Genomic DNA, 54896 nt, shown 5'->3' on the forward strand with positions numbered 1-54896 from the left:
CAACGCCGAATGGATTTCCAATAGCGAGCACAACATCACCAACGGCGAGACTGCGTTCTGATGCCACGCGAATGTGCGGAATATTGTCGAGTTCGATTCTTAGTACGGCAAGATCTGCTTCAGGGTCTGTACCGACAACCGTCGCTGAGGCATCACGGCCGTCACGTAAAGAAACAACGATTTCATCGGCACCATCAATCACATGGTTATTGGTTAAGATGTAGCCGTTGCCCGCCATGATGACGCCAGAACCAAGACTCGATTGCATACGCTCACTCGACTCTGGGCTGTTGCGAAAAAAACGCTTAAAGTAAGGATCGTTGAGCATTGGGTGGGTTTTACGCTGCACTATCTTACGCGTATAAATATTCACTACGGCGGGTGCGGCAATATCAACCGCATCGGCATAGCTTACCGGACCTTGTGCGCGCATGGTGTCTGCTTGCGGTTCGGCATTGATGACGGTTGGAGCGTCGAAAATGGGTTGCGGTGTTTGTGGCATCACCCACTCAGGTGCCCAAAGCAGAATACTGAGCGCAGCGATAATCCCAATCGCCGATGGCAAAAGAATACGATGAACAATTGTATTGGATGTCGACATTTGCTGAGGTTCCCTAAAAACCCATAAACTGGGTGTGTACTGTAACAAACTTAACTACGAGCGGCCTATGATCACTGATCGCCAAGAAATATTGAAGCATCTAGATGCACTCTTACAGAGTGCCAAAATTCGTGATTACTGCCCCAATGGTTTGCAGGTTGCCGGTCGAGAGCATGTGCAGCATATCATTACGGGTGTTACCGCGAGCCAAGCGTTGATCGATGTAGCGATAGAACGCGGCGCCGATACCATCTTGGTGCATCACGGTTACTTTTGGAAGGGCGAGGATGAGCGCATCGTTGGGATTAAGAAAGAGCGCTTAAAAGCCTTGCTAACTCACGATATCAATTTAATTGCGTACCACCTGCCATTAGATATGCATCCAATATATGGCAATAACGCGCAGTTAGCCGATGTGCTGGGATTACAGGTCGATGGTTTACTGGATGAATCCGATCCATCCGTACCGGGAAATATTGGCCGCTTGCCGCGCGCTATGAGTGGCAAAGAGTTTCGCGCTTGGTTAGGTGAGTGTTTAAAGCGTGAGCCTCTGCATATTGGCGAAGATAACGATACTATCGAAACCATCGCTTGGTGTACCGGTGGCGCTCAGGGGTATTTGCAACGCGCAATTGATGCCGGTGTTGATGCCTATTTAACGGGCGAAATTAATGAGCCTGCGGTGCATCTGGCGCGTGAAACCGGCACCCATTTCTTTAGTGCGGGTCATCATGCGACCGAACGTTATGGCGTAAAAGCTTTGGGTGAGTATTTGGCGGATGAATTCGGGCTTAATGTTGAATTTGTGGATATCGATAATCCGGTATAGCAGGTTTTAGTGTGACGATGACCGCGACTTAATCGTCATCATCGTCGTCTTCATCCAAATTGCGAATAATTGGATTATAAATTTCGACCCGATCGCCAGGTTTTAATGGGCTATCTGTTTTGGCTAATTTGCCGAAAATTCCCACTCGCATTTTTTGTAAGTCGATCTCGGGATACTTGGTTAGTAATCCAGATTGCGCTACGGCATCCGCTAATAGGCAATCATCCGCAACCTCTAAATCGATCCAAGGCTGCGCCGTATGTTTGGCATAGATCACACTGATTTGCATGGTTTGCTCCATTAGTGCTGCAATACTACTAAGCCGCTATTAGTAGAAACACCTTTGCGGCGATCTATGAGGCGTTTAATCACGATTAAGAAGCCTAGCGCCATAAATGCACCTGGCGGTAATATCGCCAATAAAATTCCCGAGTAGTTTGGAATAATCACGGTTTCTAACCAAGCAAAATGACTGCCTAATAGCAGTGATGCATTCGCAAAGAGAGTACCGCTGCCAAATATTTCGCGCATACCGCCAACGGCGACCAGTACCCAAGTAAAACCAAAGCCCATTGCCAGAGCATCTGCGGCAGCCGGAATCACAGGTTGTTTACTGGCAAAACTTTCAGCACGGCCAAAAATAGCGCAATTGGTAACGATTAACGCGATAAACAGGCCGAGTACTTTATATAGGTCATGCATAAATGCGTTGATGGTCATATCGACGATAGTGACAACCGTTGCAATTAAAACGATCAATACCGGAATACGTACCTGCGGGCTAATCACCCCACGTACCGAAGAAATAATAATATTGGTGAGCAATAATACGGCAAGCGAAGCGATGCCCATTCCTAGGCCATTTGTTGCACTGGTAGTAACGGCTAGTAATGGGCATAACGCTAACATCTGCCCCATGGCAACGTTATTATCCCATAGACCATCCCGAAAAATTTGACGATATTGACTCATGAGTGAACCTCCACAGCCTGTTCGTTGTGAGTTGTATGAGTGGTCGCTGAAGGCTGATTTTTCAGCCATTGCTGAAATAACAGTAAGCCTTGATGGATGCCGCGTACCACAGATCTTGGCGTAATCGTTGCGCCGGTAAACTGATCGAATTCGCCACCGTCTTTTTTCACTGCCCAGCCTTTTTCACTGACATTGGTTAGTGATTTGCCGTCGAAACTGGTAATCCAGTCGCTTTTTTCGCGTTCAATTTTATCGGCTAATCCAGGTGTTTCTTTGTGGCTAATAATACGCACACCTAGTAATTCACCATTAGGCTTTATCGCCATAATGATTTGCATCACGCCACCCCAGCCAGCGGTACTTAATTGCAAAGCACAGGCGCTTAATTCGCCATTTTTTCGTGCTAGCATTAATGTTGCTGGGCCAATCAGTGCATCGCTATGCAACTCGATAGTTTCTGCTAACGGATCGTTATCGTAATAGCTTTGCGGTAATACTTGCGCCAGCATGGCTAATTTATCAGCGGTTAAATGATCTTGGATAGGTTGGCTTGTCATGGCATTACCACCGACGAGCAGCAAACTGACCACGGCGCACGCGCCGCCAAGAAGCAGTGCTTGGTACCAAGGATGTTCGCGGTAAGGGGCGATATCAAAAGAAATCATGTCATACCACCTTACGCGCAGGTGTGTGTTTAACCGCTTTGCCATTGCGGTTACGACCGTATATCCGCGGCTTAAATGTACGGTCAATTAACGGAGTTAATGCGTTCATAAATAAAATAGCAAAGGCCGCCGCTTCAGGGAAACCACCCCAGCTACGTATGGTAAATAATAAGGCGCCGCAGCCGAATCCGAAGATGAGTTTACCGGTAGGGGATGTCGGTGAAGTCACATAGTCGGTGGCAAAAAAGAAAGCGCCAAGCATAACGCCGCCGGAGGTTAGGTGGAACAAAGCACCGGCATATTGGTCGGGGTTAAAATAATTGGTTGCAGTCGTCAATAGCGCCAAAGTACCTAATAGGCTCAGAGGAATATGCCAAGTAATCAGACGCATTGCGATTAAGGCTAAGCCTCCACAAAGTGCGAGCAGTGCTGAGGTTTCTCCCATACTGCCACGACTGATACCAAAGAAAGCGTCATGCAGAGAAAATTCATTACTTAATAATTCACTGACATGAGTTCCGGCACTTGCCGCTACCTTGCTAGCCCCTAACCATGTTGCACCCGTCATGCCGTCAACTAACGGTTGGCCGGCAAAAATAATCGCCAAGGATTCGCTAATTCCTGGCGCTTCTGGGCTATTAATTGGTAGAACATTGACCCAAGTAGTGAGCTGCACCGGAAATGAAATTAGCAAAGCAATGCGAGCCAGTAATGCAGGATTAAATACATTTTGACCGATACCACCGTAAATCTGTTTCCCAATGGCAATCGCAAATAAAGCGCCACCTGCAGCAATCCACCATGGTGCCCACGGTGGAAGGGTTAGGGCGAGTAACCAGCCTGTTAATAAAGCCGAACCATCATTTAAGCGGCTCATCGGTTGTTGTTGCAGATACAGGCATGCGGCTTCAGTAATAACGGCGCTTACGCAAGTCACTGCCCATAGAATAATGGCGGGCCAACCAAAACAATAAAACCCCCAAGCAGTGACTGGAAGCAAGGCGAAACACACACGCAACATAATCCGATCAACGCTGGAGCGATCATGGGCGTGAGGTGAAGCACCGACTTGAGTGACTGTTTGTGCTGTCATAATACTGACCTTTTAAATAACCTAATAATTGTTACAACTAGTCTGAAGTTTCTGTTCTGGCTGATGGCGTAGTTTTTTGCTTTTTAGCTTTCTTCGCCGCCTTTTTCGCTTCGGCTTCGGCTTCAACGCGAGCTGCGCGTGAGGCCATTAACTCTTGGGTGTAGGTCATTTTTTGCTGGCTATTTCGGCGCTCGGCGAGTTCACCTTTGGCGTATTCAAAATATTGCACTAAGGGAATGTGAGACGGGCAAACATAGGCGCAAGAGCCACATAAAATACAATCACGTAGACCGTATTCTTGGGCATGATCAAAGTCGTCGACTTTAGCACTACGTGCCATTTCTAACGGTAATAAGCCCATTGGGCAGGCGCTGACGCAACGACTACAGCGAATACAAGGAGCCGGAACATGGTTGTTAACTTCTGCTTTGGTTAGCGCCAAAACTCCCGAACTGCCTTTAATAAGGGGGACATCGAGAGACGGTAGTACTTGACCCATCATAGGGCCGCCCATTAATAATCGCGCGGGCTGTTGAACGAGTCCGCCGCATACTTCCATTAAATGGCTAATTGGCGTACCGAGTAAGGCTTCCACGTTTTGTGGCTTTTGCACGCAATTACCAGAAATTGTTGTTACGCGGGAAATTAACGGGCGACCATGCATCAACATCTGTTGGATGGCATACACCGTTGCGACGTTATGCACTAAAACACCGACATCGTTGCTTCTGGCTCCGGCTGGAACTTCTAATCCGGTCACTGCCTGAATAAGTTGTTTCGCAGAGCCCATAGGGTAGCGTGCAGGTACGGTAACGACTTCAATAGAACCAATACCTTCAGCCGCTTTTTTAAGCGCAGCGATGGCTTTGGGTTTGTTGTCTTCGACGGCGATAACTGCGCGGTAAGCGTCGATGATATAGCGAACTAATTTTGTACCTTCGACAATTTCTTCCGCTCGTTCTTGCATTAAGCGATCATCGGTCGTGAGATAGGGTTCGCACTCACTGCCATTAATAATGAGTGTTTTAATTTCAAAACGACGACCTTGACGCAGTTTGATGGCGGCCGGAAAAATCGCTCCGCCCATACCCACAATACCGGCTTGCTCAACTAAGCTAGCCAGCTCTTCTTGCGGCATGGCGTAAGGATCTGCGGGCGCACTCAGCTCAGTCCAAGTTTCTAAACCGTCGGGTGCAAGAATAATGGCATTGGCAGGCAAGCCTGACGGGTGCGGCATGGTAATGGTGTCGATCGCCACAATTTCGCCAGACGTCGGCGCATGTACGTTGGCGGATTGGCGTCCAGAGGATAGCGCAATCAGTTGCCCTTTTAAGACTTGATCGCCGATCTTAATTATGGGGACAGCATCGTCACCAGAATGTTGGCATAGTGGCAGATATAGGCGCTCAGGTAATGGCACCTTGGTCATTATCGCTAAACGGCCGCTGTTTTCTTTACGGCCATCTGGATGAACACCACCACGAATTGTTTTTAGCCCGAACATTTTATGCCGCCTCTGGCTTAGACCAGTGCCAGCGATCCAAGGTCATTGGTGCTGGGGTCAAACTAATGCAGTCTTCAGGACAAGCTTCAACGCACTTACTGCAGCCTATGCAAGCACCCCCTACAACAACGTGTAATTGTTTGCTCGCACCGACAATGGCATCGGTGGGGCAGGCTTTATAGCAACGTGTGCAGCCTGTACATAATTCAGCATTAATGCTTGCTAATTGGGGCTCAGGTAATTCGCCAAACTCGGAAAGATCAATATCCAATTTTTGGGCAAGAGATTCCGCCAACATTTTACCGCCTGGGGGGCAACAGGTAACGCTGGCTGTGCCTTCAACCATAGCCTCAGCAGCAGGCCCACACCCTGGGAAACCGCACTGTCCGCATTGGCTTCCTGGCAGCATAGCTTCAATTTCTTTGACCAGTGGGTTGCCATCTTCCACAGCAAAATATTTTGCCGCCAAACCAAGTAAACCGCCTAAGGTTAATCCCATCAGAGTTAAAACTAGGGTTGCGATCAACATACAGTTCTCCTTTTTTATACTGATAAGCAGCTTAAATCATGCCGCTGAAGCCCATAAATACGAGAGATAATGACCCTGCAGTTATTAAACTAACGGGGGTTCCTGCAAATAAACTTGGCACATTGGCGAGCGCTAGACGTTCGCGTAGACCGGCGAACATCACCATCACAATGACAAATCCCAAGGCCGAACCCAGACCAAACATCAGGCTTTCAAGCAAATTGTGATTTTCATTGATGTTTAATAGAGCCACTCCTAGTACCGCGCAGTTGGTGGTAATCAGTGGCAAATAGATACCTAAGGCTTTATGCAGCGACGGGCTAGCACGACGCACCATCACTTCAGTGAATTGCACGACGGCGGCGATAATTAAAATAAACGAGAGAATGCGTAAGAATTCAATACCTAAAGGTTGTAGCAACAAGTGTTCGATTAACCAGCTGCATAGGGCCGACAGTGTTAGTACAAACGTTGTTGCCAAACTCATTCCCCAAGCGGCAGAAACATTGCTAGAAACCCCCATTAGCGGACACAAGCCTAGAAATTTAACTAAAACGATATTGTTAACGAGAGAAGTGCTGACCAAAATCAATAAATAATCCATGCCCAACCTCGTTAGTTTTTACTGTTTATGTACGTGTTTTGTTAGCTAGTCGTGCCGTATCGACTACCGTATCGAGTCAATTTGCATTTCCTATGCCATTGAGTTTTTTACGACATGACAGCCAAGGAAGATGGTCATGAATCGCCTGCAAGGCTTTAAAATCGAATGGTTGTGGCAAATCACACAGTTTTAATGATTGTTGTATTTTCTACAAAGCGTGAAACGCGTTGAATCTTGTTTGTAGTAATAGCGACAAATGTAGTCGATGTTGTCGGGCTAACGACACGCAGTTGCTGACACTAAGGTCGATCTGCTTTGCGGCATGTATATTGCTGATGCTACTACAGTATGCCAACGACGAGAGACGAGACTATGAGCAAAGTAAAGCTCACGCCAGATCAGGCTGAAGTTAGCACTCTATTAGATAAGGGAATCAGCGAGATACACCCAGCAGGTATTCTATTGTCGGAAGAGGTCTTCTTTCAGGCGGTTGAACATTCGCCAGTCGCGATTTCTATTACGGATTTAAAGGCTAATATTCTTTACGTTAACCGGGCGTTCACACAAGTGACGGGCTATAGCGAAGATGAGGTGTTAGGCCATAATGAATCCTTGTTATCTAATCACACAACTCCACGCATTGTTTATCAAGCGCTATGGGGACGTTTAGCTCAGCAAAAATCTTGGTCTGGCATGTTGCTAAATCGTCGCAAAAACGGGGCTTTGTATTTAGCTGAATTAACCGTTGCGCCTGTAATTAACGAGCATAACGACACAACTTACTATCTCGGTATGCATCGTGATGGTTCAGAAATGCACGAGTTAGAACAGCGTGTGATGAATCAAAAACTCATGATGGAATCGGTGCTCAATGCGGTGCCGGCTGCGGTGGTCGTGCTGGATGAGCAAGGACGGATCGTATCGACCAATCCTAGCTTCCGTAAGATGGCTACCGACGTAGCACCAAACGAACCGTTAGAAGCGTCCATTGAAGTATTAAGCAAAGCGTTAGACAGCTCCTATCAACAGTTAATTTCAGACCGCCGAAGTTTTGAAGGTAAAGAATTTTCACTTGATTTTGGCTCTAGTAGCAATCCATCTTGGTTCTCGTGTTTTGGCAGTACCATTGAGGTCAATTGCGAGGAGGCTGACGGCTTCTTTGAGCAAAGTGTGCGTCATTACGTGATGCTCATGATTAACGATATTACTGATATTCGTCGTCGCCAAGAAGAAGTACATCTTAATGCGCTTAAAGCACTCATGGCAGAAGAAGACTTAGTTCAGGGTATGCGAGAAACCGTTAATGGCGCTATTCACCAGATGCAAGGGCCAGTAAATGTAATGGCCACCGCGGTTAGCATGCTGCAACGACGCTCAGCAGATACCAGAGACGATGCCTTGCTTACGGCTTTAGAGGAGGCCTTGCAGTCTGGGCGTGATGCCTTAGATAGTTTAAGTGACTCCATGCCGCCACCACTCGAAGAAAATAAAAAGCTAGTGAATATTAATGAGCTAATGCGTGAAGCCTTGGCTCTCAGTACTAATAACTTACTAAAACAGGGCATTACGGTTGTGTGGAAACCTTCATTGCATTTACCAGCCGTTTTAGGACGTGAGAGACGTTTACGCAGTATGTTGAAGCAGTTATTAGATAACGCAATTGAAGCAATGACCGATCGTAAGATAAAACAACGAGATTTAACAATTGTCACCAGTGTTGATAAGGACACGATTACTTGCGAAATAGTTGATTCAGGTTCAGGTATTCCACAAAATTTGTTGGTAAAAGTTTTTGAACCTTTCTTTAGTACTAAGGCGACCAGCAACGGATGTCGAGGTATGGGACTACCTATGGTGCACGACGTAGTGAGCGATCATTCTGGTACGGTACATATTGACTCTCAGTATCAATCCGGCTGTCGAATGATTGTGCAATTGCCAGTTTCATCGGTACGGTAGCGGATTACTAATTATGAGTAACTCAAAGTTTGCGTCAGTTGGAATGCGCGTAAATAGTCGCTCCGAACTTATGGAGCGACAGTTTCGTTGCCTGAGCGAAGTCGCAGGCATCATCTCCAAAGCGCGTAACATTGAAGAGACCTTAAGCGGTATTCTGGGGGTTTTGCACAATCAAGCCGGATTACGCTATGGCATCGTGACTTTATTCGACCCAGAGCACAGCATTCTGCAAGTGGGCGCTGTTTATTGTGATTCCGAAGCGGTGACTAAAACCTCATCGTCTGTTCGCTATCAGCGCGGAGAAGGCATACTCGGCCGTATTCTTGAGCTTAATCAAGCCATCGTATTGGGTCGCATTTCGGTCGAGCCGCGTTTCTTGGACCGATTAGAACTCTACGATTTAGAACTTCCTTTTATTGGCGTACCTATTCGCGATGGCAATGGTAATGCCATTGGTGTTCTTGCGGCGCAGCCCGATGTCCCGGCCGACGACTACCTGCCCGACCGTACCGACTTAATGAAAGCGATTTCCGACTTGTTGTCGCAGACCGCTCGCATGTTGGTCAACGTAGAAGAAGGGCAAACCATTGCCCGTGAGCGTGACGAGTTACGGCGTGAAGTGCGGGTGAAATATGGCTTTGACAATATGGTGGTGGGCCACTCCGATGGTATGCGTCAAGTCTTCGATCAAGTTCGACGCGTTGCTAAATGGGATAGTACGGTATTAATTTTGGGCGAGTCCGGTACCGGTAAAGAATTAATTGCCAATGCCATTCATTACAACTCGCCACGTGCTCACAATCAGTTCGTTTGCTTAAACTGTGCGTCGTTGCCTGAGAACTTGCTGGAATCAGAATTATTTGGCCATGAAAAGGGCGCATTTACCAACGCTGTAAAACAACGTAAAGGCCGCTTTGAACAAGCAGACGGAGGCACGTTATTTCTCGATGAAATTGGTGAAATTTCTGCTCTTTTTCAAGCGAAGTTATTACGTGTGCTGCAAGAAGGTGAATTTGAACGTGTCGGTGGTAGCCAGACCATCAAAGTCAATGTTCGTATTGTTGCTGCAACCAATCGCAATCTGGAAATAGAAGTAGAAAAAGGGCGTTTCCGCGAAGATTTATATTATCGTCTTAACGTGATGGCGATACAGTTACCACCGTTACGTGATCGTTTAGTGGATGTACCTGATTTGGCCAAATTTCTATTAGAGAAATTATCGCGCCAGCAAGGTCGCCCACTACGTTTGACAGATAGTGCGATACGTTTACTCATGAGTCATGATTGGCCTGGTAATGTGCGCCAGCTAGAAAACTGTCTAGAGCGGGCGGCGGTTATGAGTGAAGAAGGTACAATTGATTGTGACGTTATTAATATACCCAATAATCAACGCACCAATTTAAGTAGTACCAGCCAGCATCAACATTCTAGCTCATCTATGGCACCGGTATCGGACATTGATTTAAATGATCCCGATGTGGATGAACGCGAACGCTTAATCGCCGCATTAGAGCAAGCGGGTTGGGTGCAAGCTAAGGCCGCACGATTATTGGGAATGACCCCTCGCCAGATCGCATATCGAATTCAAATTATGCGTATCAACGTTAGAAAGCTGTAGACAATAACAATAAAAAAACAGCTTAATTTCGCTCGTCTAAATCAACCTTTTAACTGATTTCTAACGGAGTGCATTTGCCGTTGCCTGTGTGGTAATGGATAGTTTGCATTTATCCGTTGGTGGGCTGAATTGAATTGGTGTTTGTATTATTTACAACAATTAATTCACTGAAAAGCTTGTGTTAAACCTCACAAAAACAGTACATGAAAAAATAAAAACCATAAAAAACAATGGGTTGTATTTAGGCATCCGCATTGCAAAAGATACTTAGCAACCGCCCATTAGGGCTATTTTAAATTAGACCTGGAAAGGTAATTATTGAGGAGCTGAGATTATGCAACTGACGGTTCTTGATCAAGAAACAGCCCATTCTGAAGAGGCCGCTAGCAGTTGTGCTTCCGGTTCATGTGGTAGCGATAACGAACAAATGGCTCATCTGTCTGATGAGATTCGTGACAAGGTAAAAAATCACCCATGTTACTCCGAAGAAGCACACCACTACTTTGCTCGTATGCACGTGGCTGTTGCTCCTGCTTGTAATATCCAATGTCATTACTGTAACCGTAAATACGATTGTTCGAATGAATCACGCCCAGGTGTTGTATCTGAAGTACTAACACCCGATGAAGCAGTCATGAAGACCAAGGCCGTCGCGGCTAATATTCCACAAATGACAGTGCTTGGTATTGCTGGCCCTGGTGATCCATTAGCGAATCCAGAACGTACATTTGATACCTTCCGCCGCTTAAGTGAAGAAGCACCTGATATTAAATTGTGCGTGTCCACCAATGGTTTGGCTTTGCCCGATGTTGTTGATGAATTGGCAAAACACAATATCGACCACGTTACCATCACGATTAACTGCGTAGATCCAAAAGTGGGTGCCAAAATTTACCCATGGATTTATTGGAATAACAAGCGCATTTATGGTGAAAAAGCAGCAAAAATCCTGATTGCTCAACAGCAGAAGGGCTTAGAAATGTTGGTTGCACGCGGAATTTTAGTGAAAGTTAATTCCGTGATGATTCCAGGTGTTAATGACGAGCACTTGAAAGAAGTTAGCCGCATCGTAAAAGAAAAAGGCGCCTTCTTACATAACGTAATGCCATTAATTTCGGAACCAGAACACGGCACTTTCTACGGCATTATGGGTCAGCGTGGTCCAGAACCAGAAGAGCTACAAGATCTACAAGATTCTTGTTCTGGTGACATGAATATGATGCGCCACTGCCGTCAGTGTCGTGCGGATGCAGTGGGCTTGTTAGGTGAGGATCGTGGCGAAGAGTTTACCTTGGATAAAATCGCAGCCATGGATATTGACTATAACGAAGCCATGAAGAAACGCGCCGTTATTCATGCCGGAATTCTCGAAGAGCTGGATGAAAAAGATGCCAAACGCGCCCGTTTAGCCGCGATGAACTCTGGTGCTAAGCAGGACAAACCCGCACAGGTGTATCGCCCAGTATTAATGGCGGTCGCTACTAGTGGTGGTGGTTTAATTAACCAGCACTTTGGTCATGCTACTGAGTTCTTGATTTACGAAGTATCGGCCAATGGCGTGCGCTTTGTTAGCCACCGTAAGGTCGATCAATATTGCATTGGCAACGATACCTGTGGCGAAAAAGAAAGTGCATTAGCTGGGTCTATACGTTCGCTAAAAGGCTGCGAGGCTGTGCTTTGTTCCAAAATTGGTTTCGAACCTTGGTCGTTGTTAGAGGAAGCGGGTGTAATTCCTAACGGCGAACACGCGATGGAGCCGATTGAAGAAGCAGTACAAGCGGTATATCAAGAAATGATCGCAGCTGGGAAACTTGATGAAGTAACTGCAAAACTTGAAGTTGCAGCTAACTAAATCCTGCCTTTTAGGTTGAGTTCGGCGGGGCTATTAATAGTCCCGCATTAAATTGAAAAATCGGGAGATCATTATGGCTCTATCTATCGGCGATTCATGCGTGAACTGTTGGGCTTGCTATGACGTATGTCCAAGTAATGCAATTTCTCAAAGCAGCACTCATTTTAAAATCAGTGCACGTAAGTGTACTGAGTGTGAAGACGATTATGCACAACCACAGTGCGCCAGTATTTGCCCGATTGAAGATACCATTTTCGATGCGCAAGGAATTTCAATTAATCCTCCGGGAACATTAACAGGAATTCCACCTGAAAAAATGGCAGAAGCGATGCGCGAGATTCAATCAAGGTAAATGGGAGTGAAGATGAGCAATGTCACGCTGCATTTCTATGAAAAACCAGGTTGTATTAATAATACTCGGCAGAAGCAAATGCTACGGAAAACGGGTATAGAGTTAGTAGAACATAACCTACTAACGACACCTTGGCAGCGCGAAGAGTTGCGACGTTTTTTCGGTAAACGGCCAGTTGCTGAATGGTTTAATCCGTCGGCTCCGGCAGTAAAAAATCGACGTATTAGACCCAACGAGATGACTTCAGCCGATGCGCTAGACGTTATGCTAGCGGACCCGATACTGATACGTCGTCCATTGTTACAGTCTGGCGATTGGTATGAGTCCGGGTTCGATTGGCCGCAGTTAGTCGAGTGTTTGAATCTTACCGAGAAAGAGATAGTAGCAATAGAAATTTCTGAAGGGATTGATGGTTGCGCTCACGAAAACTCAACAATGACCGGTCTAATTGATCGTCGTAAATAAGGGGAGTCATTATGAATATTGCTGTCACATTGCGCCAATCTCGTTGGAATTACAATATTCTTCAATGGCTGACTCCAATGATGAATTTATCAAGCACGACTGAAAGCCATGAAAGAAATAACGACTGGTTTGCGCAAATATTACGCAGTCAGCGTAGTGGCCACACCTGCTTACCGTATTTTCTAGGACTCAATCCCGCCGATTTTAATTGGTTGTTGCATAAGCACTTGTGTCCTCAACGTCGCAGTCGCCTTCTTAATCCTTGGCAGCAAGAGAAAGACAATGCCATACATCAAGAAGACCTACGTCAACAACTGTTAGAAATGCGTGATGACGAGTGGCAAGAGATTCGCCAATTGCTACGTCAGTATCGCGCTGGCATCGCTGATAGCGAATTACTGATTGCTGATATCGTTGCTGCAGCTTGCTTAGGCGGAGAACACCTATGGCGTGATCTTGGCTTGAGCTCGCGCAATGAATTGAGCGCCCTCATGAATGTCAATTTCCCTCGACTTGCAGGAACGAATACAGGCGACATGAAATGGAAGAAGTTCTTCTATAAACAGCTTTGTGAAGCCGGTGGTGGTTATGTTTGTCGCGCTCCAAGTTGCGATCAATGCACGGCTTACGATGATTGTTTTGGTAGCGAAGACTAATTTTTCAATAGAGGGTACTAACATGATGAAGTGGCAAAATGTCAGCATCGCGGAAGCGGAGCAAATGTTAACCAATCGTGAAATTCTTCTGCTCGATATGCGAGATTTCCGTTCATATTTATCCGGCCATCATCCTCGTGCTATCCATTTAGATGAACAAAGTTTACGTGCAATTTTGAAACATACGGATCGCGCCGTACCTATTTTAATTTATTGCTACCACGGCCATAAAAGTCAGGAAATGTCGCAGCTATTCAGCGACTTTGGCTTTACCAGTTGTTACAGCTTAGACGGTGGCTACGAAGCTTGGTTTCCTCAAGTTCGTCTTCCTATGTTGGATCTGAGTAATACGTTAAAGCGCTGGATGCTTGCTCATGGATTTAATCCGCGAAATATGGATGAGCGCAGTATTAATAATGAAACGGCACTGATGCAAGCAGCCCGAGAGGGTAACGAGTTTTTGTCACGTGAATTAGTCATGGCAGGCTGTACCTTAAATCTAATTAACCAGGATGGGAATAATGCCCTCTGGATGGCGAGCCAAAGTGGATCTTTAGCCGTCGTTAAATTGTTGCTAGATAACGACATTGATATGGACCAGCAGAACGATCACGGTGCGACCGCACTTATGTATGCCGCATCAATGGCTAATATCGGCTTGGTCGAAATGTTGCTGAAAGCGGGTGCCAATTCGGTATTGATGACAAGAGATGATATATCCGCATTGGACGCCGCTTCAAATAGCAAAGTACTAAGATTGATCCAACAATATTCGAATTCACCAATTAATCGCTATGTCGCTTAAGGAATTACCTATGAGTACTACATCTGTCGTTGAAATTATCAATCAGCAAATAGCTACAAATCCTGTGCTTATCTATATGAAAGGCACGCCGTCTGCGCCTGAATGCGGATTTTCGGCTGCGGCCATTAAAGCATTGCAGTCGGTCAATGCAGATCTGGCCTACGTAAATATTTTACAAGCGCCATCTATTCGCGAGCGTCTACCATCTATTTCTAATTGGCCAACCTTTCCACAGCTATTTGTTGGTGGTGAACTGATTGGTGGTAGCGATATTGTTTGTGCCATGGCCGCAGATGGATCACTGCAAGCCTTGTTAGCATCACTAAATACTGCTACGCCTGTAGAATAGGACATCGTTGTGGAAATAAGCGAAATAGTGACACTGATAGAGCAAAAGATAACCCCAGTAAGTGTGGCTGTCGACGGCGCTGATTGTAGCTTTAAAGTACGGGTCATTAGTGCAGAGTTTGCGCAGATGAGACCAGTACAACGCCAACAAAAAGTACTGGGTTGTTTTAGCGAGTTTCTAGCGGACGGGCGTTTACACGCTCTAACCGTCGAGGCTTTTACGCCAGAAGAATGGGCTGCTCATACAGAAGCGACTCTGACCCAATTGACGATCTAATAGATCTGGAGAAATAGCGATGACTAGTATGCCTACCATAAGTCGTGAAGCTGCATTGCGTATCGCCATGGCAGCAAGAGCATTGCCAGAAACAAGTGTGGCGCAATTGTTAGAAATATTGGCACGTCGAATAGACGGCAATATTAATGAAGAAAGCCTGACCAAAATTACCGTCACCGACTTGAAAACGGGTTTCGGTAGCGCCGATGGTGAAGAAGACGGTGAAGATATAAGTCTAGGTTTGCCAGAAATCAAAGAAGCCGTGCGAATTCTTTGGGGTGATGTTGATAATGAAGAGCTGCCTACTCCGGTAGCCATTAAAAAAATGCCAAATGCAATACTCGTAGCGGTGGCATCGAATAATGGTGAACAGCTTAACGGTCACTTTGGTTCGTGTATTCGTTTCTTAATTTATCAAATAACTGGCAATTCTTGCGAGTTAGTTGCTATTCGCTCTGCGCTAGAAGCCGATCTTTCTGAAGATCGTAATGCATTTCGCACTCAACTGATTAATGACTGCCAAGTGCTTTACGTTCAATCGATCGGTGGTCCTGCTGCAGCTAAAGTTGTTCGTGCCGGTATTTATCCGATTAAAAATATTGAAGGTGGTGAAGCGCGCGAGGTGTTGGCGCGCTTACAGCAGGTTATGGAAAACTCACCACCACCTTGGTTATCTAAAATTCTAGGCGTTCGTGCTGAAGATCGTGTTCGATTTAATATCGAAGCTGAAGGCTAATTGGAATAGAAATTGTCCACTCTACTTGTGCTTATCCCCTTTATTGAGCAGCGACAGCCATCGGATTTTGATGGCTGTTTTTTTTGTAGCTTTGCGCACAAATATCTCACTTCCTATTACTTACCTTCTGCTGTTGCTCATTTTGTCGCAGTTCCAACAATTGCTCGGTTTGCATCAACAAAAATATTCTTAACGTATTGTTTTTATTAGACTTATTTTGCTTTTACTTGGGCAGGGATTTTGCCTTAGATTAATTTCAAATACTTTGAACTCAGTAAAGGAACTAACTATGTTACTCAACCAATATAATCAATCTGGACTGCTTTTTTACTCTAACTTCTTAGATGAAACCTCGACTTCAGGCCTATTTTCATATCGCGGTGAGCTAGTGCTAATCGAGGGCGAAGTGGGGGATGACAAAGGCCATACAAAGCCACCAAAAGAAGTCTTGCGCGAATGCCTACTCGTGGCTGATGACAAACTGAAATTGGTAGTCGGTGCATTGGATAAAGTTAGCTCTATCAACTTATTGGTAGAAAAATACAAAGATGACTTTGCTCCTGATATGAAAGCGATTCTCTATATCGTTAACCTGAAGAAGGCATTTCAAGTTGAAATTGAAGGCATTAACTTTGTCTTAATCCCTATGATCCAGGGTGTACCTTGGAACGAAACACTGGAAGAGTTAGCTTTGGAAAAGAGTCACTTTAAAGGCCAATCTCCAGCAGACAAGCTGCTGATATTACTGAGCGAGCTGAATGACTATAAGCCTAAGTATCTGGCTGCAACCTTAGATGATTTACAAGATTACCTGACGTCTGCGGTGCGTGAAACGCACGGTGCCATATAACTAAGATATTGATACTGCAAGGCAATAAGTCCGGCTCTTAGCGTTAAGAACCGGACTTATTAATAAAACTAGCCTACCGCTTCTAATTCAGAACCAGCACAAGCCATCAAATCCGACCAGCTCGCTTGAATAATCGTCAGATTCATTTTTTTGCAAAATCGACGTTCTTTATCGTTTGGTTCTGGCAATAACACCCAGCCTGCAGGTTGGTCTGCGCTATAGATAATATCGCTCAATACCATACGTTCGGTATCACGTTGCATCGGCAGACCTAAAAATAGGTATTGTTTACCTTGACGATATTCCTTTAAGAATGCTGGAATTGCGAATCCGCCCATTAGCTCTGTTATATAGTCGACATAATCAGCGTCTGAAGCAATATAGCTAGCTTCCGGTTTCGGTGTGCCCATTGGCTTAAACAAGATAGGCAGAGTTAGATCGATCTGATCCTGATCAATCGCACGATATTCACCGCTGTAGTACTGGAATATATTAAAGCGATAGCTGGTTCCGGCAATACGAGAAATACCCACGATTAAGGTATGAGGACGATCGCTGTAAAAATTCTGTAATTGAGTGTCGCGGTTAATATCTACCACATAAGGCAGATCGAGTGCAGCTAACCATTGATGGAAAGGTGATGCATTCCATTGGCGCTCACCATAGGTCTTTGTAAGAAAGCGCTCAATAAACTTACGTCCCTTTTTGTTTTCTAAATTCATCGCTGCACGCGGAAATTCGAACATTAGACGAGGCGCCATTGGCTTGCCATCGTTCATAGCAAATATGAGGCTATCGCTATCGGCTGGAATTTGCACACCTGTTTTTTTTTCCGTTACCCCTCGCAGGGTTTCTGGCCCAATATAAGGAATAATTTTTCCTTCATTCATACCTTTTACTAGTGCTTGGAGTTGCGGTGTATAGGTCATTGAGATTCTCCTGGGTGTATTAGTGCTTATTAGGAGATATTTCAAGAAACGAGCCAGTCTCGCAAAATGTTGAGTGGTTATTCGAATTTCATTCTCTTAGTTGTTATTTTCTTTTTCGTATTGTCATTTATCGTTATTAAACACCACGACAATTTTGTAAGACCATGTTTTATCGATGTTTTTAGAATTTATAATATTCAGTTCTATTATTCGAGTTTTTGCTTTCCGTTAAAACTTTGTCGAAAATTCAACCAAGTTTTCTAGAATCTCAATTTCTTCTATCTAACTAGGCTTAGTTAATGGTCGTGATTCAATCAATATGATGTCTTTACGACAAAGTCTATCCGGGCAGTCAGTCGTGCAAATGAGTGCTCTGACTTTACTAACGAGTTGAGTGGTAACTCGTAAAAAATTGGTCATTAAAGCACTACAAATAGACAATATTTTTTGTTGTATGTATGACACGACATTTATTTTGTCGCTTGAGTAACCATGCCAAAATTCTATTGGTTTTAAAAAATACCAATAAAAACAGTAGCTTATAATTTATCGAAAGGCTGGCACAGAGACTGCAATACCCTATATGTGATCAGGCAGCACAAACCTTCACGCTCTAATTGGTTTGTCTGAACTATTCAGTTGTGCCACTTAGCACGGTTGCCTGCGCCCTAAAACCCCGACGGGGTAATGGTAATCGGCTAGAAAATTATAGGAGATACAGACTATGGCTATGCGTCAATGTGCCATTTATGGTAAAGGCGGTATCGGTAAGTCAACGACTACTCAGAACCTAGTTGCTGCACTTGCAGAATCAGGTAAAAAAGTAATGATCGTGGGCTGCGATCCAAAAGCGGATTCTACTCGCTTAATTCTTCACTCAAAAGCTCAGAATACCATTATGGAAATGGCGGCTGAAGCTGGAACAGTGGAAGATCTAGAATTAGAAGACGTATTAAAATCAGGTTATGGCGACATTCGTTGCGTTGAGTCAGGCGGTCCAGAACCCGGTGTTGGTTGTGCTGGTCGTGGGGTTATTACAGCGATCAACTTCTTAGAAGAAGAAGGCGCGTACGAAGATGACCTCGACTTCGTATTCTACGACGTACTGGGTGACGTTGTGTGTGGTGGTTTCGCGATGCCAATTCGTGAAAACAAAGCACAAGAAATCTACATCGTATGCTCTGGCGAAATGATGGCAATGTATGCTGCCAACAACATCGCAAAAGGCATTGTGAAATATGCTAACTCAGGCAGCGTACGTCTTGCAGGTTTGATCTGTAACTCTCGCGAAACTGACCGTGAAGATGAATTGATCATTGCTCTTGCTGAAAAGCTTGGCACTCAAATGATTCACTTCGTTCCACGTGACAACGTTGTTCAGCGTGCAGAAATTCGTCGTATGACCGTTATTGAATACGATCCTTCTGCTAACCAAGCGGATGAATATCGTACTTTGGCTAACAAAATCGTTAATAACACTAAGTTCGTAATCCCTACGCCTATCACTATGGATGAGCTCGAAGAGCTACTCATGGAGTTCGGTATTTTGGATGAAGAAGATGTGAGTATTGTAGGTAAAACTGCAGCCGATGAGTAAGGTCAGCGCTTAATATTGTATTTTCTAACTTAGTTAGAAATGCCTTAAGTGGTGAAAATCGGGATAGAGCAGATTAGCCCTATCGGAACCCGAGCTGTGGCAATTTTGCTCAGCTCGGTCTGTTACCCGTTAAAACTATTGTAAGGAGGCTATCATGGCCATGTCACGCGATGAAGTTGAATCGTTGATTCAGGAAGTGCTGGAAATTTATCCAGAGAAAGCACAGCAAAACAGAGCTAAACACTTGGCTCCAAATGATCCTGAACTCGAACAATCTAAAAAATGTATCACTTCGAATAAAAAATCATTACCGGGTGTAATGACTATTCGTGGTTGCGCTTATGCTGGTTCAAAAGGTGTGGTTTGGGGTCCGATTAAGGACATGATCCATATTTCTCACGGCCCTGTGGGTTGTGGACAGTATTCACGCGCTGGTCGTCGTAACTATTATATCGGTACAACCGGTGTTAACACCTTCGTAACGATGAACTTTACTTCCGACTTTCAAGAAAAAGACATCGTTTTCGGTGGTGATAAAAAACTCGCTACTTTAATCGATGAAATTGAAGGTTTATTCCCGCTACATAAAGGGATTTCAATTCAATCAGAATGTCCAATCGGTTTGATCGGTGACGATATTGAAGCCGTAGCCAAGAAAAAGACAGCCGAAACCGGTAAAACAGTGGTACCAGTACGCTGTGAAGGTTTCCGTGGCGTGTCTCAGTCGTTAGGTCACCACATTGCTAACGATGCGGTTCGCGACTGGGTTCTAGGCGCTCGTGACGAAGACAACAGCTTCGCTACTACTCCTTATGACGTTGCTATTATTGGAGACTACAACATCGGTGGTGATGCTTGGTCTTCCCGTATCCTGTTGGAAGAAATGGGCTTGCGCGTTATTGCTCAGTGGTCTGGTGACGGCACCATCGCTGAAATGGAATTGACGCCAAAAGTTAAATTGAACCTGGTGCATTGCTACCGTTCAATGAACTACATTTCTCGTCATATGGAAGAGAAGTACAAAATTCCTTGGATGGAATACAACTTCTTTGGCCCTACTAAGACTATTGAATCACTTCGTAAAATTGCTGCGCAGTTTGACGAAACAATTCAACAGAAATGCGAAGAAGTGATCGCTAAGTACCAGCCAGAATGGGAAGCCGTTATTGCGAAATTCCGTCCTCGCTTGGAAGGCAAACGCGTCATGCTTTACATCGGTGGTTTGCGTCCACGTCACGTGATCGGCGCATACGAAGATTTGGGCATGGAAGTCGTAGGTACTGGTTATGAATTTGGTCACAACGATGACTACGACCGTACTCTGAAAGAAATGGGCGATGCCACATTGTTGTATGACGATGTGACGGGTTACGAATTTGAAGAATTCGTGAAGAAAGTTAAGCCTGATCTCATTGGTTCCGGCATTAAAGAAAAATATATATTCCAAAAAATGGGTGTGCCTTTCCGTCAGATGCACTCATGGGATTATTCAGGTCCTTATCACGGCTTCGATGGTTTCGCCATTTTCGCCCGCGATATGGATATGACTTTGAATAACCCTTGTTGGGCTAAATTGGCAGCACCGTGGAAGAAAACTGAAGCGGTAGATTCTGCTGTGGCTGCTTCGGCTTAATTGCCTGCGCCAATTTTTCGATTGTGTGTAAACGGGCGGGTGGAACAATTGCCACTCGTCTGAATAAAATTCCATTTACCCGCCGGACCACAGATTAGTGGCGCGGGAGGAGGACGACCATGAGTCAGCAAGTCGACAATATCAAACCTAGCTATCCGCTATTTCGTGACGACGATTACAAAGAATCCTTGCGAAATAAAAAGGCATCTTTCGAGGAAGCTCATTCGCAAGAATTGATTGATGAAACTTTTATGTGGACAACCACAGAAGAGTACAAAGAACTTAACTTCCAACGAGAAGCCTTAACGGTCAATCCTGCGAAAGCTTGCCAGCCGTTAGGTGCCGTTTTATGTGCACTAGGGTTTGAAAAAACCATGCCATACGTTCACGGATCGCAAGGTTGTGTTGCGTATTTTCGCACGTATTTTAACCGCCACTTTAAAGAGCCTATTGCTTGCGTTTCCGACTCGATGACGGAAGATGCAGCGGTATTTGGTGGTCAGCAAAACATGAAGGATGGTCTGGAAAACTGTAAAGCGATTTACAAGCCAGACGTTATTGCGGTTTCTACCACCTGTATGGCGGAAGTAATCGGCGATGACTTAAACGCCTTTATTAACAACTCAAAAAAGGCAGGGCATATTCCAGAAGATTACCCTGTGCCATACGCTCACACTCCAAGCTTTGTTGGTAGCCATGTTACTGGTTGGGACAACATGTTTGAAGGTATGGCGCGTTACTTCACCTTGAACCATATGGAAGGCAAGGTGGTTGGTAGCAATGGCAAAATCAACATTGTTCCTGGCTTCGAAACATACCTAGGTAACTTCCGTGTTATCAAGCGCATGTTGAAAGAAATGGATGTTGATTACACCATGCTTTCGGATCCAGAAGAAGTTCTTGATACGCCAGCAGATGGTCAATTCCGCATGTATTCAGGCGGCACGACTCAGGATGAAATCAAAGATGCGCCAAACGCTATTACTACTTTCATGCTGCAGCCTTGGCATTTAGTTAAATCGACTAAGTTCGCGGAAAATACTTGGAAGCAAGCAGTTCCTAAGTTGAACATTCCTATGGGTTTGGATTGGACTGATGAATTCTTGATGAAGGTTAGCGAAGTAACTGGTCAAGAAATTTCTGAAAGCTTAACTAAAGAACGTGGTCGTTTAGTCGACATGATGACTGACTCTCACACTTGGTTGCACGGTAAGAAGTTCGCCTTGTGGGGGGATCCAGACTACGTGATGGGTATGAGCAAGTTCTTGCTAGAATTGGGTGCTGAACCTACGCACATTTTGTGCAACAACGGTAACAAGCGCTGGAAGAAAGCAATGGAAGCTATCTTAGCGACGACCTCTTATGGTGCTAACTGTGAAGTTCATGTCGGCAAAGATTTATGGCACATGCGTTCTCTTGTGTTCACTAACAAGCCTGACTTCATGATTGGCAACTCATACGGCAAGTTTATCCAACGTGACACCCTGTACAAGGGTAAAGAATTCGAGGTGCCATTAATTCGTATTGGCTTCCCGATTTTCGACCGTCATCACCTACATCGTCAAACTACCTTAGGTTATGAGGGTGCTATGCAAATCCTTACAACTCTCGTTAATGCGGTGCTAGAGCGTTTGGATGAAGAAACTCGCGGCATGCAAACTACCGATTACAACTACGACTTGGTTCGTTAATTTCTGATTTGAAATTAACCCTTAATTACCGCTAGCGATCCTAGCAGCAATTAAGGAGCAGATAACCACGTAGTCTTGCCCCATGCGCTATTACTCTAGCAAATGGGGCTTCGGTACTTTTATTTTTACCTTATTGCTGTGGAGTCATCTTCATGCCTAATGTCATGATCAGACAGAATGAAAAAGGCGATTTAACCCTATACGTCGCTAAAAAAGACGAAGAAGATACCATCGTTTCAATTCAACATACGGCGCCTGATTGCTGGGGTGGTGAAATAACTCTCGCCAGCGGCACAAGCTATATCGTTGAGCCATTAAGTGCAATTCCTGATTTGCCGATTACCGTTCGCGCCAAACGCGGTGTTGGGGAAGAGGGCTGACGCAATGGCGACGCAGGATCTAACGGATCTTGTTGCTTTACGCATTGGTTTGGCAGCAAAGAATTTATCGGGAATTGAATTAGCCGATTGGTTGGCTATTTTAATTCGCGCTGTAGGCTTACCCCTGAGTAGTCACCGACTCGGGCGTTTGCGGTTAAATCGCTTACGTCAGGCCGGTAACGGCGCCTTAGACACTTTTTCAGATCAAGAATTACGCCACGCTATTTATCTATTACGTGGGCAAGGCTTCGATCTGAATAAATTATTACCGCAGCAACAAGCTTATGTTGATGGCGATATGCCCGGCTCAATTCGAGTCGCGTGTGCCTCTAATCGTAGTGATCGTATCGATAGCCCGTTCGGAACCTGCGACCGCTTTTTGGTCTATCAAGTATCTGCACAGGAATGTCGGCTAATTGCATTAAGAGAAGTGCCTGATCTCGCTCATGCTGATGATAAGCATCAAGCGCGAGTGAATTTAATCGAAGATTGTCATGTTATCTGTGCATTAACCATCGGTGGGCTTGCTGCCGCAAAGATAGTCAATGCCGGGCTACATCCTATTAAAGTTGGGGCACCCACAGCCGCAACTAATATGCTGAAAGATTTACAACAAGTCTTGGATACATCTCCTCCGCCGTGGTTATTGAAGATAATGGAAGCATCGGCACGGCAAACTTGGGCTCGTCAATCGGAGTATTTATCATGATTAATCGTCACAAATTACAACTGATGTTGGATGTCGTTGAACACAAAGGCTTGAGTGAACACACTTTGAGTAAATTGCGCTTACAGTTTCCGGGCGTACATCTGACTTACTGTTTGGAAGATGATATTAGCGCTGCAAAGCCCTACATAGAGCGACCAGACTTCAATGTGTATCTAGTTGACTCCCGCGATCATTGTTCAGTTTTATCGCTCGATCCGGAAAACGCCTCTGGTTTGGTGTTTGCAGAAGTCATCAGCGATTAGCTGAGTAAAGGCAGTAATCCCAATAGCTAAATGAAACGCGAGGGCCGCATGAGCGAAGAAAATGAAAATTACACCCCCGTTGGTGATTGTCGCCGTTGTCGCTACCGCGCAAATTTATTATTAAGTGGACGCTGCATTCCTGGCGATAGCTGTATTGCCGTTGATAGTGGTCGGCAAATGGATCGGTTTTTACGTCTCAATCCAGAGCTTGCGCGCCAATATTTAGCCGATGGTTTTTGGGAACGGCGTGCCGTCGCGGTACGGTATGCGCCTATTGAAGACTTATCTCCTCTGGTTAGCGATCAAGACGAAGCTGTGCGCCGTGCCGTGGCCTATCGCTTACCGCGAGAACAATTAGTGGCGTTAATTAAAGACGAAGATAGAGAGGTACGCATTACCGTTGCAGATCGCTTACCGACTGAACTGATCGAGCAAATGGCTAACGATGTGGACTATCTCGTGCGTGCTTACGTCGTGCAGCGCGTGTCTCCTGGGCGTCTATTTCGTTTTATTCGCGATGATGACCGCCAAGTTCGCAAGCTGGTTGCCGCACGCCTACCGCAAGAAAGTTTAGTGTTAATGGCACAAGACCATGAGCCGGAAATTCGTCGCATAGTCGCTTCCCGTCTACAAGGTGATGACGTCGTTGCCATGTTAGAAGATTCGGATTGGACAGTGCGGTTAGAAGCTGTTTTTAACGCACCTTTGAGTGCTTTGCCGATCATGCTTGAAGACGAAGACAGCGAAGTTCGTGATGCCGCAGCCGAGCGCTTAAGTCGTGAAAGCTAATATTGCACCAGAGGTATTGGTCATAGAGCATATAGAACAATGGTAGAAAGCACCATTTCTCGCCCAATAATGAAAGCTTTTAAAGCCAATATTAGACGCACAAGCCTGTTGCCAAAAAAAGGCTCAACAAGAATCGGCGCAAGTAGCCAAGCAGGAAGTAGAGGATAATCATGTTAGTGCGTGATTTATTTAGTGATGCTCCCTTAGCTGGGCACTTGCAGGTATCCATGTACATCGAGCGGTTACTGCGTGAACCGATCAATATTGCTCACGATTGGGAGCGTGCCGAACGTTTGTTGCAAGAAGTTCGGACGCAGCTACCCGATGCGACCGAAGTTAAAATAGCCCTGTATAAAATGTACGCCTATGCCTATCGCTGCGAAGAGTCATTGGCACTCATTCACGAAGCATTGGTCGAAACTGCGGCTAGCGCAGGTTTTTCTGCTGATTGGCGCCAGTTAACATTAGCGGCCACGCACTACTCGTATCCTGTCGATGGTGCTGCTCGTATGTTTTTATACAGCCTAAAGGCACTTGGCTTTGTTAGTATGCGCAACCGCGACCTAACGACCGCTACCGAAGCATTAAATAAGCTGATTGAGCTAGACCCCGATGACCAAGTTGGCGGCAGTGTTGTTCTGGGTATATTGCACGGCTTAAGCGAAGAACCGGAACCTGAATATGCCTGAGCAAAATCAAGACTCCTTAATTTATATTCAGCAGTTGGAAGGCGACTTGCGTGCCGTCGTAGAGATGCGGACGACGGCTTATTCTGATATTTGGCTACTGTTAATTCAACTCAGTTATAGGAACGATTTAGCCGGAACGACCAGCTTTAATTTACACGGTTATAGTCGTAAAGAGGCAGAAGAAATCGCCAAAAATATTCAGTCGAATCCTTATGTAATGAAGGAGATCGACGAATATTTATGGGGCGAAAGCGATTAGTTTAGCGTTTTCCGCTACGGCGTAAGAGGCGCAAGCATTCGATATTGGCAGCCAACTCTAATGCACTAAAACCATCTAAGGTTTCTGCTTTAACGTCCGCTGATTTATCCAATAAATAGCGTACCCACTCCGTTTTACCACTAGACGCCGCGTACATAAGGGGCGTTGCGCCATTTTCATTTTGATTATCTAGATTAATTCCTGCCGCTAATAGTTGATACGCGATGTCGAAGTTATTCGCCACTATGGCCGCCCAGAGTGCATTGGTGCCGTCCATATTAGTGTGATTAACCGCTACTGGCTGGCGCAGTAAATCGTTAATGATATCAAGACGACCTTGGCGGCTGGCGAGTATTAACGCCGTATCGTCATACCGCCCTGGCATATCCAGATCGCCAGGATTCAGATTGTGTTCCACTAACCAAGCGATGGTGAAGGGACTGAGTAGGTCGATATTGAACGTTTCTTTCTGACCGATGGGCATTTTATTGTCCTTATCTGAGCAAGCTGGCAAAACTCTTGCTGTGCAACTGTTATTCCATCTCAATAGTTTCTATTGCGCTCTGGGTACTAGGTTAGTGAGTTGTTTTTAAAAGGATTATAAAAGCAGAAGAAATTCATGACGGATTTTTCTGTACGTCGTTAAACGACATTGTAGTAAATGCGACAAACTAAATAGGCTGAAAAATTAAGGTGATGTTATGACCAAATTAGAAAAAGGTGACGCGGTATACGCCACAACAACCATTCGAAATGATGGCTCCGTACCCGGCTTTGAATTGGATGCTATTTTGGCCGAACCGGGCTCTATGGGAATGTTAGTGAATACTGGACATTTAGAAGAAAACCCAGCGCAAGAAATGCTGTTGGTTTGCTTCAATCTATCCGATGGCAGCGTTGGGCCTTTGGTCACTTGTTTTCCTGATGAGATTAGCCCTGAACGAATACCAGTGCAGTAAGGGAGACATCAGCAGTGGACGTACTGAATTACCATCAGCGTACTAAACACAGTATTAGTTACGGCTATGCGAAGGGACCAGAAAGTATTGACTGGGATGCCCAGCCGGATCCTTTTCGGACATACGACGGTGCGCCACTGATTGAATTGCCATTGGCTGCGCATGAGGTGGATACGCCTTGGGCGCGTCTTTGGCAGAGTGCTAGCGTCAACGAGGTGCCGTTAGCGGCAGCCTCAGCAGCGGCTATAGATTTTACCACGCTGGCTAAATTACTGGAGTTGGCGCTGGGTCTATCGGCATGGAAACAATACGGTACGGCGCGCTGGTCGTTGCGTTGCAATCCCTCCAGCGGCAACTTACATCCTACCGAATGCTATGTGCTTGTGCGTAATATCGCTGGCCTCGCAGACGGTGTGTATCACTACCGTGCCGACTTACATGCGTTAGAGCGGCGTTGCGCGTTTGCGCCAAGCTCAGATGTCCAATCCCTTGTTTGGTTAGGGTTTAGCTCAGTACATTGGCGTGAGGCGTGGAAATACGGCGAACGGGCTTTTCGCTATTGCCAACACGATGTTGGACACGCATTAGCCGCAGTCAGTTTTGCGGCGAAAACGTTAGGGGTCAATTCGCGGCAATTGGCGCATATTCCAATAGCCGATGAGGCGTTAGCACAATTATTGGGCTTAAATCGCCACACTGATTTTAATACCGAGGCAAGATTTAAAGGCGACCAAGAATTAAAGGCCGAACAAGAAGATCCTGATTGCTTGCTCACCTTAACGGGTGAAGTATTCTCGCAGGCATTACTCAGTGATATTCAGCAAGCGCTGGCGCAAGGTACTTGGCAGGGACAAGCCAATACGCTAGATCCGCGCCATATGTACCAGTGGCCTATTATCGACGAGGTGGCGAGTGCGACCGCCATTAATCACGAAGCCACTAATATAATTAGCGATAAAATAGCTTCCAGTCGCGACTGCGCCTCTCCGTGGCCACAACCCTTGTCGAGTTCTGTGCAAAATCTAGCCGCTCAGCTGATTAAACAGCGTCGCTCGGCACAAGCATTTGATCCTAATGGCAGTATGTCCTTTAACGATTTTTATTGTCTGCTGGATCATTGTTTACCGCGCATTGATTTTCCACCAAGTAATGTTTTACCCCTTGCCAACAAAGTGCATTTCTTACTTTTTGTGCATAACGTAGAAGGGCTAGATTCTGGGCTTTATGCGTTACCACGTTCTTTGTCGGCACTTGATGCGCTAAAAAGCCAATTGCGCGGAGAATTTAATTGGCAGCCGGTTGCCAATGCCCCCGAACATTTGCCTTTGTATTTACTGCTTAAATGCAGTTCGCGCCGCACTATCGCTAAGCTCAGTGGTCAGCAAGCGATTGCCGGTGATAGCGCATTCAGTTTGGCCATGATCGGTGAGTTTCAAGATATCGAACAGCAGCCGTGGAATTATCGCCATTTATTTTGGCAAGCCGGTGCGCTAGGGCAAGTGCTGTATTTAGAAGCCGAAGCTATGGGTTTGCGTGGCACCGGTATCGGTTGTTATTTTGATGACGCCGTACACGATATGTTAGGACTTAAATCCGATGGCCCGTTACAAGTCTTATATCACTTCACCTTGGGTCGCCCACTGATCGATAACCGCATCACCAGTTGGACTCCATATCGCCAGCGGTAATTGTTATTGAGTTTTGGCGGTTTTGTTACATCCGCTCCAAGCATCTTAGTATGTCGTATTTACTACAATTAAAATCCCTTAGTAAATCTATATAAATCAGCTATTTACCAAGTGGCCTTGCAATTGCAGAGAAGTCTGTATTGGGGCTATTGCAACCATTATTAATCGATTTTAGTCGTGCATATGTGATCAGCACCATCATCAAAATGTGCTGGTGATATTGATTTTAAGTACACAGTGAGAGGACAAAGCATGAAAGCAAAAGACATTGCCGAATTGATGGATGAGCCTGCTTGTACTCACAATAAAAAAGAAAAATCTGGTTGCGCTAAGCCATCGCCTGGTGCGACAGATGGCGGCTGCGCATTCGACGGTGCTCAAATTGCCTTACTGCCTATTGCCGATGTTGCTCACGTCGTTCATGGCCCAATTGCTTGCGCTGGCAGCTCTTGGGATAACCGTGGTACGCGTTCGAGTGGCCCAGCCTTATATCGCATCGGCATGACCACCGATTTAACCGAGCAAGACATTATTATGGGGCGTAGTGAAAAGCGTCTTTTTCACGCCATTAAACAAGCCTTGGAAGATTACAATCCGCCTGCAGTATTTGTTTATAACACCTGTATTCCAGCACTGATTGGCGACGACGTCGACGCCATTTGTAAAAGTGCTGAAGAACGCTGGGGCGTGCCGGTTGTGCCAGTGGATGCTGCAGGATTTTATGGCACTAAAAACCTAGGCAACCGCATCGCCGGTGAAGCCATGGTGAAATACGTTGTTGGTCATCGTGAACCTGATCCTATTCCTGCATCGAGCCAGCGCGACGGCATTGCTATTCACGATGTTAATTTAGTGGGTGAATACAATATTGCCGGTGAATTCTGGTTTGTGTTACCGCTACTCGATGAGCTTGGTATTCGTGTTTTGTGCACACTTTCTGGCGATGCTCGTTTCCATGAAGTACAAACCATGCATCGTGCTGAAGTGAATATGATGGTGTGCTCCAAGGCTATGCTCAATGTTGCGCGTAAGTTGCAAGAGCGTTTTGGTACGCCATGGTTCGAAGGTAGTTTTTACGGCATAACCGATACCTCAGAGGCCTTGCGCGAATTTGCACGGCTCATTAATGACCCCGACTTAAGCGCACGAACCGAAGCGCTAATTGCGCGCGAAGAGGCTCGTATTCGGGAAGAATTAGAACCTTGGCGTCAGCGTTTAGCCGGTAAGCGCGTCTTGCTGTATACCGGTGGGGTTAAATCTTGGTCGGTGATTTCTGCCTTGCAAGACTTAGGCATGAAAGTCGTTGCTACCGGCACGAAGAAATCGACCGAAGAAGATAAAGAGCGTATTCGCGAATTAATGGGCGACGACGTAAAAATGCTCGACGAAGGTAACCCGAAGGCCTTGTTAAAAACCGTTGAGGATTATAAAGCCGATATTTTAATTGCCGGTGGTCGCAATATGTATACCGCTTTAAAGGCACGTATTCCTTTCCTCGATATTAACCAAGAGCGCGAATTCGGTTACGCCGGTTACGACGGTATGCTTGAACTAGTAAGACAATTAACCCTAACCCTCGAAAGCCCAGTGTGGGCTGCGGTAAGAAAGCCTGCGCCTTGGGATAGCGTCCCAAGCAAGGGTGAATTACTAATGGCGCAGGAGGGTTAATGATGACGTCTATTCAGAAAAGCAAAAAAGCCCTGTCGGTCAGCCCGTTAAAAACCAGCCAAACTGTGGGCGGTGCATTAGCAGTTTTAGGAGTGGCCGGTGCGGTGCCGTTAATGCACGGATCGCAAGGTTGTACCGCCTTCGCTAAAGTATTTTTTGTACGCCATTTTCGCGAACCTGTGCCACTGCAAACCACGGCGATGGATCAAGTGACATCAATTATGGGTGCCGATGACAATATCATCGAAGCGCTGAAAACCATCTGCGGAAAAAGTGCTCCGGCACTTGTGGGCTTAGTGACCACAGGTTTGGCAGAAACCCAAGGCGCGGATATTAAACGTGCTGTTGGTGATTTTCGTAAAAAATATCCTGAATTTAATAAAACCGCCGTTATGGCCGTTAATACCCCTGATTTCACTGGTAGTTTTGAAAGTGGATTTGCAATTGCGGTTAAAGGCTTGCTCGAAACTTTAGTGCCTACCGCAGATGCTGATTCGCCCAGTCGAGTTGGTTTGCGCAAGAAACAAGTCAACGTATTGTGCGGCGCTAATTTAACTCCAACCGACCTAGAATATGTGAGTGAGAGCATTGAGAGCTTTGGCTTACGTGCGCTGCTCATTCCCGATTTATCCGGTTCTCTCGATGGTCATTTAGAAGACAACCCATTCAGTCCGTTAACCACGGGCGGCGTCAAAGTCACCGATATTGCTAGCGCTGGTGAGAGCATTGCCACCTTGGCCGTGGGCGAAAGTTTGCACGCAACTGCTGAATGGCTAGAACAACACACAGGCGTGCCAGCTTATTATTTTGGTCATTTAATTGGCTTGGATGCTGTCGATCAATGGATGGCCGCGTTAGCCGACATTAGCGCAGCACCTGTACCTATGCGCTGGCAGCGCCAACGTCGGCAATTGCAAGACACTATGCTAGATACTCACTTTATGCTGGGCATGGTGCGCGTCGCATTAGCATCTGATCCGGATATGTTTGCTGGCTTTGCTAAATTATTAAAAGGCATGGGCGCCGAAATCGTTAGCGCGGTTGTGCCTGCTCAGGGTCCTGCTTTAAAAGGCTTAGACGATATTATTTTGAAAATTGGCGATCTCGAAGATTTAGAATTTTCGGCAAAAGAACAGCGTGCCCAGCTCATGCTAACCAATAGTCATGGCGTTGAAAGCGCCGAGCGCTTAGGCATTCCCTTGTTGCGAATTGGTTTTCCACAATACGATTTATTAGGTGGTTTTCAGCGTTGTTGGTTCGGCTATCGCGGCACAGGCCAAGCGCTATTCGACATGGCCAATTTAGTCATGAGTCAGCAGCATGAAGTGGCACCTTATTATTCCCGTTATGCCCAGAAATCCACCGAGCAGATGCATTTAAATGCCAGTCATTAAGTGTATTAAGGAGATCTAACATGGCGATTACTCGGCAGCTACATGTATTGGATGATGATGATGATTCCACTTTGCTGAAAGTTGCATTTGCGACCTCGGATCGTATTGAAGTGGATCAACACTTTGGCTCGGCTCGATCTTTTACCATATATGGCATTGATCCAGAACGCAGCAAACTATTGCAGATTAGCGAATTCTCCGATCTAAATCAGGACGGAAATGAAGATAAATTGGTTGAAAAAATCGACATGCTTGACGGTTGTATTGCGGTTTATTGCCGCGCATGTGGAGCGTCGGCGGTACGACAATTACTGGCGCGTGGAATACAACCGGTAAAGGTAACCGATGAGTCTGATATTTCTGAGCTAATACGTGCTTTACAGTATGAACTTAAACAAGGCCCTTCCAGTTGGTTGGCAAAGGCATTGCGTAGCCATCAATTATTCAGCTCGTCACGATTTGACGATATGGAAGCGGAAGGTTGGAACGAGTAATTTTGAATTAACTAAGTGAGAATTGATATGACTGATGCCCTAATTAAATCCAGTGATGAGCTATTAAGTAATCCTTTGGTTCGCCAATTGGTGGTACAGCTCCGCGCCCAAGACAGTTACGGAACCTATGATACTTGGAGCGATGATCGTGTTATCGATCCAATGATTTTAAGCAAAGAGCGTCGTCGTGAAATTCCTGTTGTCGGTGATCCAGACGAGACAACTATTTCGCGGGTAAAGGCCTATTACAATGCCGTTTCAACCACAATTGAAAAAGAGTGCGGATTAATGGCGACACCGGTTATTAATATCAGCCACGAAGGTTTTGGCCGTGCCATGGTCATTGTGGGTAAATTAGTGGTGCTGGATAAAGTATTGCGTGATGTACATCGTTTTGGTTTTGACTCGCTAGAAAAGCTAGTTGAAGAAATTGAAAAAGTAAGCAGTAAAGCAGTGGAATTAATTAACGCGCACGGTGATGTAGCTCGTTTGTAAATTCGGAGGATTTTCCATGACTAATGAAGAATTGAAAGAATTAAAGAAAGACGTTAGCACAAAAAAACGTATCGCTACTGAGTGGGCATCAAAAATCCATGACGTAGTAGAAGATGGCTTATGGACGGAATATTCAACGCTACCACAGCTTGCCAGCGACGCCGTGGCTGCTTGCGAAGCGTGGAAATCCGCCGCAGAAACGTACGAAGCAGCGCAAAAGAGCGCTGAGTCTGCATAATGGCATTCGCTATTGCCTAGGGCCGCAATCGCTAGGCAATAGACATTGGGAGATATCAACATGAGTGATGAAACAATTAAAGGGCGCACGCGTGGCGGTGAAGAATGGATTCCGCAATTTGTTACGGAATTAAACGCAAGTACGTGTATTGGCTGTGGTCGCTGTTACAAGGTTTGTCCTCGTGATGTGTTTGAATTGGTTGAGCGTACCGAATTGGTTGACGACGATGATGACTTCTATGACGAAGACGACGAAATGATGGTGATGTCGATCAAAAATGCCGACGACTGCATCGGTTGCGTGTCATGTTCACGTGTCTGTCCTAAAAATTGTCATACTCACGAAGCATTAGCGGGGTAATACCAATGGCCAAGCCAGAATATCATGTATTTGTCTGTGCCCAACAACGCCCCGAAGGTCACCCTCGTGGTAGTTGCGGCGCGAAAGGGGCTGGCAATTTATTGCAGCATTTTTCCGAAAGATTAGTGGCTAATAACCTGTTTAATAAGGTATCGCTGGTCGCTACTGGTTGCATCGGCCCATGTCGAGCCGGCGCTAATGTGTTGGTGTATCCCGGTGGTGTTCTGTATATGGACATTAAGCCAGACGATGTCGATAGCATTATTAGTCAGCACTTAGTCGGTGGTGAGCCGTGGACTGATAAAGTTGCTCCCGATGAGGTTTGGCAATGAGTGGAGCGCAAGCGTTAGCGGATAGAGATGACCTAAAGTTGCAACAACGGTTGCAACTCAATACCGCGCGAATTGCACGAGTTCAAGCGGCATTAAATGAAAAACTAACGGATCTTAATTTAACGGTTTGCGGCCTATTTTCGGACTTCAGCAATAACGAACTTTGCCAAGACCCTTATGATCAGAGTACGAGTCTGCTGTGCGAATGGCGTGATAAACACAATAATTTATTGGGTTCGCTACAATTACACGATAGTGGTCGTGTTTTCGCCGAGTACGATGTTATTAAGCCGCACCCAACCAAGCCTAAGTGGTTTATTGAAGCCGTAACCGCTTGGGGTGACGACGAACAATTACGTACAGAGTTGCGTTTATTGCCTATGCGATAACCACTTATTTTTTTAATACTGGAGATATGTCATGACCCCTGAGCGCTATTCGGCTGTCTACTCTTTAATAGAACAGCGGGCTCAAAGTCGTGCCAAGATAACCGATGCATTACTGGGATTAAGTTGGAGTAGCATTCAAGTGAATCACCCAGATGCAGCACAGCCGCTGCAGACCAGTAGCGGTTTGTGTTTCAGTCCGTCAGAAGCGCCGCGTAATATTTCTTGGTCGGGTAGCTTATGCGAGAAACTCGCAAATGATGTTCTGCCTTGGTTGCATCAGTGGAATGACAGTGAGGTTGTTGTCGCATTAGCAACAGCCAACGCTGTGATCAGTCACAATAATAAGAGTTTGAAAAATAGCCAACTTATTGTGAATGATGCGCCCGCTAATTTGTGCGTTTTCGAACATTTTGCGCCGCAACTTAGCGGTGCTAATGTCGCAATTATAGGACGCTATCCAGGATTAGAACGTTATAAATCGCAATTCAACTATACCTGTATCGAGCGTCGTCCTAGTGGTGATGATCTGCCTGCCGCTGCTGCTAATTTCGTGTTACCCAAAGCCGACTGGGTATTTATTACCGCCAGTAGCCTCGCCAATAAATCACTGCCGCAACTTTTATGGTTGGCTCGTGATGCTCAAGTGGTATTAATGGGGCCAAGCCTGCCTTGGTTGGAAGATTGGGCCGATTTTGGCGTTAATTATCTTTGTGGTGTTGCGGTTAATAACTATCCATTACTGCATCAAATTGTTGCTCAGGGCGGCGGCACTCGGATATTCGACCAAGCTGTCAGCTATCGTCTATTAACCCTCTAACGCATTGTCGTATTAGCGACAATGCGTTTGTAGCCGTGATATTCACGACACCACACAACCCCATCACATAGTTCTAACTTATTGATAAATATCAATTTTAATTATGTTTCGGCGTGGCATATCGCTTGCAAAACCCTTCTAGGTAACCGTTCCCGGCCCTGAATCTGATCGTCGATGTTGAAGTCATCAAATCGATAGCACGATTCGGCTAACGCCTTAGGAGGCAGCATATGATCACATTAACTGATAGCGCCATTTCCGCAGTACGTCGTTTCATGGAAACAGCCGACGCTTCAATCGAAGGCTTACGCATTAAGGTAGAGGGTGGCGGTTGCTCCGGTATGAAGTACGGCATGAAGCTGGAAAGAACCATTGAGCAAGGCGATTCCATTCTCGATTTTTCTGGACTGAAAGTGTTAGTCGATGCGGAAAGCGTGCCGCTATTAGACGGTGTGACCGTCGATTTTACCGATGGCCTTGAAGGCACTGGTTTTAAGTTCGAAAACCCAAATGCAACTAAAAGCTGCGGATGCGGTAAATCTTTTAGCTGTTAGTCACAAGCAAACAGAAACAGTTTTTAGCCGGCTAGTACGAGGAGCAGAATCATGTGGGATTATACAGATAAAGTTAAAGAGCATTTTTACAATCCAAAAAATGCAGGTGCGGTAGAAGAAGCTAACGCCGTTGGTGATGTGGGTTCCATTAGTTGTGGCGATGCTCTTCGACTAACGCTGAAAGTAGAACCAGAAACTGAAATTATTTTAGAAGCAGGCTTTCAGACCTTCGGCTGTGGTTCTGCTATCGCCTCGTCTTCTGCCTTAACTGAAATGGTTAAAGGCAAAACACTGGACGAAGCTTTACTGATTAGCAACCAAGACATTGCTGATTTTCTTGATGGCCTGCCACCAGAAAAAATGCATTGCTCGGTCATGGGACGCGAAGCCCTACAAGCCGCTATTGCTAATTATCGTGGTGAAGTTTGGGAAGACGATCACGAAGAAGGCGCATTGGTATGTAAATGCTTCGCTATCGACGAGGTGATGATTCGCGACACTATCCGCGCTAACAATCTTAGCTCAGTAGAAGATGTTACCAACTACACCAAAGCCGGCGGCGGTTGTTCATCATGCCACGAAGGCATCGAAAATCTTCTTGCGGATGAAATGGCCCAACGCGGCGAAGTGTTTGTTGCCGGTGGCAGCCCTGCTAAGAAAAAAGCCAAAGCAACCGTAGCAATTGAAGCCGCGTCTAGCCCAGCGGCAACACCAGCGTCATCATCTGGTATGACGTTGGTACAGCGCATTCGCAAAGTTGAAGAAGTGCTCGAAGGCCTGCGTCCTGCTCTGCACGCCGATGGCGGCGACGTAGAATTAATTGATGTCGAAGGTCGTAACATTTACGTGAAGTTAACCGGTGCCTGCAACGGTTGCCAAATGGCTGCGATGACACTGGGTGGCGTGCAACAAAAACTGATCGAAGTATTGGGTGAGTTTGTGAAAGTGATTCCACACACCGAACGCCCAGTACAACTAGAAGCAGGAGCCTAATTATGAACGATATCTATCTCGATAATAATGCGACTACTCAAGTTGATCCTGAAATTGTTGAAGCGATTTTACCGTATTTCACCCAACAATTTGGTAATCCATCGTCATTGCATAGCTTTGGTAATAAGGTCGGCTTAGCCCTTAAAAAAGCGCGCAAAAGTGTGCAGGATATTTTAGGTGCAGAACACGATTCTGAAATCATATTCACCTCTTGTGGTTCAGAATCTGATTCGACCGCCATTATATCGGCATTAAAAGCACAACCTGAACGCAAAGAAATTATTACCACGGTTGTTGAGCATCCAGCGGTATTGACTCTGTGTGATTATTTAGCCACCGAAGGCTACACAGTGCATAAATTAGCAGTTGATGGCAAAGGTCGCCTTGATTTAGATGAGTACGCTAAATTATTAAGCGACCAAGTTGCTGTGGTCAGTGTGATGTGGGCCAATAATGAAACGGGCACTATTTTCCCCGTGGAAAAAATGGCCGAGATGGCCGATGAAGCGGGCGTTTTATTCCATACCGACGCGGTACAGGCGGTGGGTAAAATTCCGATGAATTTACAAGACACCAGCATTCATATGTTGTCGTTGTCTGGCCATAAGCTGCACGCGCCCAAAGGTGTGGGTGTGCTGTATTTAAAACGCGGCACGCGTTTCCGTCCGTTGTTGCGTGGCGGTCACCAAGAACGCGGACGTCGCGCGGGCACAGAAAATACTACCGGTATTATCGGCTTGGGTGTTGCCTGTGATTTAGCGCAAAAAAATATGGAATATGAAAATACCGTGGTCAGTAAAATGCGCGACCGCTTGCAAGAAGGTATTCTTGCTCAAGTTCCTCATTCCTTTGTGACTGGCGACGTTGAACATCGCCTACCCAATACGCTCAATATCGCGTTTGAATATATTGAAGGCGAAGCGATTTTATTACTAATGAATAAAGTCGGTATTGCAGCGTCTAGTGGTTCTGCTTGCACCTCCGGTTCGTTAGAACCTTCTCATGTTATGAAAGCGATGGGTATTCCGTATACCGCAGCACATGGGACGGTTCGTTTTTCTTTGTCGCGTTATAACACGCCAGAAGAAATTGAGCGGGTTATTGCTGAAGTCCCTGCCATTGTTGCGCAATTACGTAAATTGTCGCCGTACTGGGGTAAAAACGGACCGATCGAAAATCCTGAGCAAACATTTGCACCGGTATATGCCTAACTCGTTGCGCAAGTAACCGTGCCAGTATCCGCATAAGGAATACAGTAATGACTGCAGAACGCCCTAAAATTGTAATTGACGACACCACACTGCGCGATGGCGAACAAAGTGCAGGGGTAGCATTTAGCGTTGAAGAAAAGCTAGAGATTGCTCGTCATTTAGCATCGATGGGCGTGCAGGAATTAGAAATCGGTATTCCTGCTATGGGCAGCGAAGAGCGTGAAGTGATGCAAGCAATTGCCGCCTTGCATCTTCCTGCTCGCTTACTGGCTTGGTGCCGTTTAACACCGTACGATCTGCAAGCGGCCCAAGGGTTGAATGTTGATATGGTGGACTTATCGGTGCCGGTATCTGCCCAGCAAATTGCGCATAAATTACGTCGTAGTACTGATTGGGTTTTGGGGCAAGTTGCCCATCTTGTCGCGCAAGCAACCGATGCAGGATTTGAAGTTTGCTTGGGTTGTGAAGACGCTTCACGCGCCGATATGAACTTTTTGCAACAGGTTGCCGAAGCCGCACAAAAAGCCGGTGCTAAGCGAATGCGCTTTGCCGACACCGTCGGCGTGATGGAACCATTTTCGGTATTAGATAAAATTCGCACATTACGCAGCGTCTGCGATTTAGAACTTGAGATGCATGCGCACAATGATTTTGGCTTGGCGACGGCTAATACTTTAGCCGCTGTGTTGGGCGGTGCAACTCATATCAATACCACCGTCAATGGGTTAGGTGAGCGTGCAGGCAATGCACCGTTAGAAGAATGCGTTTTCGCCTTGAAAAATCTGCACGGCATCGACACCGGAGTTGATACCTATGCTATGCCTGCGATATCGGCTTTAGTGGCACACGCATCCGGTCGCAGCGTGAGTTGGAATAAAAGCATCGTCGGTGCTGGCGTATTCACTCATGAAGCCGGAATTCATGTCGATGGCTTATTAAAAGACCGTCGGAATTATCAAGGTCTTGATCCATTCGAGTTGGGGCGACAGCACGAATTAGTGGTTGGTAAACACTCAGGTAGCCGCGGACTCATTCAAGCGTATAGCGATATTGGAATTAAGCTGAAAAGTTGGCAAGTTCCCTTACTATTGCAACAACTTCGTATCTGGGTAACCCGCACCAAACAAATTCCTACCGTGGCAGACTTAATGGATTTATATGCCACTTTAGACGTTAAAAATAATGTTGTTGGAATGGAGGAGGCCTTATGCCAATTGCATCCCATCGCCAGCTAGATAGCTCATTATGGAGTCAGTGGCGCGAAGACGTTTCAAGTGTCTTTGAGCGTGATCCTGCGGCGCGCACAACGTTCGAAGTGCTGACCACCTATCCCGGCGTACACGCTTTAATGATACACCGTGTTAGTCATCGACTATGGCGCAGAAATTGGCGTTATGCAGCGCGCTTCTTATCATTTTTTGCGCGTTTTCTCAGCAATGTTGATATTCATCCCGGTGCTGTTATTGGTTCACGTTTTTTTATTGATCATGGCGCCGGTGTCGTGATCGGCGAAACCGCCATTATTGGCAACGATGTTACGCTTTATCACGGCGTCACTTTGGGTGGCACCAGCTGGAATAAAGGTAAGCGTCATCCAACCCTAGAAGATGGTGTTTTAGTCGGTGCCGGCGCCAAAGTATTGGGCAATATTACCTTAGGCAATGGCAGTCGTGTAGGAGCTAATTCAGTCGTTGTTGAAGATGTTCCCGCGAGTTGCACTGTGGTCGGTATTCCCGGAAAAATTGTTAAATTACGCGAGGCTGGTTTCTTGAATCCTTATGGAATCGACCTTGATCATCATTTAATTCCAGACCCTGTCGGTAAAGCCATTAGTTGTCTTTTAAGCCGTATGGAAGTGTTGGAATCCAAACTCGATAGTCGCGATAAGCTTAGTCGGTACGAGGCATGTGATGTAGATAATCAAGTATGCCTAGAAGACTGCCCAGGCGGAGAGATTAAAAGTAACAATTTGGGTAGAGGGTAATTACCATGGATTTGCAAGATTTCAAGGGTCAGATGATGTACTTCGATGCGCCCCTACCAGAAGGCGTAGACGAATTATTAAATCAAGCATCCGAGTCGTATGGCGAAGGTGATGCGGAAAGTTACTTGCTGCAAGCTTATGCCTTAGCGCCAGAGAATATGACGGTGCTAGTGGCCCTTTATCGCTTTTTTTATTATCAACATCGCTTACCTGAAGCCATTGATGTTGCTTATCAAGTGATGTCCGGTGTTGCGCCAATTATTGGGTTTCCTGACCATTGGCGTAAATTGAAATTCAAGCATCTGACTTATGGCGTAATGGAATCTTTCACCTTAGTCCGCTTTTATCTGCTCGCGGTTAAGGGGGCAGCCTTTATGAATTTGCGTATCGGTAATGTTCCTGAAGGCATTGAGATGCTGAATAAAGTAGTTGAATTTGATAGCAACGATCGTCTAGGTGCTCGTGCGCTATTGCAATCCGTAGGTCCAGCTGTGGTTGCGGTTAATACCAATGCTCGGGTGGCGGTCGAATTTTAAACTAGTAGGCGGAGGCGCGTTATTATGGATTATTTAGACGATCTAAGTTTGGAAGATGCATTAGATGAATTGGTATCTGCAGAAGATTTCTTAGAATACTTTGCAGTGCCATTTGATGCAAAAGTCGTGCATGTTAATCGTTTGCATATTATGCAACGCTATCACGATTACCTAAGTCAAAGTGAAGCGGCACTGCAGGAACATTTAGGCAATGACGTTGCGCTAACAGCAGTATACAAAGCCTTGTTGACTCAAGCTTATCAAGACTTTGTTGATTCTGACGCTATCACTGAAAAAGTATTTAAAGTATTTAAAATGCAGGAACCGCAAACTGGATTTGTGCCCTTGGATAGCCTGTTTTAATGCGAGGACAGTTTCATGAAACCAGCCTATGAATACGGCGATGAAGTTCGCCTAACCCGTAACGTTCGTAACGATGGTACATACCCAGGAAAAGAAGTGGGTGAGCTACTGATACGGCGAGGCTCGGTGGGTTGCGTTTATGATGTGGGCACCTACCTCCAGGACCAATTGATTTATCGTGTGCATTTTCTTGATGACGGCTGCACTGTGGGTTGCCGTGAAGAGGAACTGGTTCCTGCCGCTGATCCTTGGATCAATAATCGATTTGAATTTCGCGAAGCCGTGGTCGCACTGATACCTATGTCCAGTGAAGGGAAGGTCGTGGTCGAAGTGGGCGACGAGGGCGAAATATCCCGCGTTATCCGTGACGACAATATTGTTCTCTATCATGCTCGTTTTCATGGTCGCACCTTTCAAGTGCCAGAAGCTGCTCTGGCTGCACCTGATAGCGACGAAGCACTTGATTCGCGTAATCAGGAGGCCTCATGATCGCCATTGCAAAGCAAAAGCCGGTAGAAGCCACTCAAGGCTATCGATTATTGCGTATTGCTACCGGACATTTTGGTCGTGCTTTACACGACCTCGATGATGAAGAGCAAAAGCAAGTACAGCGAATTGCCGTTAATGAAATGCAGTTAGAGCATTTAATTTTGACCAGTCCTGAGTCGCATCAAGTGACTGTTCCAGAGAGTCAGGTTGAAGCGGCGCTGCAACAAATACGCAATAATTACGAAGAAACAGACCATTTCTACGAATCGCTTTCGAATAGTGGTTTGAGTGAAGAAATGGTGCGAGCAGAAATACGGGATGCCTTGCGAGTGGAAGCGGTTATGGATCTCGTCGCCAGCCGCGGCGTCGCCGTCGACAATACTGAAGCAACACTTTTCTACTATTTGCATCCTGAAAAATTTGAAAAACCAGAAGTTAGAAAAGCTCGTCATATCTTAATTACTGAAAATTCCGACTACAAAGAAAATTCTGAATCGGAATCCTTGCGTCGTATACAAGCGATAGGTGAGCGGCTACAGCAACATCCAAAACGATTTGCCGAGCAAGCTTTAAAACACTCCGAGTGCCCGACGGGTTTAAATGGTGGTGTGCTCGGTCAAGTGCCAAAGGGCGTGTTATATCCAGAGCTGGATGCTGTTTTGTATACGATGAAAGAAGGTGAGATCAGCTCGCCGGTGCAAAGCGAACTGGGTTGGCATTTGTTGTATTGCGAGGAAGTCATTTCTGCACATACCTTACCTTTAGCTAAGGTACTGCCAGAATTACGCGAAGAATTGCAAAATCGTCAGAACAAGCGTACGCAAAAAACTTGGCTTAAACATCGCGCTGCTGCCATCAGCCAGTAAGTTGACGAAGGAGATACCTCATGAGTGAAGCCCCGGTAACCCCTATATGCTCGTTTTGTGGCGCACCGAAAACGCCGCAATTACCGCTAATTGCAGGAGAAAATGGTCATATTTGCGAGCCCTGTGTCAAATTAGCTTATCAAGTCGTCAGTAGTTGGGGGCGTCGTGGGGTACAGGTTGAGCCAGAGTTAAAAACACCATCATCGATTAAGAATTTTCTCGACGATTATATTATTGGCCAAAATAGCGCTAAAAAGACGTTGTCGGTGGCGGTTTATAATCATTATTTACGTCTTAAGTTCCAAGATAAAGGCGAAGCCCGTTTATCGCTGTTGCCTGAGCAGCAAGATGTTGAATTAGAAAAATCCAATATATTACTGGCGGGCCCGTCAGGCACGGGTAAAACCCTGTTAGTAAAAACCTTGGCGCGTATTATCGGCGTGCCATTTGTTATCGGCGATGCCACAACGCTAACCCAAGCAGGATATGTGGGTGAAGATGTCGACAGCCTGCTTAAGCGTTTGCTGGAAGCTGCCGAAGGCGACGTGCAATTAGCTCAGTGGGGCATAGTCTACATTGATGAAATCGACAAAATTGCTAAACGCGGTGGTGGCGGTTCCAGTGTGCGTGATGTATCTGGCGAAGGCGTACAGCAAGCCCTGTTAAAAATGGTGGAAGGCAACGAGGTTCGCATTGCTAAGTCGGGTCGTCGTGAAGGCGGTGAAGAGGTCGTGTTAAATACTCAGAATATTCTCTTTATTGTCGGCGGTGCCTTCCCAGGATTAACCGATTTAATTAGTCGCCGTTTGCAGCCACCTAAGTCTGGTATTGGTTTTCATGTGCCAGCGACGATAGACAAAGTGATTGATAACGAACAATTGCTATCGGCGTTACAGCCCGACGATTTATTGCAATTCGGTCTTATTCCTGAGTTTATCGGTCGTTTCCCGATAATTACTTTCTTACAAGATCTGGACGTTGCTAGTTTAAAACGTATTCTGCAAGAGCCTAAGAATGCGCTGATTAAACAATATAAACAGCTATTTGCATTCCAGAATGTCTGGTTAGAATTTACCGATGAAGCTCTAACCCATATCGCTGAGGAAGCAGTCAAACGTGGTACGGGCGCCCGTGGCTTAAGAGCCATGCTGGAATCATTATTACTCTCCACTATGTTCGAGCTTCCTTCCCGCCCGCAGTTAAAGGGTTGTGTGGTGGAAGTACAGAAGGACGAAAGTGATGTTGAGCAGTTGATTGTGCGTGAAGAACTCGACGAGAGCATAGTAGGCAATGAGCTTAAGGATGTAGATCCATCAAGTATTACGGCTGACGCCAGCGATGAATCCTCTTCCGCAGCTCAGGGATGAGCTAGGTCGCTTAACTTAGAATAGATTTAAAAGAATAGACTTAAAATGAAAAAGGCACAGCTAATCCGGCGAACGAGATTAGCTGTGCAAGCAAAACGAATTCACATTATTAGGCTGGCAGCCCAAAGGTAGGAGCAATTTGGCTCAGCCAAGTATTCAAACGTTCTTCGGTTAAACCGGATTGGTTGTCTAAATCGAGTGCTAAACCAACAAACTTACCATCAATGATGGCTTCAGAGTGTTCAAACTCATAACCTTCATTTGGCCATGCACCGACTAAGGTTGCGCCTCGTTCGCTAAAGAACTCATGCAATTCCCCCATCGCATCTAGGAACTCATCAGGGTAACCGACTTGGTCGCCTAAGCCGAAGATTGCAATGGTTTTACCAGTAAAGTCTGTGTCTTCAATGGTAGGTAGGAATTCTTCCCAGCTCTCTGCATCGCAATCAGATGATAGGCCTGGTAATTCACCGTCACCTAAGGTTGGTGTTCCCAATAGCAAAAAATCATACGACGAAAACTCTTCAGCGGTAGCACGGTTGACGTTTAATGGCGCAGCCATTAATTCGTCGTCGTACTTCTTTTTAATAATTTTTGATACTTTTCTGGTTTTACCCGTATTGCTACCAAAAAACAGTCCGATTTTTGCCATGATTAATCCCCTTAATATGAAGTTTTAGCTTGCGATTACGCAAGGGTTGCTCGATGAATAATCTATTTCTAGATATTGCAGAACTTGTGCCATGGGGTTTCTATTTGGTCGGTTTATAACTAACTGATTTTGTTTATAATTTTATGCGGCGTCGAAAGCTTGTCGTAAAGCAAACAATACGTTTTTTCGATTCCAATACGTTTTGTCGTATTTGCAACAATGGCGATCTCCACTTGTTTACGGCAAATAACTGTTTTTAAAAGAATTTATATAAATACTCTAAAGGTCTAATTTTTGCTGGTATAGCATACAAGTGTGTTGCTCGCAGAGTAGTGCGTAGAGTCGCTGCGTATTGGAAATTCTCGGAGAATTGGGTATGAAAAAGTTTGGCCTAGTAACCGCAACGGATATATCCAGCTTACTGGCAGGGCAAGATTCGCTATTGTTAGATTGTCGTAAAGTGGCGGATTATAAAGAAGGTCATATCGAGGATGCCTTGCATGCTCACGATGGTCTGGTCGAATCCTTGATCAAAAAAGGCGATAGAACTAGGCGTATCGTTATCTACTGCTACACAGGCCACAGCAGCGAGCACTTGGCTGAGTTGTTCAGTAGTTTTGGCTTTAACGATGTTTATAGCGTTGAAGGTGGTTACGCCAGTTGGCAACAATTGTGCGCTACTAAGTAGCGCTTGCCGCAGCGCTATTTATTGCAGAAATCTTGATAGAAAATTTAGTAGGAAGCAGATATGAATATCTGGTCTTTACAGAAAGAACCAAAACTCAAAAGCTTACTCATTATTCTACAAGAATATTTAGGCCGTGAAGCGTTTGTTATCGATATGGATACTCCGGTGAGCTGGGAAGCCATATACATTCGTGATCCGCATGATGAAGATCTATGTGCCTACCTTTACACCTATGGTGAAGGCATAGAACGCTATGGCTTACACTTGGAATATCCGAAAAATTCTGAAAATTACAGTTATGACGTGTTCGAATCGTTAACGGCTAAGCGCGTCGCCGAGATGTTAGCCGTTCACTTTGATGTCTATCGTATTGGGTATTTTCCGCAGTCTTCAGGATTTCGGTAATATTGTTGGCCTCGTTTTATTCGGCGTTAGTTTTTTCAGGAACAAATTTGTGATAAAGGCTAAACACCGCCACCAATGCGGCGCCAGCAATAAGACCGGCAATAACGTCAATGGTTAAGCCTACTATAATGGCCAACACATGACCGCCGATCATACCTTCCGCCGCATGAGTAACTTGATGGCTGAGTTCACTGAGCGCAGGAATACCATGCACTATAATGCCGCCACCCACCATAAACATGGCGGCGGTGCCCACCACCGATAGCAACTTCATTAATTTCGGCGCTAACGTTAGCAATGAGTCGCCTAATATTTTTTGCATTTTTCCGAGTAGCGTTGGTTTGGCTTTCTCACTTAAATACAAACCAACGTCGTCCATCTTAACAATACCAGCCACAATGCCGTACACGCCGAAGGTAAACGCAATCGCCAACAGTGATACGACCAGTACTTGGGTAATAAATGGCGCGGCACTGATAGAGCCTAAAGTGATAACAATAATTTCGGCCGATAGAATAAAGTCGGTACGAATTGCTCCGCTGATTTTATCTTTCTCGAACTCAACCATATCAACATCGCCATCGGCGAGTGCATTATGCAGTGCTGTCTTTTCTTCATTTGAAGGTTTGTGCAGCCATGAATGAACCAGCTTTTCTACGCCTTCAAAACATAAATAAGCACCACCTAACATCAGTAGCCAAAGAATTGCCCACGGGGCAAAGGCACTGATAACTAATGCCGCAGGTACTAATATCAGCTTATTTTTTAACGAGCCCTTAGTCACCGCCCAAACAACCGGTAGTTCTCGTTCCGCCCGAATTCCCGAGACCTGCTGAGCGTTTAGCGCAAGATCATCACCGAGTACACCAGTAGTTTTTTTGGCCGCCATTTTTGACATAAGAGCAACATCGTCGAGAACGGTTGCAATGTCATCCAGTAACGCGAGTAAGCTGCCAGCGGCCATGAGGTATCTCTGCAGTAGATATTCGTAAATGATTAAAAGTAAATGCCAATACCCAAGGCTAACCCTGAGTAAGTAATGTCGAAGCTGCGAATGCTATCGGGAAAAACATCCAATAGCTCTTGCCTTTGATATTCTATTCGCACAACGGTGACTTTGGTTGGCTGCCAATCAAAGCCAAGGCTGTAGTAGTAACCAAAGCCATTGTCTGTGGCGGAGTCTTTGCCGGCTTCTTTAACATCGTCAAAGGTTTCTTCAAGATCAAGATTGGCCTTATATGCCAATCCTCCAAGGCGCAAGTAGCCGCGAAATTTATCGGCTATCGGAAAGTAGCCATGCGCGCCGAGTAGCGCACTTTTACTCGATAGGGTCGTTTGATAACTACCCGCTAAATCGTGTGCGATTTCTGATTCGTTGTCGGCAACAATACTGATGCCCGTTTCGATTCCCCACCAAGGTTTGAAGTCATAGCCTAAGTTAATCTGGCCATTGCGCGATAAATCAAAGTCTGGCGCTGTATTTTCACTACCAATGGTTACTTCAGGACGGCCAAAGGTTGGGTTAATAGAATACGGGCGCTTGATATCTTGCTCATCAGCGTAACCGCTTATGCTAATGCCACTAAAGAGCATTATTGCCAACAATATCCGAGTTGATAATGAAATCACAGGGTTAAATCCCAATTTAGGACGATAATAATTGTTAAAATAAAATTCCAGCTCCAACCACAATGCTTTGGCAGCTGATATCAAAAGGTCGACTACTATCGGAGAAAACATCTAACAAGTTTTGGTATTGATACTCGAACCGTAACTTTATTTTTTGTTCTGGATTTAACGAGAATCCAATAGCATAGTAATAACCTTGGCCATAGTCAGTGGCAGAATCTCGTCCTGATTCTTTTATGTTATTAAATGATTCTTCAACTGACAGTTTTACTCGGTAATACACCCCGCCGAGACGAACATAACTGCCAAAAATCTCTGTAATTGGTAGGTAAACTTGTCCTCCGAGATGTGCAGTATGAACTTTTATTGTTGTTGTGTAGTAACCGGCGATATCAGAGTCTCGAGATGTAACCTCGTTAAATAAAGTCAAGCCGGTATCAAGGCTAAGCCAGTGAGTGAGATTATAACTAAAGCTTGTTTGAATGGTGGCGGATAGATTGGTAACTGGGGGTTCTTTGTCTTTTGGAGTAATGTCAATCAATGTGAGGCCGGAAATCAGATCTATAGAGTATGGCTTTACATCTTGGTTCGTTTCAGCGTGGCTCGGGAACGTTAACGTTAAAAGTAGAATAATTAAGAGCTGTGCTCTGCGTGGAAATAAACTCATGGTCGATACTCCATAGAGACTTGGTCACTTCGGCTTCCGAGTATCGAGCCATCGTTAATGGTATTTTCTAATGAGCCTATTTTTTGCCGTACTAAATTTAGCTCTATCGTGCAATAAGCTATATCGAAGTTCTTAGTGCTAGCTTGATTGGCTTCAAATACACCTGCGACGTTCATTTCTCTGTTTTGAAATATTTGCACAAATGATGTCAGCAAATCCTCCATTGAATTATCAAATATAATGGGGTTCTCATCTGGGATGAAGTCACCGATAGTGAAATTATGTGATTGGTTGTCGTCGATTTCAAAGTAAAGTATCCAGTCACGGAAAGGATCAGATCTATTGTTTGGGCGACAGGACTGGTAGCTAATAATGCGTAGCTTGTCGGCTGGATTACCAAGCCATTGCAGATAAAACGCGTCCGAACGATTGGTATACACTAAATTATTTTGCGGACTGGTAATTTCTACTTCTTCTGGAAAGCTTAAACTTGCACTATACCCAACAATTTTACTCGGTTCAGTATCAACAATAACCTCATCAGCAGGGTACCACCTATCGCTACGCGTTTCTTGAGGGGCGTGTACAACATTAATGTTTAAAGTAGTGCTTGGATTATTAAGGGTTAGGGTATTTCGGTAATAATTTTTGGGGTATACATAACCTGGAAAAATTTCATTTCTATCAAGGATTTTTTCTTCGGCTTCAGTTCGAGCGGAGAATACATCACCACCGATAAGTTGAACGGACTCTCCCTCATTATAAGCGACAGCGGCCACTTTTGCGTAGGTTGCACCTAAAGGGATATCGGCCTGAACGAATATAGAGGCATCCATATATGGATTAGCGTCATCTCTATTGTTGCCGATTCCTGCGTCTGTACATCCGCTAAGAGCAAAAGGTAACGTTAGCAGTATATATGGTATTAAATTATTCAAGGACGATACTCCACTTCAATGCTATCGTTACGGCCGCATAATACTAATGGCAATGCCATTAGTATTATGTATCTGCTTTTTGTTTTAACCATCATTACGCATGTCCTTGCTATTTCTGCAAACGCGATACGCCAATCATCACCAGCGCCATGCCTGCTACCGTCATCCAGCCAAAGGGTTCGCCTAAAAACACCACCGCCATAATAGTGGTCATCACTGGGCCTATGGTTCCGCTAACACTGGTTTTTGCCGGGCCAATGCGTTTGATCGCTTCGCTCACCATAAATGACGGCACAACCGTGGCAAATATTGCCATGATCACCGTACCGATCCAACGTTCAGTATTCATTTCCGGCATGACAATACCGTGTATCACACCGTAATGAATAAAGGTCGCAACCGATGCTGATGCCATCGCCACGCTGGTGAATAGTAAGCTGCCAAGAGCACCAATCGCCTTTTTACTGAACAAAATATACAGCGCAAACGATAGGGCGCTGGCCAAGATCAACAAGGTGCCGGTCGTTATCTCAGAAACGGCGTTGCTACTGCCATCGGTAAGGAGTGAGGCATTCGTTAAATCATGCCCATACATCACCAGTAGGCCGACGTAAGTCAGCACTAGAGCCGGAATGAATGAGCGCTTAAACGGCTGACCAAAAAATAACGCACCTAAGACCACGACCAGAGTCGGATAGGCATACAGCATTAAACGCTCAAGCTGTGCACTGACATGCTCCAACCCGACTAAGTCGAGGTACGAGGCCAAGTAGTAGCCAAGCAAGCCAATACCGGCGGCCTGTGTCATTTGAGACAGGCTTGGCTTAACGGCTAAGCGTTTCCAGCTGAAATAGCCGACTACAATATACACCGGCATTGCCAGCATAAGGCGCAACCACATCAGTGGCAGGGCAGTCATTCCTTGTTCATACAGCCATTTGATGATGATTGGCTTGGTAGAAAACAAGAAAGCCGCACTTAGTGCCAGCAACAGCCCAAAGCGGGCGTGATTAGTTGAAGCTTGTTCCGATGGCGCAGCCATAGTGTTCAGTCCTTTGCTATTTAGCGTTGGTTTTATTGAGGCTGCGAGAAATGCTGAGGTGTTTGTTGGAGTACAAGAGCACGACTGCAAGTGATCGCAGCCGTTGCCTGAAGGGTAGGAGTTACCGCTTCTGGACAGCCACGCAAGATGCACCGAGCCACCATTTACAGGTAGCGCTAAGTAAGCATTTTGCGGTTGTAGGCATCGCCAAAAGTGTAAACATTACAAACCAGTTTGTTCAGGATATGAAAGACATGAGCCTAACAGACGTAAAAAGCGAAGAAAAGCATCGAATGAATTTACCCAGTAGGCCGATTCTGGTAACCTGCCCTCCCATCTTGAGTGAGGGTTCTAACGGCGGCTCGAAACGCGACCGTCAAGGCCAGAACTCTCCAGATTATACTTATTTATCTCTGCTCGCGGACCTTCTATGACACGTTTTATCTTTGTCACGGGTGGTGTTGTTTCTTCTTTGGGGAAAGGCATCGCTTCTGCATCTCTGGCAGCCATTTTGGAAGCCCGTGGCCTAAAGGTCACTATGCTAAAGCTAGACCCGTACATCAACGTGGATCCGGGCACTATGAGCCCGTTCCAACACGGTGAAGTGTTCGTTACCAACGATGGTGCGGAAACGGATCTAGACCTTGGTCACTACGAACGCTTTATTCGTACCACTATGTCTCGTCGCAACAACTTTACTACCGGTCGTATTTACACCGACGTATTGGCGAAAGAGCGTCGTGGCGATTACTTGGGCGGCACTGTTCAGGTAATTCCACACATCACCGACGAAATTAAACGTCGCGTGTTTGAAGGTGCAGAAGGTTCAGATGTGGCGTTGGTTGAAATCGGTGGCACCGTAGGTGATATCGAATCCCAGCCCTTTTTAGAAGCCGTGCGTCAAATGAAAGTAGAGCTAGGTTCTAAACGCGCCTTGTCTATTCACTTGACCTTAGTACCCTATATCGCCACCGCTGGCGAAACCAAAACCAAGCCGACTCAGCACTCAGTAAAAGAGATGCGTACTATCGGCCTGCAGCCAGACATCTTAATTTGTCGCTCAGATCACAAAATTGAAGCCTCAGCGTTGCGCAAGATCGCCTTGTTCACCAACGTAGAAGAGCGCGCGGTTATCCCGCTAGAAGACGCCGAAACCATCTACATGATTCCGCGCAAGCTACACGATGCGCATTTAGATGATTTGATCGTCGAAAAATTTGACCTTACCTGCCGCGAAGCAGACTTATCTGAGTGGGATGCTGTGGCTGATGCCAAGCTCAACCCAGAAAAAGAAGTCACCATTGCCATGGTGGGTAAGTATATGGACTTGCTCGATGCCTATAAGTCATTGATCGAAGCCATCGACCACGCTGGCATCACACATCGTGCGAAAGTAAAAATTCGCTTTATTGATGCCGAAGACGTCGAGCGTAAAGGCATTGAAGTATTAGCGGGCGTTGACGCCATCCTAGTACCTGGTGGCTTTGGTAATCGCGGTGTAGAAGGTAAAATTCGCACTGTACAGCATGCTCGTGAAAATAAAATTCCATACCTAGGTATTTGTTTAGGTATGCAGGTGGCTGTTATCGAATACGCCCGTAACGTTGTCGGCTGGAAAGATGCACAATCGACCGAATTTACCCAAGACACCACCCATCCCGTGGTTGGTTTGATTACCGAATGGACAACGGCCGAAGGCACAACAGAAGTGCGTTCAGAAAATTCTGATCTCGGTGGTACGATGCGTTTGGGTGGTCAGGAGTGTCGTTTGACTCCAGATTCATTTACCGCAAAAGCTTACGGTAAAGACATTATTACCGAACGTCATCGTCACCGTTACGAAGTGAACTCATCACTCGTTCCTAGTTTAGAAGAAGCCGGTTTACGTATTGCTGGTCGTTCTATGGATGGTGAACTGGTAGAGGTTGTTGAAGTTCCGAATCACCCATGGTTTGTGGGTTGTCAGTTCCACCCGGAATTTACCTCCACTCCGCGTGATGGTCATGGTTTATTCTCGGCGTTTATTGCAGCCGCGTTAGATCACAAGAAATAGACCACAAAAAATTTAATTAATAAGACTTAAGCCTCTAATTATTGGAGACACGCATGGCGAAGATTATCGATATTAAAGCACGCGAAGTGCTGGATTCACGCGGCAACCCAACGGTTGAAGCAGACGTTACCCTCGAAGGCGGATTTCTTGGAACTGCCTGTGCACCCTCTGGCGCATCGACCGGTACTCGTGAAGCACTCGAACTGCGTGACGGCGATACAAGCCGTTACCTAGGCAAAGGCGTATTAAAAGCCGTTAGTAACATCAACGGTTCAATCAAAGGCGCTTTGTTAGGTATGGACGGCTTAGATCAGCGTGCACTCGATACAGTCATGATCGAACTCGACGGCACCGAAAATAAAGCTAAGCTTGGCGCTAACGCCATTCTTGCCGTGTCTTTAGCCGCTGCCAAAGCCGCTGCCAAAGCCAAAGGCGTAGAGCTGTATGAGCACATTGCCGACATCAACGGCACGCCTGGCCAATACTCAATGCCAGTGCCTATGATGAACATCATCAACGGTGGTGAGCACGCTGATAACAACGTAGATATTCAAGAATTTATGGTGCAGCCAGTAGGCGCGCCAACGTTCGCTGAAGCATTACGTGCCGGCGCAGAAATCTTCCACAGCCTGAAAAAAGTACTCAGCGCACAAGGTTTAAATACCGCCGTGGGCGACGAAGGTGGCTTTGCTCCTAACCTAGCATCCAACGCCGACGCACTCGCTGCGATCAAAACCGCCGTAGCCGACGCCGGTTACGAACTGGGTAAAAACATTACCCTAGCGTTGGATTGCGCATCATCTGAATTCTACAAAGATGGTAAGTACGATCTAAAAGGCGAAGGCAAAGTATTCAGCGCCGAAGAATTCTCCGACTACCTGTCTGAATTGTGCGACCAATACCCAATCGTCTCCATCGAAGATGGCCAAGACGAATCAGATTGGGCTGGCTGGAAATACCAAACCGAAAAACTGGGCAAACGCGTTCAGTTAGTGGGCGACGACCTGTTCGTAACCAACACTAAGATCTTGGCAGAAGGTATCGAAAAAGATATCGCCAACTCTATCCTTATTAAGTTCAACCAGATTGGCTCACTAACCGAAACGTTAGAAGCCATCAAAATGGCGAAAGAAGCAGGCTACACTGCTGTTATCTCTCACCGTTCTGGCGAAACTGAAGACACCACCATTGCCGACCTAGCCGTTGGTACATGCGCAGGCCAAATCAAGACTGGCTCACTATGCCGCTCAGACCGTGTTGCTAAGTACAACCGCCTGCTACGCATTGAAGAGCAGTTAGGTGCTAAGGCTCCGTATAATGGTTTGAAAGAGATTAAAGGGCAGTAAGACCTGCTCTGACCTTTGATTATTAAAGCGCACTTCGGTGCGCTTTTTTGTGGGCGGAAGGTTAATACGATAGCGCGACCAATAACAAAGATTGCTAATGATTGTTAAAAATTGCTAATCTAAGCCTGTTTTAATCTTTAAAAGCAGGCTCAGATTATGAATGTTTCGCTTACACCTCACCTAGAAGACTATGTAAAACAAAAGGTTGCGGCCGGAATGTACAACTCCGTGAGCGAAGTTATGCGCGAAGCGCTTCGCTTGCTAGAAGAGCGTGATGCACTAAAAGAAATGAAGTTAGCAGCACTGCGGCGTGACCTCCAAGAAGGCATCGACGAGCTTGATCAAGGCCAAGGAACAACTTTGGATATGGAAGAAATCAAGGCGAAAGCACGGGCGATAAAAGAAAGCAGGACCTAATGCTCCAGCTCGTCAAAGCGCCTAAGGCTGAGGCCGATCTTATTGATATTTGGCTCTATGTTGCTGAAGACCAGCCCATCAATGCAGATCGTTTGCTTGACCGATTAAATGACGCGGCATTGTTGGTTGCAGAAACGCCTTTAATGGGTGTTGACCGGCCTGATCTATCTAAAGATATTAAAAGCTTTCCAGTTGAAAACTACATCCTCTTTTATCGAATTAAACCGGAGGTGCTTGAACTGGTCAGAGTGCTGTCGGCATCGAGAGATATTGGTAGTGTTGATTTTTGATATAGAGGAAAAATCGAGTTTCTTATGATAATTGATAAAGATATAGTATTAGTTTTCTTGAGTACTTCAGCGACTTTGATTGCTGTTTGGATCGGTCATTGGCTGTCAGAATCTAATCGAAAAAAATCAGCGATGCAACTTGAGGAAGCAATTTATCGTGAATTGAAAATTCTATCAGGGTATTTTAAAAAGACATTACCTAGCTTGATTAGCGCTTTTAATAGATCGGTTGTTAAAGAATATCGAAAGGTTGAAGATATAAACTTTCGATATGTGGATGCTTCATATATCGAATTTCTGAGATATGGGGGGACTCTTACTGAAGAACAAGTAAGGGGGTTGCATAACCTTCATTGCGTTATGAATGGAGTTTATCTTCAAGGTAATGAACTCGATCAGAACGTAGAAATTGTAGCTGGCGGTCTGCTTTTGCGGAAAAAATATGTTGCTTCCTATATTATCCACATTATTGACTTTATATACTTAGTTGAAAAATTCACATCACTTAAATCCGAGTTTGATTTTGATGGGTTTGAAGTCGATAGTAGAAAAATAAAGTATGTCATGGGTGATTTTCTTCAAGATGGTGAACTTTCTAGTTTTGTTGATGAATTTATACGAGTAATAAACGAATAAGACAATAAATGATAAATGAATAAGGCAGTCGTTCTAAGATGAAGTCGGCTCTAATTTTAGGGTGATTTAATCAGCTTTGATTTTTTCTGATTTCTAGGGTGTCAGGTTGCGGTGATTTTAGGAAATGCTAAAAGTTAGCGATTTTCAGACGAGGCTAAACCTCAGAAGACTTCTGAATTAGGATGGGGGTCTGTTCAATTAGATTTTCGAGGTTAAGAAAGCCTTAATTTACACGCTTGAATTCCCGCTGTTCGTCGTCGTTCTTTTTGTTTGTCCCAGAAACAACTGATTTTTGATTTCACTTCATTGACTGCACCAACAACTCCCTTGAATTCAGATTCGAAATTCTGAGTAATATAGAGCCAGTGTTCCGCATCAATTCCAAGCCGTTGCATGATGGCTGCTTCGGATTTTCAATTGATCCTCGTTTGTTCTCTCGGGTTTAGCCAACTTAATACTGAACCTGCAAACAGTTAGAAGATCGATTATTTTATCTTACTATGTGCTCTAGCGTACAGAAATAAGCTGCCACTAATTGTAGTCTCTACTCGTAGCCTTAGGGATATGTGGCATCTAAAGCCTCATGCTCTATCAAAATGTATAGCATGTAAGAAAGGAAATCTGGAAATGTTAGAAACTATTGCAATCGTATTGATCGTTCTTTGGGCGCTAGGTTTGATCACATCAATAAACCTAGGAGGTTTTATTCACGTTTTGCTAGTGATTGCTATTGTGGTAATTCTTATAAGGGTTATTCAGGGGCGTAGACTTTAAGTTTCTTATATTTATCACTCATAGACTCTTCAATAAATAGGACAGTCATCCTAAGATAAAATCGGCTCTGATTTTAGGCCGATTTAATCAGTGTTAATGTTGTCTTATTTTTAGGGGATTAACTTTCCATTGTTTTAGAAAGCGCTAAAATTTAGCGATTTTGAGGCGAGGCTAAACCTCAGAAGGCTTCTGAATTAGGATGGGGTGTGTTGAATTAGATTGTCGAGGTTACGAAAGCCTTAATTTACAGGCTTGACTTCCCGCTGTTCGTCGTCGTTCTTTTTGTTTATCCCAGAAATAACTGATTTTTGATTTCACTTCATTCTCTGCACCAACGACGCCTTTGAACTCAGATTCGAAATTCTGGGTAATACAGAGCCAGTGTTCTGCATCAATACCCAATCGATTCATAATTGCAGGTTCAGCTTCAGAAATGGAGCCTCGCTTATTTTCTCGTATTTGGCGGCCGGTCCACAAAATGAAGGATAATTCTGCAAAGCCGTCAGGC

At 45.5% G+C, this 54896-nt stretch carries 67 protein-coding genes (1 of these 67 running past the window's edge); 50 read left to right on the plus strand and 17 right to left on the minus strand.

The window, feature by feature from the left end:
- A partial coding sequence (locus UXZ23_RS00005; protein ID WP_320818614.1) for a trypsin-like peptidase domain-containing protein occupies positions 1-601 on the minus strand: 601 nt, incomplete at its 3' end.
- A gap of 67 nt (positions 602-668) precedes the next feature.
- Here UXZ23_RS00005 and UXZ23_RS00010 point away from each other — a divergent pair.
- Entirely contained in the window at positions 669-1430 is a 762-nt protein-coding gene (locus tag UXZ23_RS00010) for a Nif3-like dinuclear metal center hexameric protein (protein ID WP_320818615.1), read from the plus strand.
- A gap of 28 nt (positions 1431-1458) precedes the next feature.
- Here UXZ23_RS00010 and UXZ23_RS00015 read toward each other — a convergent pair whose 3' ends face one another.
- Genes UXZ23_RS00015 through rsxA form a run of 7 tightly spaced genes read right to left on the minus strand, consistent with a single transcriptional unit; the run spans position 1459 to position 6797 of the window.
- Positions 1459-1719 carry an RnfH family protein gene (locus tag UXZ23_RS00015; RefSeq protein ID WP_320818616.1) on the minus strand — a complete coding sequence of 87 codons (261 nt, stop codon included), beginning with the start codon at positions 1717-1719 and terminating at the stop codon, positions 1459-1461.
- An 11-nt stretch (positions 1720-1730) separates the two neighbouring features.
- Complete coding sequence (locus UXZ23_RS00020; RefSeq protein WP_320818617.1) at positions 1731-2402, minus strand: electron transport complex subunit E; 672 nt, start codon at positions 2400-2402, stop codon at positions 1731-1733.
- Positions 2399-3067: an electron transport complex subunit RsxG gene (gene rsxG / locus UXZ23_RS00025; protein ID WP_320818618.1), complete on the minus strand. Its 669-nt coding sequence runs from the start codon at positions 3065-3067 to the stop codon at positions 2399-2401. Before rsxG ends, UXZ23_RS00020 begins: the two co-directional genes overlap by 4 nt.
- Position 3068: 1 nt before the next feature.
- Positions 3069-4160: an RnfABCDGE type electron transport complex subunit D gene (locus UXZ23_RS00030; protein WP_320818619.1), complete on the minus strand. Its 1092-nt coding sequence runs from the start codon at positions 4158-4160 to the stop codon at positions 3069-3071.
- A gap of 37 nt (positions 4161-4197) precedes the next feature.
- Positions 4198-5664, minus strand: a complete 1467-nt coding sequence (rsxC, locus tag UXZ23_RS00035; RefSeq protein ID WP_320818620.1) for an electron transport complex subunit RsxC — start codon at positions 5662-5664, stop codon at positions 4198-4200.
- 1 nt (position 5665) lies between these two features.
- Positions 5666-6193, minus strand: a complete 528-nt coding sequence (locus tag UXZ23_RS00040) for an RnfABCDGE type electron transport complex subunit B (protein ID WP_320818621.1) — start codon at positions 6191-6193, stop codon at positions 5666-5668.
- A 31-nt stretch (positions 6194-6224) separates the two neighbouring features.
- Positions 6225-6797: an electron transport complex subunit RsxA gene (rsxA, locus tag UXZ23_RS00045; RefSeq protein WP_320818622.1), complete on the minus strand. Its 573-nt coding sequence runs from the start codon at positions 6795-6797 to the stop codon at positions 6225-6227.
- Between the two features lie 372 nt (positions 6798-7169).
- Here rsxA and nifL point away from each other — a divergent pair, with 372 nt between their 5' ends.
- The 11 genes from nifL (at position 7170) to UXZ23_RS00100 (ending at position 16715) form a co-directional block, all read left to right on the plus strand.
- Complete coding sequence (gene nifL / locus UXZ23_RS00050; protein WP_320818623.1) at positions 7170-8756, plus strand: nitrogen fixation negative regulator NifL; 1587 nt, start codon at positions 7170-7172, stop codon at positions 8754-8756.
- Positions 8757-8769: 13 nt separating this feature from the next.
- Entirely contained in the window at positions 8770-10374 is a 1605-nt protein-coding gene (gene nifA / locus UXZ23_RS00055; protein WP_320818624.1) for a nif-specific transcriptional activator NifA, read from the plus strand.
- A gap of 334 nt (positions 10375-10708) precedes the next feature.
- On the plus strand, positions 10709-12226 hold the full coding sequence (nifB, locus tag UXZ23_RS00060) for a nitrogenase cofactor biosynthesis protein NifB (protein ID WP_320818625.1): 1518 nt from the start codon (positions 10709-10711) through the stop codon (positions 12224-12226).
- A gap of 73 nt (positions 12227-12299) precedes the next feature.
- The gene (locus UXZ23_RS00065) at positions 12300-12578 is read left to right on the plus strand and encodes a 4Fe-4S dicluster domain-containing protein (protein ID WP_320818626.1); all 279 of its coding nucleotides are present in this window, start codon (positions 12300-12302) and stop codon (positions 12576-12578) included.
- A gap of 12 nt (positions 12579-12590) precedes the next feature.
- The gene (locus tag UXZ23_RS00070) at positions 12591-13043 is read left to right on the plus strand and encodes an ArsC/Spx/MgsR family protein (RefSeq protein ID WP_320818627.1); all 453 of its coding nucleotides are present in this window, start codon (positions 12591-12593) and stop codon (positions 13041-13043) included.
- Between the two features lie 11 nt (positions 13044-13054).
- Entirely contained in the window at positions 13055-13699 is a 645-nt protein-coding gene (locus tag UXZ23_RS00075; protein ID WP_320818628.1) for a nitrogen fixation protein NifQ, read from the plus strand.
- A gap of 22 nt (positions 13700-13721) precedes the next feature.
- Entirely contained in the window at positions 13722-14504 is a 783-nt protein-coding gene (locus UXZ23_RS00080; RefSeq protein WP_320818629.1) for an ankyrin repeat domain-containing protein, read from the plus strand.
- A gap of 10 nt (positions 14505-14514) precedes the next feature.
- Entirely contained in the window at positions 14515-14853 is a 339-nt protein-coding gene (gene grxD, locus UXZ23_RS00085; RefSeq protein ID WP_320818630.1) for a Grx4 family monothiol glutaredoxin, read from the plus strand.
- A 9-nt stretch (positions 14854-14862) separates the two neighbouring features.
- Positions 14863-15129, plus strand: a complete 267-nt coding sequence (locus tag UXZ23_RS00090; protein WP_320818631.1) for a BolA family protein — start codon at positions 14863-14865, stop codon at positions 15127-15129.
- Between the two features lie 19 nt (positions 15130-15148).
- Entirely contained in the window at positions 15149-15865 is a 717-nt protein-coding gene (locus UXZ23_RS00095) for a dinitrogenase iron-molybdenum cofactor biosynthesis protein (RefSeq protein ID WP_320818632.1), read from the plus strand.
- Positions 15866-16154: 289 nt separating this feature from the next.
- Complete coding sequence (locus tag UXZ23_RS00100; protein WP_320818633.1) at positions 16155-16715, plus strand: hypothetical protein; 561 nt, start codon at positions 16155-16157, stop codon at positions 16713-16715.
- Between the two features lie 68 nt (positions 16716-16783).
- Here the strand turns inward: UXZ23_RS00100 and UXZ23_RS00105 are convergent, their stop codons facing one another.
- Positions 16784-17644, minus strand: coding sequence for an SIR2 family protein (locus UXZ23_RS00105; protein WP_320818634.1), 861 nt, complete (start codon positions 17642-17644; stop codon positions 16784-16786).
- 724 nt (positions 17645-18368) lie between these two features.
- Between UXZ23_RS00105 and nifH the strand changes: the two genes are divergently transcribed.
- The 9 genes from nifH to UXZ23_RS00150 all read left to right on the plus strand — a co-directional run bounded on the left by nifH (position 18369) and on the right by UXZ23_RS00150 (position 25654).
- Positions 18369-19241 carry a nitrogenase iron protein gene (nifH, locus tag UXZ23_RS00110; RefSeq protein ID WP_320818635.1) on the plus strand — a complete coding sequence of 291 codons (873 nt, stop codon included), beginning with the start codon at positions 18369-18371 and terminating at the stop codon, positions 19239-19241.
- Between the two features lie 154 nt (positions 19242-19395).
- Positions 19396-20874: a nitrogenase molybdenum-iron protein alpha chain gene (gene nifD, locus UXZ23_RS00115; protein WP_320818636.1), complete on the plus strand. Its 1479-nt coding sequence runs from the start codon at positions 19396-19398 to the stop codon at positions 20872-20874.
- A gap of 119 nt (positions 20875-20993) precedes the next feature.
- A complete protein-coding gene (gene nifK / locus UXZ23_RS00120) occupies positions 20994-22565 on the plus strand; it encodes a nitrogenase molybdenum-iron protein subunit beta (protein ID WP_320818637.1) in 1572 nt (523 codons plus the stop codon).
- A 152-nt stretch (positions 22566-22717) separates the two neighbouring features.
- Positions 22718-22945, plus strand: coding sequence for a putative nitrogen fixation protein NifT (gene nifT / locus UXZ23_RS00125; RefSeq protein ID WP_320818638.1), 228 nt, complete (start codon positions 22718-22720; stop codon positions 22943-22945).
- Between the two features lie 4 nt (positions 22946-22949).
- Positions 22950-23654 (plus strand): NifB/NifX family molybdenum-iron cluster-binding protein, encoded by a 705-nt coding sequence (locus tag UXZ23_RS00130; RefSeq protein ID WP_320818639.1) that lies wholly within the window; start codon positions 22950-22952, stop codon positions 23652-23654.
- Positions 23651-23917, plus strand: a complete 267-nt coding sequence (locus tag UXZ23_RS00135) for a hypothetical protein (protein WP_320818640.1) — start codon at positions 23651-23653, stop codon at positions 23915-23917. Before UXZ23_RS00130 ends, UXZ23_RS00135 begins: the two co-directional genes overlap by 4 nt.
- A gap of 48 nt (positions 23918-23965) precedes the next feature.
- Entirely contained in the window at positions 23966-24706 is a 741-nt protein-coding gene (locus UXZ23_RS00140) for a 4Fe4S-binding leucine-rich repeat protein (RefSeq protein WP_320818641.1), read from the plus strand.
- A gap of 170 nt (positions 24707-24876) precedes the next feature.
- The gene (locus UXZ23_RS00145; protein WP_320818642.1) at positions 24877-25395 is read left to right on the plus strand and encodes a hypothetical protein; all 519 of its coding nucleotides are present in this window, start codon (positions 24877-24879) and stop codon (positions 25393-25395) included.
- Positions 25388-25654: a hypothetical protein gene (locus UXZ23_RS00150; protein ID WP_320818643.1), complete on the plus strand. Its 267-nt coding sequence runs from the start codon at positions 25388-25390 to the stop codon at positions 25652-25654. Before UXZ23_RS00145 ends, UXZ23_RS00150 begins: the two co-directional genes overlap by 8 nt.
- 1 nt (position 25655) lies before the next feature.
- Here the strand turns inward: UXZ23_RS00150 and UXZ23_RS00155 are convergent, their stop codons facing one another.
- Positions 25656-26138, minus strand: coding sequence for an ankyrin repeat domain-containing protein (locus UXZ23_RS00155; RefSeq protein ID WP_320818644.1), 483 nt, complete (start codon positions 26136-26138; stop codon positions 25656-25658).
- Positions 26139-26355: 217 nt separating this feature from the next.
- Between UXZ23_RS00155 and UXZ23_RS00160 the strand changes: the two genes are divergently transcribed.
- The 21 genes from UXZ23_RS00160 to clpX all read left to right on the plus strand — a co-directional run bounded on the left by UXZ23_RS00160 (position 26356) and on the right by clpX (position 42851).
- The gene (locus tag UXZ23_RS00160) at positions 26356-26613 is read left to right on the plus strand and encodes a nitrogen fixation protein NifZ (RefSeq protein ID WP_320818645.1); all 258 of its coding nucleotides are present in this window, start codon (positions 26356-26358) and stop codon (positions 26611-26613) included.
- Positions 26614-26627: 14 nt separating this feature from the next.
- Positions 26628-28301, plus strand: a complete 1674-nt coding sequence (locus UXZ23_RS00165; protein WP_320818646.1) for a SagB/ThcOx family dehydrogenase — start codon at positions 26628-26630, stop codon at positions 28299-28301.
- Between the two features lie 252 nt (positions 28302-28553).
- Positions 28554-29969 carry a nitrogenase iron-molybdenum cofactor biosynthesis protein NifE gene (gene nifE / locus UXZ23_RS00170; protein ID WP_320818647.1) on the plus strand — a complete coding sequence of 472 codons (1416 nt, stop codon included), beginning with the start codon at positions 28554-28556 and terminating at the stop codon, positions 29967-29969.
- Entirely contained in the window at positions 29969-31363 is a 1395-nt protein-coding gene (nifN, locus tag UXZ23_RS00175; protein WP_320818648.1) for a nitrogenase iron-molybdenum cofactor biosynthesis protein NifN, read from the plus strand. Before nifE ends, nifN begins: the two co-directional genes overlap by 1 nt.
- Before the next feature lie 20 nt (positions 31364-31383).
- Positions 31384-31857, plus strand: coding sequence for a NifB/NifX family molybdenum-iron cluster-binding protein (locus UXZ23_RS00180; RefSeq protein ID WP_320818649.1), 474 nt, complete (start codon positions 31384-31386; stop codon positions 31855-31857).
- 27 nt (positions 31858-31884) lie between these two features.
- Positions 31885-32352: a NifX-associated nitrogen fixation protein gene (locus tag UXZ23_RS00185; RefSeq protein WP_320818650.1), complete on the plus strand. Its 468-nt coding sequence runs from the start codon at positions 31885-31887 to the stop codon at positions 32350-32352.
- Between the two features lie 16 nt (positions 32353-32368).
- Positions 32369-32590 carry a CCE_0567 family metalloprotein gene (locus UXZ23_RS00190; protein ID WP_320818651.1) on the plus strand — a complete coding sequence of 74 codons (222 nt, stop codon included), beginning with the start codon at positions 32369-32371 and terminating at the stop codon, positions 32588-32590.
- A gap of 60 nt (positions 32591-32650) precedes the next feature.
- Entirely contained in the window at positions 32651-32950 is a 300-nt protein-coding gene (gene fdxB, locus UXZ23_RS00195) for a ferredoxin III, nif-specific (RefSeq protein ID WP_320818652.1), read from the plus strand.
- A gap of 5 nt (positions 32951-32955) precedes the next feature.
- The gene (locus UXZ23_RS00200; protein ID WP_320818653.1) at positions 32956-33282 is read left to right on the plus strand and encodes a (2Fe-2S) ferredoxin domain-containing protein; all 327 of its coding nucleotides are present in this window, start codon (positions 32956-32958) and stop codon (positions 33280-33282) included.
- Entirely contained in the window at positions 33279-33671 is a 393-nt protein-coding gene (locus UXZ23_RS00205; protein ID WP_320818654.1) for a hypothetical protein, read from the plus strand. Before UXZ23_RS00200 ends, UXZ23_RS00205 begins: the two co-directional genes overlap by 4 nt.
- Before the next feature lie 31 nt (positions 33672-33702).
- Positions 33703-34488 carry a DUF364 domain-containing protein gene (locus tag UXZ23_RS00210; RefSeq protein ID WP_320818655.1) on the plus strand — a complete coding sequence of 262 codons (786 nt, stop codon included), beginning with the start codon at positions 33703-33705 and terminating at the stop codon, positions 34486-34488.
- A 230-nt stretch (positions 34489-34718) separates the two neighbouring features.
- Positions 34719-35042: an iron-sulfur cluster assembly accessory protein gene (locus UXZ23_RS00215; protein ID WP_320818656.1), complete on the plus strand. Its 324-nt coding sequence runs from the start codon at positions 34719-34721 to the stop codon at positions 35040-35042.
- 51 nt (positions 35043-35093) lie between these two features.
- Complete coding sequence (nifU, locus tag UXZ23_RS00220; RefSeq protein WP_320818657.1) at positions 35094-36035, plus strand: Fe-S cluster assembly protein NifU; 942 nt, start codon at positions 35094-35096, stop codon at positions 36033-36035.
- Between the two features lie 2 nt (positions 36036-36037).
- Positions 36038-37246 (plus strand): cysteine desulfurase NifS, encoded by a 1209-nt coding sequence (gene nifS / locus UXZ23_RS00225; protein ID WP_320818658.1) that lies wholly within the window; start codon positions 36038-36040, stop codon positions 37244-37246.
- Positions 37247-37293: 47 nt separating this feature from the next.
- Entirely contained in the window at positions 37294-38481 is a 1188-nt protein-coding gene (nifV, locus tag UXZ23_RS00230) for a homocitrate synthase (protein WP_320818659.1), read from the plus strand.
- A complete protein-coding gene (gene cysE, locus UXZ23_RS00235; protein WP_320818660.1) occupies positions 38454-39230 on the plus strand; it encodes a serine O-acetyltransferase in 777 nt (258 codons plus the stop codon). Before nifV ends, cysE begins: the two co-directional genes overlap by 28 nt.
- A gap of 5 nt (positions 39231-39235) precedes the next feature.
- A complete protein-coding gene (locus tag UXZ23_RS00240) occupies positions 39236-39766 on the plus strand; it encodes a hypothetical protein (protein ID WP_320818661.1) in 531 nt (176 codons plus the stop codon).
- Positions 39767-39790: 24 nt separating this feature from the next.
- Positions 39791-40129, plus strand: a complete 339-nt coding sequence (gene nifW / locus UXZ23_RS00245; protein ID WP_320818662.1) for a nitrogenase-stabilizing/protective protein NifW — start codon at positions 39791-39793, stop codon at positions 40127-40129.
- Positions 40130-40144: 15 nt separating this feature from the next.
- The gene (locus tag UXZ23_RS00250) at positions 40145-40618 is read left to right on the plus strand and encodes a nitrogen fixation protein NifZ (RefSeq protein ID WP_320818663.1); all 474 of its coding nucleotides are present in this window, start codon (positions 40145-40147) and stop codon (positions 40616-40618) included.
- Positions 40615-41484, plus strand: a complete 870-nt coding sequence (gene nifM / locus UXZ23_RS00255) for a nitrogen fixation protein NifM (RefSeq protein ID WP_320818664.1) — start codon at positions 40615-40617, stop codon at positions 41482-41484. Before UXZ23_RS00250 ends, nifM begins: the two co-directional genes overlap by 4 nt.
- 20 nt (positions 41485-41504) lie before the next feature.
- Entirely contained in the window at positions 41505-42851 is a 1347-nt protein-coding gene (gene clpX / locus UXZ23_RS00260) for an ATP-dependent Clp protease ATP-binding subunit ClpX (protein ID WP_320818665.1), read from the plus strand.
- Between the two features lie 109 nt (positions 42852-42960).
- Here the strand turns inward: clpX and UXZ23_RS00265 are convergent, their stop codons facing one another.
- A complete protein-coding gene (locus UXZ23_RS00265; protein ID WP_320818666.1) occupies positions 42961-43503 on the minus strand; it encodes a flavodoxin in 543 nt (180 codons plus the stop codon).
- Between the two features lie 376 nt (positions 43504-43879).
- Between UXZ23_RS00265 and UXZ23_RS00270 the strand changes: the two genes are divergently transcribed.
- Together UXZ23_RS00270 and UXZ23_RS00275 are read left to right on the plus strand one after the other, a co-directional pair.
- The gene (locus tag UXZ23_RS00270; protein ID WP_320818667.1) at positions 43880-44191 is read left to right on the plus strand and encodes a rhodanese-like domain-containing protein; all 312 of its coding nucleotides are present in this window, start codon (positions 43880-43882) and stop codon (positions 44189-44191) included.
- 60 nt (positions 44192-44251) lie between these two features.
- Positions 44252-44596, plus strand: a complete 345-nt coding sequence (locus UXZ23_RS00275) for a hypothetical protein (RefSeq protein ID WP_320818668.1) — start codon at positions 44252-44254, stop codon at positions 44594-44596.
- A 16-nt stretch (positions 44597-44612) separates the two neighbouring features.
- Here UXZ23_RS00275 and UXZ23_RS00280 read toward each other — a convergent pair whose 3' ends face one another.
- The 5 genes from UXZ23_RS00280 to UXZ23_RS00300 all read right to left on the minus strand — a co-directional run bounded on the left by UXZ23_RS00280 (position 44613) and on the right by UXZ23_RS00300 (position 48872).
- A complete protein-coding gene (locus tag UXZ23_RS00280; protein ID WP_320818669.1) occupies positions 44613-45560 on the minus strand; it encodes a DUF808 domain-containing protein in 948 nt (315 codons plus the stop codon).
- A gap of 32 nt (positions 45561-45592) precedes the next feature.
- Positions 45593-46225: an outer membrane protein gene (locus UXZ23_RS00285; RefSeq protein WP_320818670.1), complete on the minus strand. Its 633-nt coding sequence runs from the start codon at positions 46223-46225 to the stop codon at positions 45593-45595.
- 34 nt (positions 46226-46259) lie between these two features.
- Positions 46260-46892 carry an outer membrane beta-barrel protein gene (locus tag UXZ23_RS00290; protein WP_320818671.1) on the minus strand — a complete coding sequence of 211 codons (633 nt, stop codon included), beginning with the start codon at positions 46890-46892 and terminating at the stop codon, positions 46260-46262.
- A complete protein-coding gene (locus UXZ23_RS00295; RefSeq protein WP_320818672.1) occupies positions 46889-47830 on the minus strand; it encodes a hypothetical protein in 942 nt (313 codons plus the stop codon). Before UXZ23_RS00295 ends, UXZ23_RS00290 begins: the two co-directional genes overlap by 4 nt.
- 109 nt (positions 47831-47939) lie before the next feature.
- A complete protein-coding gene (locus UXZ23_RS00300; protein WP_320818673.1) occupies positions 47940-48872 on the minus strand; it encodes a DMT family transporter in 933 nt (310 codons plus the stop codon).
- A gap of 430 nt (positions 48873-49302) precedes the next feature.
- Between UXZ23_RS00300 and UXZ23_RS00305 the strand changes: the two genes are divergently transcribed.
- The 6 genes from UXZ23_RS00305 to UXZ23_RS00330 all read left to right on the plus strand — a co-directional run bounded on the left by UXZ23_RS00305 (position 49303) and on the right by UXZ23_RS00330 (position 54388).
- Complete coding sequence (locus UXZ23_RS00305; RefSeq protein WP_320818674.1) at positions 49303-50925, plus strand: CTP synthase; 1623 nt, start codon at positions 49303-49305, stop codon at positions 50923-50925.
- 53 nt (positions 50926-50978) lie between these two features.
- Positions 50979-52271, plus strand: coding sequence for a phosphopyruvate hydratase (gene eno / locus UXZ23_RS00310; RefSeq protein WP_320818675.1), 1293 nt, complete (start codon positions 50979-50981; stop codon positions 52269-52271).
- A gap of 156 nt (positions 52272-52427) precedes the next feature.
- Positions 52428-52688 (plus strand): type II toxin-antitoxin system ParD family antitoxin, encoded by a 261-nt coding sequence (locus UXZ23_RS00315; RefSeq protein WP_320818676.1) that lies wholly within the window; start codon positions 52428-52430, stop codon positions 52686-52688.
- Positions 52688-52978 (plus strand): type II toxin-antitoxin system RelE/ParE family toxin, encoded by a 291-nt coding sequence (locus UXZ23_RS00320; protein WP_320818677.1) that lies wholly within the window; start codon positions 52688-52690, stop codon positions 52976-52978. Before UXZ23_RS00315 ends, UXZ23_RS00320 begins: the two co-directional genes overlap by 1 nt.
- 24 nt (positions 52979-53002) lie before the next feature.
- A complete protein-coding gene (locus tag UXZ23_RS00325; protein WP_320818678.1) occupies positions 53003-53614 on the plus strand; it encodes a hypothetical protein in 612 nt (203 codons plus the stop codon).
- 627 nt (positions 53615-54241) lie between these two features.
- The gene (locus UXZ23_RS00330; RefSeq protein ID WP_320818679.1) at positions 54242-54388 is read left to right on the plus strand and encodes a lmo0937 family membrane protein; all 147 of its coding nucleotides are present in this window, start codon (positions 54242-54244) and stop codon (positions 54386-54388) included.
- 228 nt (positions 54389-54616) lie between these two features.
- On the opposite strand, the gene UXZ23_RS00335 is transcribed toward UXZ23_RS00330, so the two are convergent.
- Positions 54617-54896, minus strand: the 3' portion of a protein-coding gene (locus UXZ23_RS00335) for a hypothetical protein (protein WP_320818680.1). 56 nt of this gene lie beyond the right edge of the window; only the last 280 of its 336 coding nucleotides appear in the window; its start codon lies beyond the right edge, outside the window — the gene reads right to left on this strand; it ends in the stop codon at positions 54617-54619.

Source organism: Thalassolituus sp., from assembly GCF_034111725.1.
Classification (GTDB): Bacteria; Pseudomonadota; Gammaproteobacteria; order Pseudomonadales; family Oceanobacteraceae; genus Thalassolituus.

What these genes read in the sequence shown, in the direction of transcription:
- UXZ23_RS00275 (WP_320818668.1), top strand. Translation starts at nt 44,252, where the DNA reads ATGAATATCTGGTCTTTACAGAAAGAACCAAAACTCAAAAGCTTACTC.
- UXZ23_RS00095 (WP_320818632.1), top strand. Translation starts at nt 15,149, where the DNA reads ATGACTAGTATGCCTACCATAAGTCGTGAAGCTGCATTGCGTATCGCC.
- UXZ23_RS00040 (WP_320818621.1), bottom strand. Translation starts at nt 6,193, where the DNA reads ATGTTGATCGCAACCCTAGTTTTAACTCTGATGGGATTAACCTTAGGC.
- UXZ23_RS00145 (WP_320818642.1), top strand. Translation starts at nt 24,877, where the DNA reads ATGTTAGTGCGTGATTTATTTAGTGATGCTCCCTTAGCTGGGCACTTG.
- UXZ23_RS00205 (WP_320818654.1), top strand. Translation starts at nt 33,279, where the DNA reads ATGAGTGGAGCGCAAGCGTTAGCGGATAGAGATGACCTAAAGTTGCAA.
- UXZ23_RS00150 (WP_320818643.1), top strand. Translation starts at nt 25,388, where the DNA reads ATGCCTGAGCAAAATCAAGACTCCTTAATTTATATTCAGCAGTTGGAA.
- rsxA (WP_320818622.1), bottom strand. Translation starts at nt 6,797, where the DNA reads ATGGATTATTTATTGATTTTGGTCAGCACTTCTCTCGTTAACAATATC.
- UXZ23_RS00325 (WP_320818678.1), top strand. Translation starts at nt 53,003, where the DNA reads ATGATAATTGATAAAGATATAGTATTAGTTTTCTTGAGTACTTCAGCG.
- nifN (WP_320818648.1), top strand. Translation starts at nt 29,969, where the DNA reads ATGATGACGTCTATTCAGAAAAGCAAAAAAGCCCTGTCGGTCAGCCCG.
- UXZ23_RS00270 (WP_320818667.1), top strand. Translation starts at nt 43,880, where the DNA reads ATGAAAAAGTTTGGCCTAGTAACCGCAACGGATATATCCAGCTTACTG.
- UXZ23_RS00290 (WP_320818671.1), bottom strand. Translation starts at nt 46,892, where the DNA reads ATGAGTTTATTTCCACGCAGAGCACAGCTCTTAATTATTCTACTTTTA.
- UXZ23_RS00135 (WP_320818640.1), top strand. Translation starts at nt 23,651, where the DNA reads ATGATTAATCGTCACAAATTACAACTGATGTTGGATGTCGTTGAACAC.
- UXZ23_RS00315 (WP_320818676.1), top strand. Translation starts at nt 52,428, where the DNA reads ATGAATGTTTCGCTTACACCTCACCTAGAAGACTATGTAAAACAAAAG.
- UXZ23_RS00200 (WP_320818653.1), top strand. Translation starts at nt 32,956, where the DNA reads ATGGCCAAGCCAGAATATCATGTATTTGTCTGTGCCCAACAACGCCCC.
- nifA (WP_320818624.1), top strand. Translation starts at nt 8,770, where the DNA reads ATGAGTAACTCAAAGTTTGCGTCAGTTGGAATGCGCGTAAATAGTCGC.
- nifD (WP_320818636.1), top strand. Translation starts at nt 19,396, where the DNA reads ATGGCCATGTCACGCGATGAAGTTGAATCGTTGATTCAGGAAGTGCTG.
- clpX (WP_320818665.1), top strand. Translation starts at nt 41,505, where the DNA reads ATGAGTGAAGCCCCGGTAACCCCTATATGCTCGTTTTGTGGCGCACCG.
- UXZ23_RS00265 (WP_320818666.1), bottom strand. Translation starts at nt 43,503, where the DNA reads ATGGCAAAAATCGGACTGTTTTTTGGTAGCAATACGGGTAAAACCAGA.
- nifW (WP_320818662.1), top strand. Translation starts at nt 39,791, where the DNA reads ATGGATTATTTAGACGATCTAAGTTTGGAAGATGCATTAGATGAATTG.
- nifT (WP_320818638.1), top strand. Translation starts at nt 22,718, where the DNA reads ATGCCTAATGTCATGATCAGACAGAATGAAAAAGGCGATTTAACCCTA.
- UXZ23_RS00320 (WP_320818677.1), top strand. Translation starts at nt 52,688, where the DNA reads ATGCTCCAGCTCGTCAAAGCGCCTAAGGCTGAGGCCGATCTTATTGAT.
- UXZ23_RS00210 (WP_320818655.1), top strand. Translation starts at nt 33,703, where the DNA reads ATGACCCCTGAGCGCTATTCGGCTGTCTACTCTTTAATAGAACAGCGG.
- rsxC (WP_320818620.1), bottom strand. Translation starts at nt 5,664, where the DNA reads ATGTTCGGGCTAAAAACAATTCGTGGTGGTGTTCATCCAGATGGCCGT.
- UXZ23_RS00070 (WP_320818627.1), top strand. Translation starts at nt 12,591, where the DNA reads ATGAGCAATGTCACGCTGCATTTCTATGAAAAACCAGGTTGTATTAAT.
- UXZ23_RS00105 (WP_320818634.1), bottom strand. Translation starts at nt 17,644, where the DNA reads ATGACCTATACACCGCAACTCCAAGCACTAGTAAAAGGTATGAATGAA.
- UXZ23_RS00065 (WP_320818626.1), top strand. Translation starts at nt 12,300, where the DNA reads ATGGCTCTATCTATCGGCGATTCATGCGTGAACTGTTGGGCTTGCTAT.
- UXZ23_RS00250 (WP_320818663.1), top strand. Translation starts at nt 40,145, where the DNA reads ATGAAACCAGCCTATGAATACGGCGATGAAGTTCGCCTAACCCGTAAC.
- UXZ23_RS00100 (WP_320818633.1), top strand. Translation starts at nt 16,155, where the DNA reads ATGTTACTCAACCAATATAATCAATCTGGACTGCTTTTTTACTCTAAC.
- UXZ23_RS00010 (WP_320818615.1), top strand. Translation starts at nt 669, where the DNA reads ATGATCACTGATCGCCAAGAAATATTGAAGCATCTAGATGCACTCTTA.
- UXZ23_RS00215 (WP_320818656.1), top strand. Translation starts at nt 34,719, where the DNA reads ATGATCACATTAACTGATAGCGCCATTTCCGCAGTACGTCGTTTCATG.
- UXZ23_RS00075 (WP_320818628.1), top strand. Translation starts at nt 13,055, where the DNA reads ATGAATATTGCTGTCACATTGCGCCAATCTCGTTGGAATTACAATATT.
- nifS (WP_320818658.1), top strand. Translation starts at nt 36,038, where the DNA reads ATGAACGATATCTATCTCGATAATAATGCGACTACTCAAGTTGATCCT.
- grxD (WP_320818630.1), top strand. Translation starts at nt 14,515, where the DNA reads ATGAGTACTACATCTGTCGTTGAAATTATCAATCAGCAAATAGCTACA.
- nifV (WP_320818659.1), top strand. Translation starts at nt 37,294, where the DNA reads ATGACTGCAGAACGCCCTAAAATTGTAATTGACGACACCACACTGCGC.
- UXZ23_RS00020 (WP_320818617.1), bottom strand. Translation starts at nt 2,402, where the DNA reads ATGAGTCAATATCGTCAAATTTTTCGGGATGGTCTATGGGATAATAAC.
- UXZ23_RS00030 (WP_320818619.1), bottom strand. Translation starts at nt 4,160, where the DNA reads ATGACAGCACAAACAGTCACTCAAGTCGGTGCTTCACCTCACGCCCAT.
- eno (WP_320818675.1), top strand. Translation starts at nt 50,979, where the DNA reads ATGGCGAAGATTATCGATATTAAAGCACGCGAAGTGCTGGATTCACGC.
- UXZ23_RS00185 (WP_320818650.1), top strand. Translation starts at nt 31,885, where the DNA reads ATGACTGATGCCCTAATTAAATCCAGTGATGAGCTATTAAGTAATCCT.
- UXZ23_RS00155 (WP_320818644.1), bottom strand. Translation starts at nt 26,138, where the DNA reads ATGCCCATCGGTCAGAAAGAAACGTTCAATATCGACCTACTCAGTCCC.
- fdxB (WP_320818652.1), top strand. Translation starts at nt 32,651, where the DNA reads ATGAGTGATGAAACAATTAAAGGGCGCACGCGTGGCGGTGAAGAATGG.
- UXZ23_RS00305 (WP_320818674.1), top strand. Translation starts at nt 49,303, where the DNA reads ATGACACGTTTTATCTTTGTCACGGGTGGTGTTGTTTCTTCTTTGGGG.
- nifE (WP_320818647.1), top strand. Translation starts at nt 28,554, where the DNA reads ATGAAAGCAAAAGACATTGCCGAATTGATGGATGAGCCTGCTTGTACT.
- nifM (WP_320818664.1), top strand. Translation starts at nt 40,615, where the DNA reads ATGATCGCCATTGCAAAGCAAAAGCCGGTAGAAGCCACTCAAGGCTAT.
- UXZ23_RS00330 (WP_320818679.1), top strand. Translation starts at nt 54,242, where the DNA reads ATGTTAGAAACTATTGCAATCGTATTGATCGTTCTTTGGGCGCTAGGT.
- nifH (WP_320818635.1), top strand. Translation starts at nt 18,369, where the DNA reads ATGGCTATGCGTCAATGTGCCATTTATGGTAAAGGCGGTATCGGTAAG.
- UXZ23_RS00140 (WP_320818641.1), top strand. Translation starts at nt 23,966, where the DNA reads ATGAGCGAAGAAAATGAAAATTACACCCCCGTTGGTGATTGTCGCCGT.
- UXZ23_RS00160 (WP_320818645.1), top strand. Translation starts at nt 26,356, where the DNA reads ATGACCAAATTAGAAAAAGGTGACGCGGTATACGCCACAACAACCATT.
- nifL (WP_320818623.1), top strand. Translation starts at nt 7,170, where the DNA reads ATGAGCAAAGTAAAGCTCACGCCAGATCAGGCTGAAGTTAGCACTCTA.
- cysE (WP_320818660.1), top strand. Translation starts at nt 38,454, where the DNA reads ATGCCAATTGCATCCCATCGCCAGCTAGATAGCTCATTATGGAGTCAG.
- UXZ23_RS00240 (WP_320818661.1), top strand. Translation starts at nt 39,236, where the DNA reads ATGGATTTGCAAGATTTCAAGGGTCAGATGATGTACTTCGATGCGCCC.
- rsxG (WP_320818618.1), bottom strand. Translation starts at nt 3,067, where the DNA reads ATGATTTCTTTTGATATCGCCCCTTACCGCGAACATCCTTGGTACCAA.
- UXZ23_RS00180 (WP_320818649.1), top strand. Translation starts at nt 31,384, where the DNA reads ATGGCGATTACTCGGCAGCTACATGTATTGGATGATGATGATGATTCC.
- UXZ23_RS00280 (WP_320818669.1), bottom strand. Translation starts at nt 45,560, where the DNA reads ATGGCCGCTGGCAGCTTACTCGCGTTACTGGATGACATTGCAACCGTT.
- UXZ23_RS00015 (WP_320818616.1), bottom strand. Translation starts at nt 1,719, where the DNA reads ATGCAAATCAGTGTGATCTATGCCAAACATACGGCGCAGCCTTGGATC.
- nifU (WP_320818657.1), top strand. Translation starts at nt 35,094, where the DNA reads ATGTGGGATTATACAGATAAAGTTAAAGAGCATTTTTACAATCCAAAA.
- nifB (WP_320818625.1), top strand. Translation starts at nt 10,709, where the DNA reads ATGCAACTGACGGTTCTTGATCAAGAAACAGCCCATTCTGAAGAGGCC.
- UXZ23_RS00300 (WP_320818673.1), bottom strand. Translation starts at nt 48,872, where the DNA reads ATGGCTGCGCCATCGGAACAAGCTTCAACTAATCACGCCCGCTTTGGG.
- nifK (WP_320818637.1), top strand. Translation starts at nt 20,994, where the DNA reads ATGAGTCAGCAAGTCGACAATATCAAACCTAGCTATCCGCTATTTCGT.
- UXZ23_RS00190 (WP_320818651.1), top strand. Translation starts at nt 32,369, where the DNA reads ATGACTAATGAAGAATTGAAAGAATTAAAGAAAGACGTTAGCACAAAA.
- UXZ23_RS00130 (WP_320818639.1), top strand. Translation starts at nt 22,950, where the DNA reads ATGGCGACGCAGGATCTAACGGATCTTGTTGCTTTACGCATTGGTTTG.
- UXZ23_RS00080 (WP_320818629.1), top strand. Translation starts at nt 13,722, where the DNA reads ATGATGAAGTGGCAAAATGTCAGCATCGCGGAAGCGGAGCAAATGTTA.